Genomic DNA, 55,258 nt, shown 5'->3' on the forward strand with positions numbered 1-55,258 from the left:
ACTCCGCTCCCGGACGGGGCGCGTGATCATGCCGGCCTGGCAGAAACGGCAGCCGCGGGTGCAGCCGCGGAAGATCTCGACGGACATCCGCTCGTGGACGGTCTCGGCGAGCGGGACGAGCGGCTGCTTGGGGTAGGGCCATTCGTCCAGGTCCATGACGGTGTGCTTGGACACGCGCCACGGCACGCCGGACTTGTTGGGCACGACGCGGCCGATGCGTCCGTCGGGGAGGTACTCGACGTCGTAGAAGCCCGGGACGTAGACGCCGCCGGTCCTGGCCAGGCGGAACAGCAGTTCCTCGCGGCCGCCGGGGCGCCCCTCGGCCTTCCAGTCCCGGATGATGTCGGTGATCTGCAGGACGGCCTGCTCGCCGTCGCCGATCACCGCGCAGTCGATGAAGTCCGCGATCGGCTCGGGGTTGAAGGCAGCGTGGCCCCCCGCGAGGACGATCGGGTCGTCGGCCGTGCGGTCCTTGGCCTCCAGCGGGATGCCGGAGAGGTCGAGGGCCGTGAGCATGTTGGTGTAGCCGAGCTCGGTGGAGAAGCTCAGGCCGAGGACGTCGAATGCCTTGACGGGGCGGTGGCTGTCGACCGTGAACTGGGGGACGCCGTGCTCGCGCATCAGCTCCTCGAGGTCCGGCCAGACGCTGTAGGTGCGCTCGGCGAGGACGCCCGCGCGCTCGTTCAGTACCTCGTAGAGGATCATGACGCCCTGATTGGGCAGTCCGACCTCGTAGGCGTCCGGGTACATCAGCGCCCAGCGCACATCGCAGCTCTCCCACGGCTTGACCGTGGAGTTCAGCTCACCACCGACGTACTGGATGGGCTTCTGCACATGCGGGAGCAGAGCTTCGAGCTGTGGGAAGACCGACTCGGCAGACATCAGGAACCTTCGTGGACGGGCAGGGGGCGACTCTCAAGCGTAACCCGACCGGAGGGCGGCCCCGGGCCGTTCGGGGCGCGGTCAGCCCTCGAGCGCCGCGCGGAGCTCGGGCCGGGCGGCCTCCTCCCAGACTTCCGGCAGTTCACGCTCCCGGTCGGCGGCCGCGGCCTCCTCCCGTCCGAACAGCAGTCCCCAGGTGAACGCGGACTCGCCGGCCGCGTGGGCCTGGACGGCGAGGTCTCGAAGGGCCCCGCGGGCGACGACGCTGTCCTGGTGGTCGCCGAGGACGGTCTGGACGGACTTCATGCGCTTGGCGAACCTCTTGGCGGACTTGCCCAGGGCGGGTGTGACGGCCTCGGCCGCGTAGCGGGCGCGCTTGGCGGCCTTGCGGGCGTCGTGCATGGCGAGGTCGCGGTCGTGGCCGGCGGGGCGACCGAGGGCGCGCTCGACACGGCCGGCGAGCCGGTCGTAGTCCTTGAGCACCGCCTTGGGGAGTGCGGCCGCGGGCTTCGCCGTGGCGGTGGGGAGCAGCGGTGGTGCGTCGAGGAGCGCGTCGAGGGTGTCGAGGAGGGTGAGGTAGCGCTCGGTGTCGAGCACGGCGACGGAGCGGCGGCGGGCGTCGGCACGGTGGGAGGTGGCCCAGATCCGGAGCCTGCTGCGCACGGGCCCGAGAAGGAGCTGACGGGGCAGCGCGTCGATGCGGTCGCGCAGCCGCTCGGCCATGACTTCCTGGTCGCGGGCGGCACCCAGTTCGCCCGCCAGCCATTTCAGCTCTTCCCCGACCGGGTCGGTGACGGCCCGGTCGATGATCTTCCGGAAGGTCTTGAAAGCGCTGCGCATACGTCGGGTGGCGACCCGCATCTGGTGCACGGCGTCGGGGAGGTCACGGCGTACGGCCGGGTCGAGGGCGACGAGGGCGTCGCGCTGTTCGCGCAGGTAGGCGAGGACGTGTTCGCCGGCGTGCGCGGGCTCCAGCCGTGCGCCCCGGTGGCGGACGCTTCTGGCGGCCTCGGGTGCCTTGGGGGCGCGCTCGCCGCCCGCGGGGGCGAAGGCGTCGGCGTGGCGCGACGACGCCCGCTCCTCGGCGTGCGCGGCGGTGGTGTCGTCGCGGCCTTCCGCGGCGGAGGCCGCCTGCCGGGCGGCGGCCGAGGCGGCTTTGGCGCCGATGGCCGCGGCCGGGTCGGGTTCGGTGTCGGCGAGGGCCCTGGCCAGCTTGGACGGGGCGGACGCGGGCCTGATGCCGGCCTTGCGGAGGCGTTTTTCGACGCGGTCCAGGAGGGCGGGGTCGGCGTCGTCGGCCAGTTCGACCTCGATCTCGGTCCATCCCGCCGTGCCGTTGCCGGGTGTCAGGCGTTCCGCGTGGACGGTGTCGAGGGACAGCTCGGCGAGGAGCCGGCCCCGTTCGTCGACGAGGTGGCGTACCTCACGGGAGGACCGCAGACGCACGACGGCGACGAGGGGGGTGTCCCGGGTGCGGGAGCGGACGAGTCCGGCGAGGGTGCGCGGCACCGAGTCGCGGAGGGGTGCGTGGATCTCCTCGCGGATGCCGGTGGCGACGGGGAACTTCAGGTGCCAGCCCTCGTCTGCGCCGCCGGTGCGGCGGCGCAGCGTGATCCTGTCGGCGGCCAGGCGCAGACCGGGGGTGTCGTAGTAGACGGCGTCGAGCTCGGTCACGCCCTTCTGGACGACGTCCGCGATCCCGGCCGCGCCGGTGAGGTCCGGGACCTCGGTGTCGGGTGTGGCTTCGTACTTCCGCTCGATTTCCCGCTTCGTCTCCGCCATGAGTTGAATCTATCCGCCCGGTATTCATCTAGTCGTCCCGGCGGCCGTGCGCCGTGGGGTACGGCCGCCGGCTCGGACGCCGTGGTGGACCGGGAGCGGCGGAGGAGCTCAGGCGGACATCGGGCGTTGCACCTTGATGGACTGCAGGAGTCCGACGGCGACCCACACCGCGAACATCGACGATCCGCCGTAGGAGACGAACGGCAGCGGCAGTCCGGCCACGGGCATGATGCCGAGGGTCATGCCGATGTTCTCGAAGGACTGGAACGCGAACCAGGCGATGATCCCGGCAGCGACGATCGTGCCGTACAGCTCGGTGGTGTCGCGGGCGATGCGGCAGGCGCGCCACAGGACGACGCCGAGCAGGACGATGATGAGGCCCGCTCCCACGAAGCCGAGTTCCTCGCCGGCGACGGTGAAGACGAAGTCGGTCTGCTGTTCGGGCACGAACTGGCCGGTGGTCTGGGAGCCCTTGAACAGGCCGGTGCCGAGCAGCCCGCCGGAGCCGATGGCGATGCGCGCCTGGTTGGTGTTGTAGCCGACGCCGGCCGGGTCGAGTTCGGGGTTGGCGAACGCCGCGAAGCGGTTGATCTGGTACTCGTCGAGCAGGCCGAGCGCGGTGACCAGTACGGCGCCGCCGATACCCGCGCCGATCAGTCCGAAGATCCAGCGGTTGGAGGCGCCGGAGGCGAGCAGTACGCCGAGGACGATCACCACCATCACCATGACCGAACCGAGGTCCGGCATCAGCATCACGATGGCCATGGGGAGCACCGCCAGGCCCAGCGACTTGGCCACGGTCCGGTGGTCGGGATGGAGCTGGTCGCCTGCGTCGACCTGGGTCGCCAGCAGTATCGCCATCCCCAGGATGATCGTGACCTTCACGAACTCGGAGGGCTGGAGGGAGAAGCCCCCGCCGAGCACGATCCAGGCGTGGGCGCCGTTGATGGTCGCACCGAGCGGGGTGAGCACCAGCGCGACCAGCACCAGGGAGATGCCGTACAGCACGGGCACGGCGCCGCGCAGGGTGCGGTGCCCGAGCCAGATGGTGCCGACCATCAGGGCGAGCCCGATGCCGGTGTTGAGCAGGTGACGCAGGAAGAAGTAGTACGGGTCACCGTCGTTGAGTTCGGTGCGGTTGCGGGTCGCGGACCAGACGAGCAGGGAGCCGAGCAGCGACAGGGCGAGTGCCGAGGCGAGCATCGGCCAGTCGAGCCGGCGGACCATCGAGTCGCGGGCGAGGAGCTTGGCGAGGCCGCCGCGGTCCGGTGCGTAGCGCGAGACCGAGAAGCCATGGGGTCCGGCCATTCTTCAGTCCCTCCGTCCGGTGGCCGGGGGCGGGCCGGCGAGGGCGGCGTCCTCTTCGGGCTCGGGCTTGGCCGGCTCGTACGGCGTGACCTTCGGCGCGTCGATGGAGCCGTCGGGCTGGATCTTCGGGAGCGCCTTCTGGGGCTGCGGCAGCAGGGCCTTCTTGAGGTCCTGGTTGCCCTCCATGTCCAGCCCGTAGAGCGCGTTGTAGATGTTGCGCACGGCGGGGCCGGAGGCGCCGGAGCCGGTACCGCCCTGGGAGATGGTCATGACGATCGAGTAGTCCTCGGTGTACGTGGCGAACCAGGACGTCGTCTGCTTGCCGTGGACCTCGGCCGTGCCGGTCTTGGCGTGCATCGGGATCTTGTCCTGCGGCCAGCCGCCGAACCGCCAGGCGGCGGTGCCGCGGGTGGCGACCCCCGCGAGCGCCTCGTTCATCAGCTTGTGCGTCTTGGCGTCCATGGGCAGCTTGCCGTGGGACTTGGGCTTGATCTCGCGGACGCTCTTGCCGTCGGCGCTGACGACCGCCTTGCCGACGGTCGGGTTCCACAAGGTGCCGCCGTTGGAGATCGCCGCGTAGATGGTCGCCATCTGGATCGGGGTGACGAGGGTGTCGCCCTGGCCGATGGAGTAGTTCACGGAGTCACCGGCGCGCATCAGATTGCCTTCCAGGCAGTTCTCGTACGAGAGCTGCTGGATGTAGTCGCCGCCCTTCTTGCCCACCTTGCACCAGTAGTCCTTGTTGGCCTCCCAGAACTTCTGCTTCCAGCGGCGGTCGGGGACGCGGCCGGTCACCTCGTTGGGGAGGTCGATGCCGGTCTCGGCGCCGAGGCCGAACTGGTGGGCCGTCTTGTAGAACCAGTCCGCCGGGTTCTTCTTCGGCTTGAGGCCGCCGTCCTTCTTCCACTGCTGGTGGGAGAGGGCGTAGTAGACGGTGTCGCAGGAGACCTCAAGGGCCTGGCCGAGGGTGATGCTGCCGTGGCCCTGGGACTCGAAGTTCTTGAAGACCTGGTTGCCGATGGAGTAGGAGCTGGGGCAGGGGTAGCGGCCGTTGAAGTCGTAGCCGGCGTTGACCGCCGCCGTGGTGGGGATGACCTTGAAGATGGAGCCGGGGGCGGCCTGGCCCTGGATCGCCCGGTTCAGCAGCGGGAAGTTGGACTTCTTCCCGGTGAGCCGTGCGTAGTCCTTGGCGGAGATGCCGCCGACCCAGGCGTTCGGGTCGTAGGTGGGCTGCGAGGCCATGGCGACCACGCGTCCGGTCTTGGCCTCCATGACGACCACGGCGCCCGAGTCGGCCTTGTAGTTGGTGCCGGTGTTGTCGTCGAAGACCTTGCGGGCTTCCTTCATCGCGTTGTTCAGCTCCCACTCGGCGACCGCCTGGACGCGGGCGTCGATGGAGGTGATGACGTTGGCGCCGGGCTCGGCCTTGTCGGCCTGGGCCAGGCCGATGACCCGGCCGAGGTTGTCGACCTCGTAGCGGGTGACGCCGGCCTTGCCGCGCAGGTCCTTGTCGTACGTGCGCTCGAGTCCGGAGCGGCCGACCTGGTCGGAGCGCAGGAACGGCGAGTCGGTGTCCTTGGCCTTCTCGATCTCCTCGTCGGTGACGGGCGAGAGATAGCCGAGGACCTGAGCGGTGTTGGCCTTGCCGGGCGCGACGTAGCGGCGCACGGCCATCGGCTCCGCGGTGATGCCGGGGAAGTCCTCGGCGCGTTCGCGGATCTGGAGGGCCTGCTGGGTGGTCGCCTCGTCGGTGACGGGGATGGGCTGGTACGGGGAGCCGTTCCAGCACGGCTGGGGGGTCTCGGCGTCGCACAGCCGGACCTTGTCCATGACGTCCTTCGGCTTCATGCCGAGGACGCCCGCGAGCCGGGTGAGCACCCCCTTGCCGTCGTCCTTCATCTTCATCAGGTCGGTGCGGGACGCGGAGACGACGAGCCGGGTCTCGTTGTCGGCCAGGGGCACGCCCCTGGCGTCCAGGATCGACCCGCGTACGGCGGGCTGGACGACCTGCTGGACGTGGTTGCTCTTGGCCTCGTTGGTGTACTCGTCTCCGTTGCGGATCTGGAGGTACCAGAGGCGCCCGCCGAGCGTGGCGAACAGGGAGAAGACGAGTACCTGGATGACGATGAGCCGGATCTGGACGCGGGGGGTCCGTCCGGTCTCGGGAATGTTGCTCACGCTGCCGATACCCCCTCGGTCACAGTCGCTTGACTCCCCTGATGCGGCCGGCGCGGGAGGCCCGCGTCCTGGCCGCCCTGATCCGCAGCCCGCCGCGCTGGCGGCCGATGCGCAGTCCCGTACCGGAGGAGGCCCAGCCGCTGGAGACGTCGCCGGTGCCGGCCGGGGACTCGGCGAGCGGATCGTTCTCGGCGCGTCTGGCGAGCGCCATGATCAGCGGCACGGTGAACGGCGCGAGGAGCAGGTCGTACAGGGCCGCCGTGAACAGCAGTGAGCCGAGGCCGACGTGGCGCGCGGCGGTGTCGCCGACGAGCGCGCCGACGCCGGCGTACAGCAGGGTCGACACGACGGCCGCCGCCACGACCACGACCATCGGGCCGGTGGCGGAGGTCAGCCGGCCGTTCTCGGGCCGGGCGAGGCCGACGAGGTAGCCGATGACGCAGAGCACGAGGGCGTAGCGCCCGGCGGCGTGGTCGGCGGGCGGGGCGAGGTCGGCGAGGAGTCCCGCGCCGAAGCCGATGAGGGCGCCGCTGGTGTGGCCGTAGACGAGTGCGAGGGCGACGACGGTGAGCAGCAGCAGATCGGGGACGGCTCCGGGGAGCTGGAGCCGGGCGAGGACGGTGACCTGGACGACGAGCGCGACCACGACGAGCGTCGAGGAAAGGAGCATCCGGTTGAAGCGCATGGTGTTCAGCTCCTCCTGCTACTCGTCGTCGCGGCCGGTGACGGCCTCGGTGCTGTCGGTCTGCGGGGTCTCCCCGCCCGGGTCCCGCTCCTCCGAGCCCTGGCTCCGCGCCTGCGTGTCGCCGTCGGCGGAGGGGGTGACCGTGACGGTGACCGTCGGCGTGGGCGTCGGCTTGGGCTTGGGCGGCAGGACCATGTCGCGCGGGTCGGTGCGGGGTGCCTGGACGACCACCCCGACGATGTCGAGCTTGGTGAAGGCGGCGTACGGCCGCACGAAGATGTTGCGGGTCAGGGCGCCGCCGGAGGGATCGACGCGGACAACCTCGCCCACCGGCACGCCGGGCACGAAGGGCTTGTCGGCCTGCGAGCCGAAGGTGACCAGCCGGTCGCCCTTGCGCACCTTCGCCTTGCCGTTGAGCAGTTGCACGGACAGCGGCCGGTCACCCTGGCCGGTGGCGAAGCCCAGCTCGTCGGTCCGCTCCATCCGGGTGCCGACGGTGAAGTCCGGGTCGTTGGCGAGGAGCACGGTCGCGGTGTTCGGGCCGACGGTGGTCACCCGGCCGACGAGACCGTCGCCGTTGAGGACGGTCATGTCGCGCCGGATACCGTCGGCGGAGCCGGCGTCGATGGTGACGGTCCAGGAGAAGCCCTGGGCGGCTCCTATGGCGATGACCTCGGCGCCCTTGATGCCGTACTGCCCGTTGGCCGCCTTCTTCAGCATGCTGTCGAGCTGGCGGATCCTGCTGCGGTTGCGGTCGTCGCTGCCGAGTCTCGCCTTGAGGGCGGCGTTCTCGCGCTCGAGGACGGAGATGCGGTCGTGCCGCTCGCCCGAGTCTCGGATCGCTCCTATGGCGTTGCCCACGGGATCGACGGCGGAGGCCACGCCGTTCTCGACCGGTCCGAAGACGGCGGCGGCGGCCTGCCGGGCACCGTCGACCGGTGACTCCTCGCCGCCGCGGATGTCCACCGTGATCAATGCGAACGCGATGGCGATCAGCAGGACCAGGAGCAGCCGGCTCTCTTTCGTGTCCCTCACGTGCGGCGGCCGTGCCTTCCTCGTCGGAATGTGAATGCCGAGCTCTGTGGTGCGTGTTGTGTTCGTGGTGCCGTGTGTTGTTGTACGAACGACCGGCCGAACGGGTCCGCCTGACCCGAACGGCCGATCGTGGGTCCCGCGCTAGCGGCGGGGCTGGGCGTCCAGCACCTGCTGGAGCGCCTCGAACTCCTCGACGCACTTGCCCGAGCCGAGCGCCACCGAGTCCAGCGGATCCTCGGCGATGTGGATGGGCATGCCCGTCTCGCTGCGCAGTCGCTCGTCGAGGCCGCGCAGCAGCGCGCCGCCGCCGGTGAGGACGATGCCGCGGTCCATGACGTCGCCGGACAGCTCCGGCGGGCACTTGTCGAGCGTGGTCTTCACCGCGTCGACGATCGCGTTGACCGGTTCCTCGATGGCCTTGCGGACCTCGGCGGCGGAGATGACGACGGTCTTGGGCAGACCGGACACCAGGTCGCGGCCGCGGATCTCGGTGTGCTCGTCCTTGTCCAGGTCGAACGCCGAACCGATGGTGATCTTGATGCTCTCCGCGGTCCGCTCACCGAGGAGGAGGCTGTACTCCTTCTTGACGTGCTGGATGATCGCGTTGTCCAGCTCGTCCCCGGCCACCCGGATGGACTGTGCCGTGACGATTCCTCCGAGGGAGATCACGGCGACCTCGGTGGTGCCGCCGCCGATGTCCACCACCATGTTGCCGGTGGCCTCGTGGACCGGGAGGCCCGCGCCGATCGCGGCCGCCATCGGCTCCTCGATGATGTGCACCTGCCGGGCACCGGCCTGGGTGGAGGCCTCGATGACCGCGCGGCGCTCGACACCGGTGATGCCGGAGGGCACGCACACCACGATGCGGGGGCGGGCCGCCCACCGGCGCTTGTGGATCTTGAGGATGAAGTAGCGGAGCATCCGCTCGGTGATCTCGAAGTCGGCGATCACGCCGTCCTTCAGCGGGCGGACCGCGACGATGTTGCCGGGCGTACGCCCGATCATCTTCTTGGCCTCGGCCCCCACGGCGAGGATGCCGCCGGTGTTCGTGTTGATGGCGACCACGGACGGCTCGTTGAGGACGATCCCCCGACCCCTGACGTACACCAGCGTGTTGGCGGTCCCGAGGTCGACAGCCATGTCACGGCCGATGAACGACATAGAGTTCCCCTTGTGTCCCATGAGGATGCGTCGGGCCTTCCCAAATCGAGCTTTGATGGCTTTTTAGGTAGGCGAGGAGGGTGATGCACGGGTGCTGTGGCGTGGAGGCTTCCATCGTAGTGCCGCCTGCGCCGACTCCGCGCGCTGGGCCCCGCCTCAATAAGGGTGACGACGAGTCGGAGCGATGCGTTCCCGATATCGCGCCACGTATGCCGAAGGGCGACCGAAATTCCTTCGGTCGCCCCAGGATCCGACGCTGCACGGCTGACTGCCGGTCAGGAAAAACCCGGAGGTGAACCGGCGGGTGAGACGGGCCCTCAGCGCCCCGGGAAGAAGATCTTCAGCTCACGGGCGGCGGACTCCTCGGAGTCCGAGGCATGGATCAGGTTCTCCCGGACGATCGTGCCGTAGTCGCCGCGGATGGAACCCGGCGCTGCCGCGATCGGGTCGGTCGGCCCGGCCAGGGCGCGCACGCCCTCGACGACCCGCTCGCCCTCGACGACCAGGGCGACGACGGGACCGGAGGACATGAAGGCCACCAGCGGCTCGTAGAACGGCTTGCCCTGGTGCTCGCCGTAGTGCTGCTCCAGGGTGTCCTGGTCCAGCTCGCGCAGCTCCAGCGCGGTGATCTGCCAGCCCGCCTTGCGCTCGATACGGCCGATGATCTCGCCGATCAGGCCGCGGCGTACGGCGTCGGGCTTGAGCAGAACGAGCGTGCGCTGGCTCACTGGGGCTCCTTCGAGTGCGGGTCCCGGGATTTCCTGGATGAGGGAGTCCGGAGGATGAACGGTCTGGCTGGTGCCTCAGGCTACAGGGCCCCCTCAGGCGCCCGTCACACAGCGTCAGGCTCTGCCGAACCCGCCCCGGCCTGCTGCTCCGCCCAGCGGGCCCTGGCCTCGTCCACCTTGCGGCCGTAGTGCACCGAGGCCCACCACAGGCCCGCGAAGACCGCGCCCAGGGCGAACATCATCGGAACCACGAAACCACTCGCGATCAGGCCGATCTGCAGCGCCCAGCCGAGCTGCACCCCGCCGGGGCGGGTGACCATGCCGCACAGCAGCAGCGACAGCACCATCGCGACGCCGCTCACCGTCCACACGGCGGCCAGGGACAGGTCCGGGTCCTTCATCGCCACCAGACCGGCGAAGCCGATCACGAAGAACTCACCGATCAGTGTGGACGCGCAGAGCGTACGCATGGACTCAGTCCCTTCCCAGCAGCAGCCGGGCCTCGCCGACCGTGATCACGGAACCGGTCACCAGGACGCCCGCGCCCGAGTACTCCGCCTCCTCCTCGGCGAGCGTGATCGCCGCTTCCAGCGCGTCGTCGAGCCGCGGCTCCACGACCACCCGCTCGTCCCCGAACACCTCCACGGCGATCGCCGCCAGCTCGTCGGCGTCCATCGCCCGGTGGCTGGAGTTCCGCGTGACGACGATCTCGGTGAAGATCGGCTCGAACGCCTCCAGGACCGCCTTGACGTCCTTGTCGGCGCTCGCGCCGACGACGCCGACCAGCCGCGAGAAGCCGAACGACTCCGTGATGCCCTCGGCGGCGGCCCGCGCGCCGGCCGGGTTGTGCGCGGCGTCCAGGACGACGGTCGGGCTGCGGCGCACGACCTCGAGCCGACCGGGCGACACCACGGAGGCGAACGCGGACCGGACCGTCTCCGCGTCCAGCGTCCGCGCGTGCTCCGCGCCGATACCGAAGAACGCCTCGACCGCGGCCAGCGCCACCGCCGCGTTGTGCGCCTGGTGGGCGCCGTGCAGCGGCAGGAAGATCTCCTCGTACTCGCCGCCGAGACCGCGCAGCGTCAGCAGCTGCCCGCCGACCGCGACCTCACGCGACGCGACGCCGAACTCCATGCCCGCACGGGCCACCGTGGCATCCACCTCGACGGCCCGCTTCAGCATCACCTGCGCGGCGTCCACGGGCTGCTGCGCCAGGATGACCGTCGCGCCCTGCTTGATGATCCCCGCCTTCTCGCCGGCGATCGCGGCCGGTGTGGCGCCCAGCCGGTCGGTGTGGTCCAGGTCTATGGGGGTGACCACGGCGACCGAACCGTCGATGACGTTCGTCGCGTCCCAGCTGCCGCCCATGCCGACCTCGACGACCGCCACGTCCACCGGCGCGTCGGCGAACGCGGCGTACGCCATGCCGGTGAGCACCTCGAAGAAGGAGAGACGGTACTCCTGCGCGGCGTCCACCATGTCCACGTACGGCTTGATGTCCCGGTACGTGGCGATGAAGCGCTCGGGGTCGATCGGGGCACCGTCCAGACTGATCCGCTCGGTGACCGACTGGACGTGGGGCGAGGTGTACCGCCCGGTGCGCAGCTCGAAGGCGCCGAGCAGCGCCTCGATCATGCGCGCCGTGGACGTCTTGCCGTTGGTGCCCGTGATGTGGATCGACGGATACGCGCGCTGGGGCTCGCCCAGCACGTCCATCAGCGCGGTGATCCGGCTGACGGACGGCTCCAGCTTCGTCTCGCCCCAGCGGCCGGCGAGCTCCTGCTCCACCTCGCGGAGCGCCTTGTCCACCTCCGGGTCGGCGGGACGCCTCGGCGCCTGGTCGCCCTGCGGCGGTCCGGCCTGGGTGCGCAGCGTACGGCTGCCGGCCTCGATCACCGCCAGATCGGGGTCGCGGTCGGTCTCGGCGTCGACGATCGCGTCGAACTCGTCGCCGGTTTCGTCGAAGGGCTCTGGCTGCTGGTCGCTCACGCCTGACAGTCTACGGAGCGCCACCGACACCGGGACCGAGGCCCGGCCCGTGCGCGGGCCGCCCCCGCGCCACGACCCCGCCGGCGCAGCGCCCGCGCGCGGCAGAGGCGTCCCCCGCAGGTCCCCGTACCGCCGGCTCGCCCCGGCTGCACGGTGCAGCCAAGGACGGTGCACATACCCGACATGCCCCGTCGCCCAAGGTCCGCGGCGGTGCGCACCCGACGCCGAGGCCCCCGGAGTCCGGCGGACTCCGGGGGCCTCGTGCGTTTCGGCCGGTGCCGCGGTTCAGCCCTGCGGCAGGTTCGCCAGCTGGGCTCCGATGCGCTCGATGTCCTCCTCGGCCTTGGCCAACCGGCCGCGGATCTTGTCCACGACGTTGTCGGGCGCCTTGGCGAGGAACGCCTCGTTGCCGAGCTTCGCGGTGGCCTGGGCCTTCTCCTTCTCGGCGGCGGCGAGGTCCTTGGCGAGGCGCTTGCGTTCCGCGTCCACGTCGATCGCGCCGGACAGGTCCAGCGCGACCTCGGCGCCCGCGACCGGGAGCGTGGCCGTGGCGTGGAAGGAGTCGCCCTCCGGCTGCAGCCGGAGCAGCTGCCGGATCGCGCCCTCGTGCGGGGCGAGGGCGGTGCCGTCGAGCGCCAGCCGGGCCGGGACCTTCTGGCCGGGCTGCAGACCCTGGTCGGAGCGGAACCGACGGACCTCGGTGACGACGCGCTGGACGAGCTCGATCTCCCGCTCGGCGGCGGCGTCGCGGAAGCCGCCCGGGGCCTCGGCCCCAGGAACGGACACGGCCCCCGGCCAGTCGGCGACGACGACCGACTCGCCGCCCGTGAGCGTCGTCCACAGCGTCTCGGTGACGAACGGAACCACCGGGTGCAGCAGGCGCAGCGTCACGTCGAGGACCTCGCCCAGAACGCGGGCGGAGACCTTCGCGGGCTCGCCGCCGCCCATGAACGTGGTCTTGGAGAGCTCGACGTACCAGTCGAAGACCTCGTCCCAGGCGAAGTGGAAGAGGGTGTCCGACAGCTTCGCGAACTGGTAGTCCTCGTAGTACGCGTCGACCTCGGCGACCACGGAGTTCAGCCGCGAGAGGATCCAGCGGTCCGTCGCCGACATCTCCTCGGACGCCGGCATCGGGCCCTCGACCGTGGCGCCGTTCATCAGCGCGAAGCGGGTCGCGTTCCAGATCTTGTTGGCGAAGTTGCGCGAGCCCTGGACCCAGTCCTCGCCGATCGGCACGTCGACACCGGGGTTGGCGCCGCGCGCGAGCGTGAAACGCAGCGCGTCGGAGCCGTACTTGTCCATCCAGTCCAGCGGGTTCACCGCGTTGCCGAAGGACTTCGACATCTTCTTGCCGAACTGGTCGCGGACCATCCCGTGCAGGGCGATGGTGTGGAACGGCGGGGTGCCGTCCATCGCGTAGAGGCCGAACATCATCATCCGGGCGACCCAGAAGAAGAGGATGTCGTAGCCGGTGACCAGGACGGAGTTCGGGTAGAACTTCGCGAGGCTCTCGGTCTGCTCCGGCCAGCCCAGCGTGGAGAAGGGCCACAGGCCGGAGGAGAACCAGGTGTCGAGGACGTCGGTCTCCTGGTGCCAGCCCTCGCCGGACGGCGGCTCCTCGTCGGGGCCGACGCAGACGACCTCGCCGTCCGGGCCGTACCAGACCGGGATGCGGTGGCCCCACCACAGCTGGCGCGAGATGCACCAGTCGTGGAGGTTGTCGACCCAGTCGAAGTACCGCTTCTCCATCTCCTGCGGGTGGATCCTGACCTTGCCGTCGCGGACGGCGTCCCCGGCGGCCTTCGCGAGCGGGCCGACCTTGACCCACCACTGCATGGACAGTCGCGGCTCGATGGTGGTCTTGCAGCGCGAGCAGTGGCCGACGGAGTGGACGTACGGGCGCTTCTCGGCGACGATCCGGCCCTCGGCGCGCAGTGCGGCGACGATGGCGGAACGGGCCTCCAGGCGGTCCAGGCCCTGGAAGGGTCCGTGCGCGGTGATGACCGCGCGCTCGTCCATGACGGCGAGGTTGGGCAGGCCGTGGCGCTGGCCGATCTCGAAGTCGTTCGGGTCGTGGGCGGGCGTCACCTTGACGGCGCCGGTGCCGAACTCCGGGTCGACGTGCTCGTCGGCGACGACGGGGATGCGGCGGCCGGTGAGCGGCAGCTCGATCTCGCGGCCGACGAGGTGCCTGTAGCGCTCGTCCTCGGGGTGGACCGCGACGGCGGTGTCACCGAGCATCGTCTCGGCGCGGGTGGTCGCGACGACGATCGCCTCGTCGCCCTCGCCGTACCGGATCGAGACCAGCTCGCCGTCGTCGTCCTGGTACTCCACCTCGATGTCGGAGATGGCCGTCAGACAGCGCGGGCACCAGTTGATGATGCGCTCGGCGCGGTAGATCAGCTCGTCGTCGTACAGCCGCTTGAAGATGGTCTGGACTGCCTGGGACAGGCCCTCGTCCATGGTGAAGCGCTCACGGGACCAGGCGACGCCGTCGCCGAGGCGCTTCATCTGGCCGGAGATCTGCCCGCCGGACTCGCCCTTCCACTGCCAGACGCGCTCGATGAACGCCTCGCGGCCGAGGTCGTGCCGGGACTTGCCCTCCTTGGCGAGCTCGCGCTCGACGACGTTCTGCGTGGCGATGCCGGCGTGGTCCATGCCCGGCTGCCACAGGGTCTCGAAGCCCTGCATGCGCTTGCGGCGGGTGAGGGCGTCGATCAGCGTGTGCTCGAAGGCGTGACCCAGGTGGAGGCTGCCCGTGACGTTCGGCGGCGGGATGACGACGGTGTACGGGGCCTTGTCGCTCTTCGCGTCCGCCTCGAAGTAACCGCGCTCTACCCAGCGCTCGTACAGCTTCCCCTCTACCTCGGCCGGCGCGTACTGGGTCGGCAGTTCGGGGGTGCTGGCTGGCTGCTGCTGAGTGTTCTCGGTCACGGGCCACAGTTTAGAGGTGTCACGGTCCCGTTCTGAAACGGGAATGTTCGGCAACGGTGTGGGTCCCGGTGCCGTGGGGCCGGTGGGTTTCCGCCAGGAGGTGTCGGAACGCATGAGCATCTCGAGGGGAACCCGGAAGTGAGCTACGACCAGCCGGGCCCGCACGGCCAGCCGCCCCTGGGGGCACCTCCCGGGCCGCAAGGCCCAGGGAGGCAGCCCCCGTCCGACGCGGGCCCCGGCGCCTGCCCGCCCCGCCGCCGTCCCAGCCGGGCGGCATGAAGAGCGGTGCACAACGCACAAGGGCGCCTGCCCGGTTCTGAGGAACCGGGCAGGCGCCCTTCGCGTGTGCGTGCTGGCTACGCCGACTTCTCGTGGCGGCCGTCGTTCTTCACGATCCGCGGCACCAGCGTCGGATTGACGTTGTTGTGGACGACGTCCGCGGTGATCACGACGCGGGCGACGTCCTTGCGGGACGGCACCTCGTACATCACCGACATCAGGACCTCCTCCATGATGGCGCGCAGCCCGCGCGCGCCCGTGCCGCGGAGGATGGCCTGGTCGGCGATGGCCTCGAGAGCCGGGCGGTCGAAGTCCAGCTCCACGCCGTCGAGTTCGAAGAGGCGCTGGTACTGCTTCACCAGCGCGTTGCGCGGCTCGACCAGGATCTTCAGCAGGGCCTCGCGGTCCAGGTTGTGGACCGAGGTGATGACCGGGAGACGGCCGATGAACTCGGGGATCATCCCGAACTTCACCAGGTCCTCGGGCATGACCTCCTGGAACTGGTCGCTGGCGTCGATCTCGCGCTTGGAGCGGATGGTGGCGCCGAAGCCGATGCCCTTCGCACCGGCGCGTGACTCGATGATCTTCTCCAGGCCGGCGAACGCACCGCCCACGATGAACAGCACGTTCGTCGTGTCGATCTGGATGAACTCCTGGTGCGGGTGCTTCCGTCCGCCCTGCGGCGGTACGGAGGCCGTCGTGCCCTCCAGGATCTTCAGCAGGGCCTGCTGGACGCCTTCGCCCGACACGTCCCGGGTGATCGACGGGTTTTCGCTCTTACGGGCGACCTTGTCGATCTCGTCGATGTAGATGATCCCGGTCTCGGCCTTCTTGACGTCGTAGTCGGCCGCCTGAATCAGCTTCAGCAGGATGTTCTCGACGTCCTCGCCCACGTACCCGGCCTCCGTCAGCGCCGTGGCGTCGGCGATGGCGAACGGGACGTTGAGCATCCGCGCCAGGGTCTGGGCGAGCAGCGTCTTGCCCGAGCCCGTGGGACCGAGCAGCAGGATGTTGGACTTCGCGAGTTCGATGGCGTCGTCCCGGCCCTGGCCGTTCTCGCCGGCCTGGACACGCTTGTAGTGGTTGTACACCGCGACCGAGAGGGCCTTCTTCGCGGGCTCCTGCCCGACGACGTAACCCTCGAGGAACTCGTAGATCTCACGCGGCTTGGGGAGTTCCTCCCACCGCACCTCGGAGGTCTCGGCGAGCTCCTCCTCGATGATCTCGTTGCAGAGGTCGATGCACTCGTCGCAGATGTACACCCCGGGGCCTGCGATGAGCTTCTTCACCTGCTTCTGGCTCTTTCCGCAGAACGAGCACTTGAGCAGGTCGCCGCCATCACCGATGCGTGCCACGAGGTGCTTCCCCTTCGCCTGGGAGCGCTTGGTTCAGCGGCTCCTGGTGCCTCATATCCGACGGTACCTTGCCGGGCCCCCGGTTCGGGCCCCCCTTGGCGCGGTTCACATTGACGTGTACCGCGCCAAGGGCAGGTTCGGCGTCAGGCGGCCGCTGCGGCCGCGCTCTTGCGGGTCGACACGATCTGGTCGACCAGGCCGTACGCGAGTGCGTCCTCGGCCGTGAGGATCTTGTCGCGCTCGATGTCCTCGCGGACCTTCTCGATCGGCGTGGAGGAGTGCTTGGCCAGCATCTCCTCGAGCTGCTCGCGCATGCGCAGGATCTCGTTGGCCGCGATTTCCAGGTCCGAGAGCTGCTCGCGGCCCGTCTGCGACGACGGCTGGTGGATCAGCACCCGGGCGTGCGGCAGGGCCATCCGCTTGCCGGGGGTACCGGCGGCGAGCAGCACGGCCGCGGCGGACGCCGCCTGGCCCATGCAGACCGTCTGGATGTCCGGCTTCACGAACTGCATCGTGTCGTAGATGGCGGTCAGCGCGGTGAAGGAGCCACCGGGGCTGTTGATGTAGATGGAGATGTCGCGGTCCGGGTCCATCGATTCCAGGCACAGCAGCTGCGCCATGACGTCGTTGGCGGAGGCGTCGTCGATCTGGACCCCGAGGAAGATCACGCGCTCCTCGAAGAGCTTCGCGTACGGGTCGTACTCGCGCACGCCCTGGGAGGTGCGCTCGACGAAGCGGGGGACGACATAGCGGTTGTCCACCTGCGGGCCGGTGTAGAGGCCGCTCGCGGAGGCTGCGGGGAACTGGTTCATGGTCGTGTTCACCATCCTGGTGGCGTTCGGTGGGCTGGAGCTTCGGGGGGCGGCCGGGGCGCGGGCCCGGTGCCGGGGGCGCGGACCCCCGACGGCCGGGCTCAGGCGCCGGTGCCGCCGCCGCCCGGAACGCCCGAAGCGGCGGAGATGATCTCGTCGATGAGCCCGTAGTCCTTGGCCTCCTCGGCCGTGAACCAGCGGTCGCGGTCGCCGTCGCGGATGATCGTCTCGACGGTCTGGCCGGAGTGGCGGGCGGTGATCTCGGCCATGCGCTGCTTGGTGCGCAGCAGGTACTCGGCCTGGATCTTGATGTCCGAGGCCGTGCCGCCGATGCCGGCCGAGCCCTGGTGCATCAGGATGTCGGTGTGCGGCAGGGCGAAGCGCTTGCCGGCGCTGCCGCCGGTGAGCAGGAACTGGCCCATGGAGGCGGCCATGCCCATGCCGATGGTGACGACGTCGTTCGGGATGTACTGCATGGTGTCGTAGATGGCCATGCCGGCCGTCACCGAGCCACCGGGGCTGTTGATGTAGAGGTAGATGTCCTTCTCCGGATCGGCGGCCAGGAGAAGGAGCTGGGCCGTGATCTTGTTGGCGATGTCGTCGTCCACCTGCTGACCCAGGAAGATGATGCGCTCGCCGAGCAGCCGGCTGTAGACCTGGTCGCCGAGGCCTCCACCGATGGACGGCTCACCGGCGGCGTTAGGCATCAGAATCGTCACGTAATCCACCTGCTCGTCTCTGACGGCTGCGGCCGTCTCAGCGTCTTGGAACCTGGGGGCGGGGCGATCCCCGCGGGCGGGTAGTCCCCTGCCCTCGTATTCATGGACCCTAACGCGCTGGTGGGCGGGCGCCATCCCGGTTCCCGAACTGTTCGCTGGCAGCGCAAGCTAGGGGGCGCGCGCCGGTATGAATACGCCCCGCGGATGTGCGGTCGGCACGGTCCCGCACCCGGTCGCCACACGGCTCCTCAGGGGTGCCTGTGGCACTGCGGAGGCCCTGCCGGGCCCCGCCCGGGGACGGCAGACGGGCCCGGGCGCGCGTGTGCGCGGCTCCGGGCCCGTCACGGGGATCGGGTGCCAGGGCGTGGGCGGCGCGGCTCGGCGCGCCCGTGTCCCGGCGGAGGCCGAGGCTCAGGCCTCGGACTTCTCCTCGTCACCGGTGGCCGCGGCGGCGACCTCGGTGGCCTCCTCGACCTCGTCCTCGTCGTCGCTCATGTCGACGACCTCACCGTTGGCGTCCTTGACCGTCGAGGCCTCGACGACCGTCGCGAGGGCCTTGCCGCGGGCGACCTCGCCCACGAGCATCGGCACCTGGCCGCCCTCGACGACGGCCTGGGCGAACTGGTCCGGGGACATGCCGGAGGAGGCGGCGCGGCGCATGAGGTGCTCGGTGAGCTCCTCCTGGCTGACGTTGAGCTTCTCCCTGGAGACCAGCTCGTCGAGGACGAACTGGGTCTTGATGCCCTTGACCGCCTGCTCCTTGGTCTCGGCGTCGAACTCCTCCTCGCTCTTGCCCTGGATCTCCAGGTACTTGGCGAGGTCGAGGCCCATCTGGCCGAGCTGGTGGTGCTCCAGGTTGTGCTTGCGGGTGCGGATCTCGTCCTCGAGGAGCTTCTCGGGGACCGGGACCTCGACCAGCTCCAGGAGCTTCTCGAGCACGCGCTCCTGGGCCTGGGTGGCCTGGTCGTACTGCTTCGTGTTCTCCAGGCGCTTGCGGCTGTCGGCCTTCAGCTCCTCGAGGGTGTCGAACTCACTGGCCATCTGGGCGAACTCGTCGTCCAGCTCGGGGAGCTCGCGCGCGGCGACCTGGGTCACCTTGACGGTGATCTCGGCGTCCTTGCCCTCGGCGGAGCCGCCCTTCAGCTGCGAGGTGAAGGTGGCCTCGCCGCCGGCCTCCAGGCCGGTCACGGCCTCGTCGATGCCGTCGAGGAGTTCGCCGGAGCCGATCGTGTACTGCACGCCGTCGGCGACGCCGTCCGCGAGGACCTCACCGTCGACCTTGGCCTCGAGGTCGATCGTCACGACGTCGCCCTCGGTGGCGGCGCGCTCCACCGGGGAGGTGGAGGCGAAGCGGGTACGCAGCTGGTCGACGGCCTTCTCGACGTCCTCGTCGGAGACCTCGACGGCGTCGACCTCGACCTCGATGCCGGAGAAGTCCGGGATCTCGATGGCCGGGCGGACGTCGACCTCGGCGGTGAAGTTCAGCGTCTCGCCGTCCTTCAGCTCCGTGATGTCGACCTCGGGCTGGCCGAGCGGGTTGATCTCCGCCTCGTTGACAGCCTCGGTGTAGAACTTCGGGAGCGCGTCGTTGACGGCCTCCTCGAGCACCGCGCCGCGGCCGAACCGCTGGTCGATGACGCGCGCCGGGACCTTGCCCTTGCGGAAGCCCTTGACCGTGACCTGCTGGTTGATCTTCTTGTACGCCGCGTCGAGGCTGTCCTTGAGCTCCTCGAAGGGCACCTCGACAGTGAGCCGAACCCGGGTCGGGTTCAGGGTCTCCACGGCGCTCTTCACGGTTCGGTCTCCTTGGTGGCTGAATTCTGGGGTTCTGCTGGGTCCACCACGGAGTGTCGTCCGACGGCGGCGCAGCGGATCGGGCCCGGCGCTTCGGACGCTCGGTCAGACACACGGGCACACAGATTGCATAGTAACCGCAAGCGGGATCAGCCCCACAATGCGATCTTGGCCCAGGCGTGATCGCGATGTTGGTCGGGGTGGCGGGATTTGAACCCACGGCCTTCCGCTCCCAAAGCGGACGCGCTACCAAGCTGCGCCACACCCCGTCGGTGCGAACGTAGGGTACATGCCCCCAGGCAGTGGTCAGCTCCCATTTCCCGCGGGTCAGCCGGGCACACGTCGCCGTTCGGGGCGGCGAGGGCACGGCCGGGGCAACGGGTGTGCGGCGGACGCCGGGAACCCGCTACGATGCTCTTCGTGCCGTGGCCACCACGACCTGCGGCGCGGTGCTTGCGGGCGTAGCTCAATGGTAGAGCCCTAGTCTTCCAAACTAGCTACGCGGGTTCGATTCCCGTCGCCCGCTCCACTTGGCTCAGGGCCAGGTCAGAGGGCTGTTCCTCTGCCTGGCCCTGATGCGTTCCACGAACTTCGCACGGCCTTGCGCGCCCGTACGCACGCGACCCGAACGTGCCCTCGCACCGCTCGGGTGGGCGCCCCGAGTCCACTACGGCTCCGGCGTCGGCCGGCACCGGCTCGCCCTCGAACGAGGCGGGAGCGACCGTCGACCCGCCCACGGACACGCGCCGACGTGAGCCGAACCCGCTCGGTACGAGGTCCCGCCGCATCCGTGTCGGCCCGGCAGAAGCCGGGCAGGCGGGACCGATGAGCGCTGAACGGAAGAAGACGAGCGAAATGCGCTCAGAATCTGATCGCGTTGATCGAATCCGCCAGCGAGTCCAGAAAGTTGTCGATCGCCGGCGCCATACCGGTCGAGGCGAGGAAGAAGCCGAAGAGCGCCGCGACTATCGCGGGCCCGGCCTTGATCGAACCGCCACGGATCATCACCACGAGGATGATCGCCAACAGCAGCACCACAGACAGTGAAATGGCCACAACTGATCACACCCTCGGTCGGTCCGCCTTGCCCACCGGGAGGCATACGGCCCCGCACACCCCCGCCCCACCATCGTGCCACCAACAGCCGGGCCGTGGTGACCGCCTGACGGATCATCGGCGCATGGATCGGATCACATCACGATGCGCCGACGAGTGGGCGGCGGCGCGTCACCGCTTACTGCTACCCGACGGTGCGAAATACACACATGCGGGTCACAGGAAATTGAGACAATACCGGTGAGGAAATTCACCGATGACTCAAGCTTCGACATTTCACCCCGTTTAAGCGGGATTAATTGGGGCATATCGGACGTTTGACGGTTGTGTCGGTGACGAATACAGGAGATCTTCCCGGTGGGTTTTACGAATTCCATTGGACCCGGTTAGGGTGCCTCGAATGTTCCACGCTCCGAATGGACTGCAGAGGGACCGCGTCCCCGACGCCTCCCGTGAGCCGGAGCCCCTCCCGGGGAGGACAGCGACGGCCGAAGCGACACCGCCCGCCCCACCGGCACCGGCGGCGCAGGAGGCACAGGCGGCGCCGGTCAAGAGACGCGACGCCTACTTCGACAACGCCAAGTACCTCGCCATCGTGCTGGTGGCGGTGGCTCACGCGTGGGAGCCGGTGATGGACGGCAGCCGCGCCACCAGGGCGGCGTACATGTTCGTCTACACCTTCCACATGCCGGCGTTCATCATCATCTCCGGCTACTTCTCGCGGAGTTTCCAGGCCCGCCCCGACCAGCTGAAGCGGCTGGTCAGCGGTGTCGTGGTGCCGTTCTTCGTCTTCGAGGTCGCCTACACGCTCTTCAAGCGGTGGGCCGACGACGACCCCGACTACCCCTTCAGCCTGACCGATCCGCTGTACCTCACGTGGTTCCTGATCGCGCTGTTCGTGTGGCGGCTGTCGACGCCGCTGTGGCGTTCGATCAAGTATCCGCTGGCGGTGGCCCTGGTCATCGCGTCGCTCGGCTCGCTCACCCCGGGGATCGGCCAGGACCTCGACCTCCAGCGCATCCTGCAGTTCCTGCCGTTCTTCGTGCTGGGTCTGTCGATGCGGCCGGAGCACTTCCAGATGCTGCGGCGCCGGGATGTGCGGCTGCTGGCGCTTCCGGTGGTCGCGGGCGCGGCGGTGTTCACCTACTGGGTGGCTCCGGACGTACGGATGGGCTGGTTCTACCGCTCGACCAGCGCCGAGGAGCTGGACGCGCCGTGGTGGGCGGGTCCGCTGATGACCTTCGGGCTGTTCGGCTGCGCGCTGCTGCTGACGGCCGCCTTCCTCGCCTGGGTGCCGCGCCGCAGGACGTGGTTCACCGTGCTGGGCGCGGGCACCATCTGCGGCTACCTGCTCCACGGCTTCATGGTGAAGTCCCTCGACTACCTCGGACTGGTGGCCCAGTACCCGTGGCTGGCGGAGCCGGCCGGGGAGATCGTGGTCACGCTCGTCACGGCCGCGGCCGTGACGCTGTTCTGCACCCCGCCGGTGCGGCGTGCGCTGCGGTTCGCGACCGAGCCCGAACTGTCGTGGGCGTTCCGGCGGGACGTCACCCGGCTGTCAGACCGAGCAGCCGCCTCATCGCCGCGTACTTCGCGGTGAGCCGGGCCCGGGTCGGTTCGTCGAGCAGGGCGAGCCGGTCCGGATCGGCGTTGTGGGCGAGGTCTGCCTCCTTGACGAGACGGGCGCCCGGTGTGGCGAGGATGCGCCGGGCGTACGACTCGGCGTCCTCCCCCGGGCGCTTGGTCATGGCGTCCACCAAGTCCTTCACCTGTTGCGGGAGTTCGGCTGCGGCCAGCCATTCCCGCGACAGCGCGTCGTCCTCGATCGCGTCGTGCAGCCAGGCGGCGGCGATCTGCTCGTCGGTGCCGCCCCGCGTCCTCACTCCGTCCGCCACCGCCCGGATGTGCTCGGCGTAGGGCCGTCCTGCCTTGTCCGTCTGGTGCGCGTGGGCATCCCGGGCGATCGCCTCGACCTGGTCGAGCGTGAGTTTGGGCATGCGCCCGACTGTACGGGCGCCCCGCCGGCCGTGAGGTCACGGCTCCCGGCGGATCAGCAGCAGGGCCCGGTCGTCGTTGACGTCCTTCGCCACGGCCTCGATGAGGTGCCAGGCGGCCCCCTCGAAACCCGTCGCCACATAGCGGTCGGCCTCACCGGTGAGCCGGTCCATGCCCTCGGCGATGTCCCGGTCGTTCGCCTCGACGAGCCCGTCGGTGAAGAGCATCAGCACGTCGCCCGGGCTCAGAGTGCCCTTGACCGGGTCGAACTGGGCGCCCTCGTACACTCCGAGCAGCGGGCCCTCCGCGGCCTGCTCCTCCCAGCGGCCCGAGCCCGCGTGGAGCTGGAGTGCCGGCAGATGGCCCGCGGAGAGCAGTTCGTAGTCGCCGGAGTCCAGGTCGAGCACGAGGTGGACGGAGGTCGCGAAGCCCTCGTCCCAGTCCTGACGCAGGAGATAGCCGTTGGCGGCGGGGAGGAAGCCGTGCGGAGGGAGGGAGCCGAGCAGCCCGCCGAAGGCGCCGGACAGCAGCAAGGCGCGCGACGCGGCGTCCATGCCCTTGCCGGAGACGTCGGTGAGGACGACTTCGAGGGTGCGGCCGCCGTTGGTGCGGGCGGCGACGACGAAGTCCCCGGAGAACGACTGGCCGCCGGCCGGGCGGAGGGCCATCTCGCGGTGCCAGCCCTGCGGCAGTCGCGGCAGGGCGCTCTGTACCCGGATCCTCTCGCGCAGGTCGAAGAGCATCGTGCCGCCCCGCCGCCAGGGCACCCCGACGCGGGCGCGGAACTGGGCGATGAGCAGACCGAAGAATCCGCAGGCGGCCACGACCAGCACCGTCCCCGGCGTGACCCGGGCCGGCCCTTCCGTGTAGGGGCCGAGCACGAGTGACTCGACGATCAGCGCCAGGGCCGCGGCCGCGTACAGACCGAGCAGGCTCGCGGGCCGCAGCAGCAGTCCGCCCGCGACGATCGGCAGGACGAGGGCGGCCGGCGTGCACCAGACCGGCATGAGGATGGTGCCCCAGGCGATCGCCGGGACGGTCAGCAGGAGCCCGGCCAGCGCGATCCAGTCGGAGCCGTCGCCGCGGAAGTAGTCGACCCCGGACCTGCGCAGCGTCGTGCGGGCCCGGTGCGTGGCTTTGCGCATCCGGGCCGTGTACGAGTCCGCTGCGCCACGTGCCATCGTCGGCGACCCTATCCACACCTTCGTCCGGCGTGGAGGGGGACCCCATGACATTGCGTTCGAAATCGGGTCGCGACGGGACGCGGTGCCCTGGTAGGCATGGCGCATGACGACTGAACTGCGAGTACTCCGTCGCGAGGAGTGGGACCGGTGGTACGGGAGGCTGGAGCTCGCCTTCGGCGGCGTCCCGGAGTCCCCGTCGGAACGCGAGCTCTGGAACGAACTCACGGAGTGCGAGCGTTCGATCGGCGTGCGGGACGGCGGAGACTGGGTCGGCACAGCAGGTGCGTTCTCCTTCCGGGTGTCGGTCCCGGGCGGCTCGTTCGTCCCCGCCGCCGGGGTCACGATGGTGAGTGTGGCCGCCACCCACCGGCGGCGCGGGGTGCTCACGTCGATGATGCGTCGCCAACTGGACGACGTCCGCGCGCTGGGTGAGCCGCTGGCGCTGCTGACGGCCTCGGAACCGGAGATCTACGGCCGCTTCGGATACGGCATCGCGACCCACCAGCTGAATCTGGACATCGACACCGTGCGTGCGCGGATCACCGCGCCGCCCGGGACCGACGACGTGCGGTTGCGGTTCGCCCCGGCCGCGGAGTCGGCGGAGGCGTGCGAGGCGCTGTACCTGAGCACGCTCGGCTCACGGCCCGGGATGCTCGCGCGCACCCCCGGCTGGGAGCGGCTTCCGCTGCTCGACCCGCCCGCCCAACGCGAGGGCGCCTCGGCGATGCAGTGCGTCCTCGCCGAACGGGACGGCGAGGTCGTGGGCTACGTCCGCTTCCACAACAAGCCGGATTGGGACGCCTCGGGGCCGAACGGCTCGATCCTGCTGCGGGACATCGACGCGCTGGACCCGGCTGCGTACGCGGCGCTGTGGCGCTTCCTCTTCGGCATCGACCTGACGACGCGGATCCGGGCGCGCAACCGGCCGGTGGACGACCCGCTGCTGCATCTCGTCTCGGACGTCCGGCGCTGCGGCGTCCGGGTACGGGACTCGCTGCACGCCCGGCTGGTCGACGTGGGGGCGGCGCTGGAGGCGCGGACGTACCGGACGCCGGTGGACGTGGTGCTGGAGGTCGAGGACGCGTTCTGCCCCTGGAACGAGGGCCGTTGGCGCCTCTCGGGAGATGCCAAGGGCGCGTCGTGCGAGCGCACGGCAGGCCCGGCCGATCTGTCCCTGGACGTGAGGGAGTTGGGCGCCGCCTACCTGGGCGGGGTGACGCTTTCGTCCCTGGCCGGGGCCGGCCGGGTGCGCGAACTGCGCGGTGGCGCGCTGGCGGAGGCGTCGACGGCCTTCACCTCCGACGTGGCGCCCTGGCTGCCGCACGGCTTCTAGTGCTGTGACCGGAAGGGTTCGCCGGCTCGCGACGCCCGGCACGGCACCTCGCGGCGTTGTCGGAGGCGCCCGAGTACGCCCAGTACGAGGGCACCGCAGCTGTCGTCGCGCGTCCGCCGGGGACTGCGGGACAGCCCTCAGGCGGGCTGGCAGCCGGGACACCAGAAGAGGTTGCGGGCGGCGAGACCGGCGGTGCGGATCTCGCCGCCACAGACATGGCAGGGCAACTGTGCCCGGCGGTACACGTAGACCTCGCCGCCGTGGTCGTCGACGCGCGGCGGCCGGCCCATCGCCTCCGGAGTGTGCTCGGGCCGGACGGTGTCGATGCGGTTGTTCCGTACGCCCTCGCGCATCAGGCCGACCAGGTCCCCCCAGAGGGCGTGCCATTCCCGCTCGGTGAGGTCCCTGCCCGCGCGGTACGGATCGATGCCGTGCCGGAAGAGGACTTCCGCTCGGTAGACGTTGCCGACGCCCGCGACGACCTTCTGGTCCATGAGCAGGGCGGCGATCGTCGTGCGGGAGCGGGAGATCCTCGCCCAGGCGCGCTCGGGACCGTCGTCGGACCGTAGCGGGTCGGGGCCCAGCCGCGCGTGTATCGCGGCCTTCTCGCCGTCCGTGATCAGGGCGCAGGCCGTGGGGCCCCGCAGATCGACGTACGAACTGGTGTTCGCGAGCCGCAGGCGCACGGTGTCGGTGGGAGGCGGCGCGGGCGCGTCGCCGAAGTCCACCTTGCCGAACAGGCCGAGGTGGATGTGGATCCACTCACCGCCGTCGGAGCCCCCGAAGCCGAGGAAGAGGTGCTTGCCGTGGGCCTCGGTGCGCTCCAGGACCGTGCCGTCGAGCAGTGCCGCGGAGTCGGCGAACTTACCCTGCGGGCTGGTGACCCGCACGGACCGGCCGCCGAACCGTTCCCGGTAGTCGGCGGCCAGTCGGTGGATGGTGTGCCCTTCGGGCATCAGGCGGTCGGCTCCTGGGGGTGGTGGGCCGGAATCGGGGGGAGCTCGCCGGTGGCCTCGTACCGCTCGAGCATCTCGATGCGGCGGGTGTGGCGCTCCTCGCCCGAGTACGGGGTCTTGAGGAAGACCTCGACGAAGGTGGTTGCCTCGTCGGTCGTGTGCATCCGGGCACCGACCGCGATGACGTTGGCGTTGTTGTGCTCACGCCCAAGGGCGGCTGTCTGCACGCTCCAGGCCAGCGCGGCCCGGACGCCCTTGACCTTGTTCGCGGCGATCTGCTCGCCGTTGCCGGAGCCGCCGATCACGATGCCGAGGCTGCCCGGGTCGGCGACGGTCCGCTCGGCGGCGCGCAGGCAGAACGGCGGGTAGTCGTCCTGGGCGTCGTAGACGTGGGGGCCGCAGTCGACGGGCTCGTGGCCGTGGGCCCTGAGCCACTCGACAAGGTGGTTCTTGAGTTCGAAGCCGGCATGGTCGGAGCCGAGGTAGACGCGCATGGTCCGAGTGTGGCACGCGCGAGGCGGGGCAGCCGCCAGCGGGGTCCGGCGACGGGCCCTGTCGGATGAACCGCTCGACTGCGGAGAGCACGATGCGACGTGCCCGTCACCACGATCGGCAGCCAGGTGTTCCTTACCGACGCACCGACGCACCGACGCACCGACGCACCGACGCGGCATCGGCTCGAATGCTCGGGCTCGTCACCCCAGCGGACTCCCACACGCGGGTAATCGTCCCCCAGCCCCCAGCCGACCCTCACGAAGACAGGCACGAATGCCGGTGACCCGGCATCTCCCGCCTTCCGACGGCCTCAAGCGGCTGACACCGACCGCCGCCGCTCCCGCTCCGGGCCCGGCGGCGGGAACGGCACCCGACCGAACGAGGGGTGCCCCGCACGAAAGCGCGGGGCACCCCTCGTCTTGTGCGGTCACCGTCCGCCCTGCGGAACCGAACCGGTCGCGTGCCCGGCCCATCGTCGGCCCTCGGACGCGGGACGGCCCCGGACGGCCGGGGCACTCAGCCCCGGCGGCCGAGGAGCCTCCAGGCGGCGGGCAGCGCGCCCATCGCGAGCGCGGCCTTGAAGGCGTCGCCGATCAGGAACGGGGTGAGGCCGGCCGCCACGGCCTCGGGCAGCGTCATGCCGGTGGCGAGCGCCAGGTACGGCACGCCGATCGCGTAGATGACCGCGGAGCCGAGCACCATCGCGCCCGCGGTGCGCAGGACGGAGCGGTCCGCGCCGCGCCGGGCGAGGGCACCGACGACGGTGGCGGCGACCAGCATGCCCAGGATGTAGCCGAGGGACGGCATGGCCCAGCCGGAGGACGCCTCGGCGAACCAGGGCATGCCCGCCATTCCGGCGAGGGCGTACAGGGCGAGCGAGAGGAATCCGCGGCGCGCGCCGAGCGCGGTGCCGACCAGCAGGGCGGCGAAGGTCTGTCCCGTGACCGGGACCGGGGAGCCCGGCACGGTGACGGAGATCTGCGCGGCGACACCGGTGAGCGCGGCGCCGCCGACGACCAGGGCCGCGTCCACCGCGGACTTGGCGCGCGATGCGGGCAGCAGATCGGCGAGGACCAGCCCCGGGCGGGTGGCGGAAACGGCAGCAGTGCTCATCGGGACTCCGGATACGAGGGCGGTGACGCCGTGTGGGTGTTGGCGTAGTTGTGGACATGGCGACGTTAGCCCAGCGGTGAACGATCGATCACCGTCAGTCGACGACAAAGGCCCGCGACGCCGCATGGTGGAGTTCACACAAACTGATGATGACAAGCGTCAGAAGCGCGTGATGCTCGTCACTGAGGTGGGGGACCAGCAACGCCGTTTTGGTGAAGCGGGCGAGGCTCGGGAAGACTGTAGGTTCTTGCCAAATTCCAGCACAGCCGAGAGTCCCGAGCACATGCACGACGCACCGCCCGGCCCACTGGTCACCGAGGCCGAACCCCTCTCCCACGGGCTGAAGCAGCGTCATCTGACGATGCTCGGGCTCGGCGGGGTGATCGGGGCGGGGCTGTTCGTCGGTTCCGGTGCGGGCATCGCGCTCGCCGGCCCCGGCATCGTGGTCTCGTACCTCCTCGCCGGCGCGCTGGCGATGCTGGTGATGCGGATGCTCGGCGAGATGTCCGCGGCGACGCCCGCGTCCGGCGCGTTCTCCGTGCACGCCGAGCGGGCCCTCGGCCGCTGGGCGGGATTCACGGTCGGCTGGCTCTACTGGTTCCTGCTCGTGGTCGTGCTCGCCGTGGAGGCGACCGGCGCGGCGACGATCGCCAACGGCTGGGTGCCGGGCGTGCCGCAGTGGACCTGGGTGCTGATCTTCATGGTGGTCTTCACCGCCGCCAACCTCGCCGCCGTGCGGAACTTCGGCGAGCTCGAGTTCTGGTTCGCCGCGCTGAAGGTCGGCGCGATCGTGCTGTTCCTGGTGCTCGGCGCGCTGGCGGTCTTCGGTCTGCTGCCGGCCACCGAACCGGTGGACCTGGCCCGTCTCACCGGAGAGGGCGGCTTCCTGCCCAACGGCTGGGAGGGCGTCGTCGCCGGGGTCCTCGCCGTGGTCTTCGCCTTCGGCGGGCTGGAGGTCGTGACGATCGCGGCGGCGGAGTCCGACGACCCGGCGCGCGCGGTCGGACGCGCGGTGCGCAGCGCGGTGTGGCGCATCCTCCTCTTCTATGTCGGCTCGATGCTGGTCATCGTGACCGTGCTGCCATGGACGGCGGTGCAGCCGGGCGAGAGCCCGTACGTCGCGGTCCTGGGCGCGATCGGGGTACCGGGGGCCGGTCAGATCATGAACATCGTGGTGTTCGTGGCGCTGCTGTCCGCCCTCAACGCCAATCTGTACGGCTCGTCGCGGATGGTGTTCTCGCTGGCCGAGCGCGGCGAGGCGCCGGCGGGGCTGCTCAGGGTCTCCGGCGGCGGGGTGCCGCGCCGGGCGGTGTTCGCGTCCGTCGCGTTCGGTTTCGTGTCGGTCCTGCTCAACCTGAAGTGGCCGGACACCGTGTTCCTCCACATGCTGAACGCGGTCGGCGCGGTGCTGCTGTTCGTATGGGGCCTGATCGCCGTGTCGGAGTTGCGGCTGCGCCGCCGGATCGAGCGCGAGGCCCCGGAGAGGCTGACGTTGCGGATGTGGTGCTTCCCGTGGCTGACCTGGGTGGCGCTCGCCGGGATCGTGGCCGTGCTCGTGCTGATGCTCGGCGACCGGACCGCCCGACCCCAGGTGCTGTGGTCGGCCGCGGCGACGGCGCTGGTGCTGCTGGTGGCGGGACTACGGGAGTTGCGCGACATACGGGCGAGCCGTGTCTAGTCCTTCACATTGTGTGAGCATCTTGTCCGTATAGCGGTCATCGATGCTCGGTGAACGGTACTCCCCCCAGACTGTGGGCCACTCCCCCCATCCGCTCATGAACAGGCACACCCATGTCTCGGACCTCGGCGCCCGAACCCGCCGGCCCCCAAGCCGGCTCGTCGCTCGCCCACGGCCTCAAGCAGCGCCATCTGTCGATGATCGCCCTCGGCGGGGTGATCGGCGCCGGCCTCTTCGTCGGCTCAGGTGCCGGTATCGCCGCCGCCGGCCCGTCCATCGTCATCGCCTACGCCGTATCCGGCCTGCTCGTCATGCTCGTGATGCGCATGCTCGGCGAGATGTCCGCGGCGAACCCGGCCTCCGGTTCCTTCTCCGTACACGCCGAGCGGGCGCTCGGCCCTTGGGCGGGCTTCACCGCGGGCTGGTCGTTCTGGGTGCTGTTGTCGGTCGCCGTCGGTCTGGAGGGCATCGGCGCGGCGAAGATCGTCAGCGGCTGGCTGCCCGGAACCCCGGAGTGGGCCTGGGTCGCGCTGTTCATGCTGGTGTTCTGCGGCACCAACCTGGCGGCGGTACGCAACTTCGGAGAGTTCGAGTTCTGGTTCGCCGCGCTCAAGGTCGGCGCGATCACGCTCTTCCTGATCCTCGGCGGCCTGGCCATCCTCGGTGTGCTGCCGGGGACGGAGGCGCCCGGCACCGCCAACCTCACGGGCGGCGGGGGTTTCCTGCCGCACGGGGCGGAGGGGCTGGTCATCGGCCTGCTCGCGTCGGTCTTCGCATACGGCGGCCTGGAGACGGTGACCATCGCGGCGGCCGAGTCCGAGCACCCGGTCCAGGGGGTCGCCCGGGCCGTGCGCACCGCGATGTGGCGGATCGCGCTCTTCTACATCGGCTCCATGGCGGTCATCGTCACGCTCGTGCCGTGGGACGACCCGGACGTCGCCAACCCCGACAAGGGCCCGTACGTCACCGCGCTGAACCACCTGGACATCCCCGGCGCCGGTCCCGTGATGCAGATCGTCGTGCTGGTGGCGCTGCTGTCCGCGATGAACGCCAACATCTACGGCGCCTCCCGTATGGCGTACTCCCTGGTCGCGCGAGGCCAGGGCCCGAAGGCGATCGGCCGGGTCTCGGGCGGGGTGCCGCGGATCGCGGTGCTGGTCTCCTCCGTCTTCGGCTTCCTGTGCGTACTGCTCAGCTACTGGCGTCCGGACGACGTCTTCCCGTGGCTGCTGAACATGATCGGCGCCGTCATCCTCGTCGTCTGGCTGTTCATCGCGGTCTCCCAGCTGGTGCTGCGGCGTCGCACGGAGCGCGTCGCCCCCGAGAAGCTCGTGGTGCGGATGTGGCTGTTCCCGGTGCTGACCTGGGTCGCCATCGCGGGCATGCTCGCCATCTTCGTCCTGATGCTGCGCCAGCCCGGCACCCGTGACCAGTTGATGGCGACCGGTCTGATGACGCTGGTGCTGGCCGCCTCCGGCGCGGTGATGCAGCGCAGGCGCAGGGCCGAGTCCGAGAACGGCGCGACGGGCGGTTCCGGCGGCGCCGGAACCGCCGAACGGGACGCGGTGCCCGCGGCGGAGTCCGCCGAGTACTGAGCGGGAGCCGTCCGCGGCACAGGACCCCCGGGCCCGGAAGGGCCGGGGGTCCTCGCACGTGCGGAGCGGGAGGGCGGCCTCGGGTGTACGGCCCTCGGCACCACCGGCGGACCGAAGGGGCGGCCCGTCACGTACGCGCGGACGATGACGCCCGCCGGGCTGCGGGAGATCGCGTCGTACGCCCGGTGGGCATGGCCCGGTGCCGAATCCGCCGGGCTTCGCCCGTCGCGACGCCCGACGCGGCACCAGGTCGAAGGGCTGATCACGCCAGGCCCCCTCCTGCTGTTAACCTGCAATTGCGAACTACTTGCAATAAGCAGTCGGAGGGCTCGGACATGGCCATGTACACGCTTCCTGAACTTCCGTACGACTACGCGGCCCTGGAGCCAGTGATCAACCCGCAGATCATCGAGCTGCACCACGACAAGCACCACGCCGCCTACGTCAAGGGCGCCAACGACACCCTCGAGCAGCTGGCCGAGGCGCGCGACAAGGAAGCCTGGGGCTCGATCAACGGCCTGGAGAAGAACCTCGCGTTCCACCTCTCCGGCCACATCCTGCACAGCATCTACTGGCACAACATGACCGCGCCCAAGGAGGGCGGCGGCGGCGAGCCGCTGGCCGCGGACGGTGTCGGCGAGCTGGCGGACGCGATCACCGACTCCTTCGGCTCCTTCGCCAAGTTCAGGACCCAGCTGTCGAAGGCCGCCGCGACCACCCAGGGCTCGGGCTGGGGCGTGCTCGCCTACGAGCCGGTCAGCGGCCGGCTGATCGTCGAGCAGGTCTACGACCACCAGGGCAACGTCGGCCAGGGCTCGGTACCGATCCTGGTCTTCGACGCCTGGGAGCACGCCTTCTACCTGCAGTACAAGAACCAGAAGGTGGACTTCATCGACGCCATGTGGGGCGTCGTCAACTGGCAGGACGTGGCGAAGCGCTACGCCGAGGCCAAGGACCGCACCCCCCTGATCACCCCGTGACCCTGGCCCCGTCACGGCCGTAGGCCGTCCTGCTCGTGATCGTCTTCTCAACCTTCACCGGCAGGCGGAAAGAAGAAGGACCCCCGCGGATGAGGCACCTCCCAGGCATCGCTCCGGGGGTGTGACTCGCGGGGGTCCTTCCGTTTCCGGCCCTGGGCGGGTGCGTCAGGAGAAGTCGGGACCCTTCGTCCGGGTGCGCTTGATCTCGTAGAAACCCGGGATCGACGCCACCATCAATGTGCCGTCCCACAGCCTCGCCGCCTCCTCGCCCTTGGGCGCAGGGGTGACGACCGGGCCGAAGAACGCGATCTGCCCTCCGTCCGCGCCGGGCACCGCGATCACGGGCGTGCCGACGTCCCGGCCGACCTTGGAGATGCCCTCGTCGTGGGAGGCGCGCAGCTCGGCGTCGTAGGCGTCCGAATCGGCGTAGTCCGCGAGCCCGGCCGGCAGGCCCACGGCCTCCAGTGCCTCCAGGACCACCTCGAGCGTGGTCCCGCGGCCCTCGTTGTGGATCCGGGTGCCGAGGGACGTGTAGAGGGGGCCGACGACCTCGTCGCCGAACTTCTGCTGGGCGGCGGTCACGACGCGCACGGGACCCCAGGCGTTCCTCATCGCCTCCCGGTACTCCTCGGGGAGCTCGTCCATCCGGTCCTCGTTGAGCACCGCCAGGCTCATGACGTGCCAGCGGACCTCCACCGGCCGCACCTTCTCCACCTCGAGCATCCAGCGGGAGGTCATCCAGGCCCAGGGGCACAGCGGGTCGAACCAGAAGTCGGCGGGGGTCCTGTCGTCGGACATGTCACTCCTCGTACTCGTGATGGGCGCGCGCTCCGGGACTCAACACCGGCGCTCGCCGACCGCATTCCCCTGTGCCCCCGGTCACGACCGCGTGCGAGGATCGGCCCTGTCCGAACGAGACACGAAGGAGTGGACGTGCCCGGAGAGAATCTGTCCCGCGACGAGGCCCGCACCCGGGCCGAGCTGCTGTCGGTCGACGGGTACGAGGTCTTCCTCGACCTGCGGTCCGCGACCGCGGAGAGCGAGGAGGCGCAGCCGCGGACGTTCCGCTCGGTCACCACGATCAGGTTCCGGCGCACCGGCGAGGGCGACAGCACCTTCGCCGATCTCGTCGCCCCTTCGGTGAACGCGGTGACGCTGAACGGCCGCGAGCTCGACCCGGCCGAGGTCTTCGACGGCTCCAGGATCACCCTGAGCGGCCTGCAGGCCGAGAACGTCCTGGTGGTGGACGCGCAGTGCGCGTACAGCCGGACCGGCGAGGGCCTGCACCGGTTCGTCGACCCGGAGGACGGCGAGGTCTATCTGTACACGCAGTACGAGCCCGCCGATGCCCGGCGGGTCTTCGCCGACTTCGAACAGCCGGACCTGAAGGCCCCGTTCCGATTCGAGGTGGCCGCGCCCGAGGACTGGACGGTCTGGAGCAACGGCGCGGTCGAGTCCCGCGAGGGCGGGACCTGGCGGTTCGCGGAGACCAGGCCGATCTCCACCTACATCACGGCCGTCGTCGCCGGTCCCTACCACCACGAGTCCGACCTCTACACCCGCACCCTCGACGACGGCCGGACGCTGGAGATCCCGCTCGGCGCCATGTGCCGCAGGGGGTTGGCCAAGCACTTCGACGCGGACGACATCTTCCTGGTCACCAAGCAGGGCCTGGACTTCTTCCACGACCACTTCGACTACCCCTACCCCTTCGGGAAGTACGACCAGGCGTTCGTGCCCGAGTACAACATCGGCGCGATGGAGAACCCGGGCTGTGTGACCTTCCGGGAGGAGTTCGTCTTCCGGGGCAAGGTGACGCAGGCGTCCTTCGAGCGCCGGGCGAACGTCATCCTGCACGAGATGGCGCACATGTGGTTCGGCGACCTGGTCACCATGCAGTGGTGGGACGACCTGTGGCTGAAGGAGTCCTTCGCCGACTTCATGGGGGCGTTCTCGCTGGTCGAGGCGACCCGCTTCCAGGGCGGCTGGGTGACGTTCGCAAACAACCGCAAGGCGTGGGCGTACCGGGCCGACCAGCTGCCGTCCACCCACCCCGTCACCGCGGACATCCACGACCTGGAGGACGCCAAGCTCAACTTCGACGGGATCACCTACGCCAAGGGCGCCTCGGTCCTGAAGCAGCTCGTGGCGTACGTGGGACCCGACGCGTTCCTGGAGGGCGCGCGGCGCTACTTCAAGCGCCACGCCTACGGCAACACCCGTCTCGACGACCTGCTGTCCGTGCTGGAGGAGACCTCCGGACGGGACCTGAAGGCGTGGTCGCGCTCGTGGCTGGAGACGTCGGGGGTCAACACGCTGACGCCCCTGCTCACCTGCGACGCGGGCGACCGGATCACCGAGCTGGCGGTCGTGCAGGACGGCGAGACCGGGTCCGCCGCCCCGTCGCCGGCGCGGCCGCACCGGGTGGCCGTCGGCCTGTACCGGCACGAGGGCGCCGAGCTGGTGCGCTACGCCCGGGCCGAGGTGGACGTCACCGGGGCCCGGACGGTCGTGGAGGAGCTGGCCGGCCGGGAACGTCCGGCTCTGGTGCTCGTCAACGACGACGACCTGACCTACTGCAAGGTCCGGTTCGACGAGGGCTCCCTGGAGACGCTGCGCGGTCACCTCGGCTCGGTGACGGACCCGCTGGCGCGGGCGGTGTGCTGGTCTGCGCTGTGGAACCTGACGCGGGACGCCCTGATGCCCGCGCGGGACTTCGTCGGGATCGTCCTGGACTTCGCCGGACGGGAGTCGGACATCGGCGTGCTGCAGATGGTGCACGCCTGGGCGCGCACGGCCCTCGTCCACTACGCGGCGCCCGAGTGGCGCGAGGAGGGCGGCCGGCGACTGTCGGAGGGGTCGCTGCGGGAGCTGCGACTCGCGGAGCCGGGCAGCCAGCACCAGCTGACCTGGGCACGGTTCTTCGCGTCCGTGGCGGCCACGGACGCGGATCTCCAGCTGCTCCAGGGCCTGCTGGAGGGCAGCGCCGAGATCGACGGGCTCGACGTGGACCAGGAGCTGCGCTGGGCGTTCCTGGAGCCGCTGGCCTCGCACGGGGTGGCCGACGAGACCGCGGTCGCCGCGGAGCTGGCTCGCGACGACACCGCGTCCGGCAAGCGCCACCAGGTACGCTGCCTGGCCGCACGGCCCTCCGCCGCGGTCAAAGACCAGGCGTGGGCGCAGGTCGTGGAGTCGGACTCGCTGTCCAACGCGCTGGTGGATGCGACGATTTCGGGCTTCACCCAGGCGTCGCAGCGGGCACTGCTCGCGCCGTACGCCGAGAAGTACTTCGCGGCGATCGAACGGGTCTGGGCGGAGCGGTCGATCCAGATCGGCATGGACGTGGTCCGCGGTCTCTTCCCCGCTCTGCAGGACGACGAGGCCACGCTCCGGGCGACGGACGCGTGGCTCGGCTCCCACACGGACGCGCCCCCGGCGCTGCGCCGACTGGTGCTCGAGTCCCGGGACGACCTCGCCCGCGCGTTGCGGGCCCAGTCCTGCGACGCGGCGGCCTCCGGCCGCTGACGGCGACGCCGTTCCGCTGCCGCCGACTCCCCGCCGGGCCCAGGAGCCCGGTGGGGGCCCGATCGGCAGAACTGATCGGCATTCGAACGCCCGTACTTTAGGGCGGGGATGTCCAGAATTGTCGACGACTGTGTAACAGCGGTTAGGAGACCGCGGTCGCGCGGGAATTGGCGGGTCATGAACCACAACACGTCCCTGCCCCCCCGCCCGTTGAGCGACCTCTCCGATGTACGGCGGCGCGTGCTGTCGGCCGCGCAGCTGCGCGCCCGGGGCGTGACCGCCGAGCGCGTCGCCGAGCGATGCGGCCCCGGCGGTCCCTGGCAGCAACTCCTGCCCGGTGTGTTCGTGCTGCACCCGGGGGCGCCCACCAGCGAGGAACGGCTGCACGCCGCGGTCACCTACGCCGGCCGGCCCGACGAGGGCGAGGTCATGGTGACGGGGCTGGCGGCGCTCGCACTGCACCGGTTCGCCTCCGTGCCGTCCCTGACGGCTCTGGAGCGCATCGACGTACTCGTGCCGCGCACCCGGCGGCTGCGCTCGGCCGGCTGCGCCCGGCTGATCCGCACCCACGCGATGCCGAGGCCGGACGTGGTGGCGGGACTGCCCGTCGCCCCCGTGGCGCGTGCGCTGGCCGACGCCGTCGCACGGCTGACCGACCCCGGGGCGGTGCGCAGGCTGCTGACCGAGGCCGTGCGGGCCGGCCACTGTGAACCGGGCGCCGTGGTGGCCGAGTTGACCCGTGCGCGGCTGCTGTCCCGTCCCCACGTCGTGGACGCGGTCGACCGCCTCCTCGCCGAGGGGCGTACGGTCGCAGAGGGCCGCCTCTACGACCTCGTACGACTGTACGGACTTCCTGAACCGGTGTGGAACGTGGATCTGCGTCTGCCGGGCGGCCCCCAGCTGGGCAGCGTGGACGCGTACTGGCCCGAGCAGGCGGTCGCCGTCGAACTCGACACCCGCGCCCCGCGCCCCGCGGCCGCCCCGGACGGGCCGGACGCGGACCCTGAGTGGTCCGCGTCCGGCCGCAGGCGCGAGCATCTGGAGCGGCTCGGGATCACCGTCGTACGGATCGCGCCCAGGAAGCTGCGGGACTTCCCCGTGCAGCAGGCGATGGTGCTCCGTACGGCCCTGATGGCCTCCTCGGACCGGGAGCCGACGCCGTATGTCGTCGTACTCCCCCGCTAGGGTGCGGGCCGGAGGCCCCCGTCCAGACGGGACTTTCGAACCACGCCCCAGGCTTGTTCTTTTGACCTCGCGCCGCGTCGGACGGTCGGCGGTGGGACAAATTTCGGTGCGTGCCGGGGGCAGACTGGTCAGACTCACGGCATGACAGCGAAGATCAGCCGCATCAACCCCGATCAGTTGCATGGGACACCGGGCTACCACCACATCACCGTGGTGGAGACCGGCCGAACGGCCTATCTTGCCGGGCAGTGCCCCCTCGACCCGGGCGGCTCTCTCGTCGGCCCGGGCTCCCTCGAGGTGCAAGTCGATCAGGTTGTCGTGAACGCACTTGCTGCCCTTGCGGCGGTGAATGCTCAGCCGCAGCACGTGGTGCGTTCGGTGATCTACGTGCGGAGCAATGACAGGGAGGACCTGGGCCTCGCCTGGAACCGGCTTACCGCTTCCGCCCTCGGACCGGCCTTCACGTCCGCCAGTACGCTCTTGGGGGTCGCACAGCTGGGCTTCGCAGGGCAGCTGGTCGAGGTGGACCTCACCGTCGCGCTGCCCGACTGAGCGGCCTCACGCCTCGAACAGCGCCTCGAACTGCTTCGCCCACATGGTCATGGTGCGATCCATCGGCGCGTTGTCAGTCTTGGGCGGTCACCCCGAGATCATGGCGCATCGCGGTCCTCATGGCCCGGAGCATGTTCCAGATCTCTGCCTGGGCCCGGACCGCTGCGGCCATCGTCTCCCCAGGTTCGGGCTCTTGTCGCTCAAGGCGTTTGACCTGGCCATAGACCGTGTTCAGGGCCTGATTGACTTCACTTGCGCGTGCGAGCACCTCGTCAGGGGCGATCATCTGTGCTTCGGAGTATCTGTCGCGATGGGCTCCTTTTGCCTGATCGAGTGCCTCACTGTCGGTCTCCTCGACACCGCGTTCTCGCATGGCGTGCAGACAGCGGTTGAGCGCTGTGGTGAACTGGCGTGCATCCCGGTTGAGTTCCATGTAGCAAGTGCGTCGGAGGAGCAGGTTCTCGCGAACCTCCTCCTGGTCTCGCAGCAGCTCTATTTCGCGTCGTTTTGCCCGTTCGGAGGCGCGTTGGGTGAGGAACGATCCCCCCAGCGTTCCGGCCACACCTGCCACCGCGATGATCACAGAGCCAAGATCCACAGATCCCCCCTCGAAGCCGCTTGCAGTCACATCACCCACCGCTCGCTGCCTCACTGTCAAGCGCCGGACCGCTGGTGCGTCGGGGTTTGGTGCCCTTCTTGTGGTGGGCGGGACGGCTGTGGGCCTCGCCGGTGGCGAGGACGCGGCCCACGTCGCGACGGGTGTCCGGGCGGCGGTTCACCCGCGCGTCCGGTGAATGCCCAGGTGAGCGACCCGGTTCGAGGTACGTTTCGACGTCGTCAGACAAACGACGAGCCAAGGGCGGCCTCCCGGCCGTAAGGACGTCCGGTCACCTTCCCGGGCTACGAGCCCGACGGGCTCGTAGCCGGTGCCGGAGCAGTGCCGGCCGCCACCGGGTCGAGCTGCGGCAGGACGTGCCGTCAGGCGGGTCTCCCGTCCGCGTGCCGTCGCGAACGTGCCCGGCGGACAGGACCCCGGGCCGGGCGGGCGGAGTTGGGGGTGCGCGGAGGCCGAGCGGACGTCAGCCCGTGCCGTGGACTCCGCCGTCCACACGGCCGAGCGCGGGCCGCGTCCGCCACAGCTCCAGTCCGATGTCGACCAGCGCGACCCGCTCGAGTGCCGCGACGGAGCCCAGGGGGTGCCAGGCGGCGAGGTCGGTGGATCCGTCGGGCTCGGGGCGCGGCTCACCGGCGGTGACCCTGGCCTCGTAGACGATGCGCAGACTCTGGAAGTCCACACCGGGGCCGAACCTGCCGGGCCTGCGCGTGGTCATGGAGTCGACCCCGAGCAGCGCCGTCACCTCGGCCGTGCAGCCCGTCTCCTCAGCCACCTCGCGCACGACCGTCGCAACCGGGTCCTCGCCGTGGTCCATGCCCCCGCCGGGCAGGGTCCAGCGCCTGGTTCCGTCACGGGCCACCCACCGCGCGAGGAGCATCCGCCCGTCCTGTACGCACACGGCGTACGCCGCGACCCTCAACTGCTGCTTCATGCACAGAGGTTAGGCGTCGAGCCGCCCGCGCGCCCGCCCCTGGCACCGACCGCCCGCCCGGCGGCGGCCAAGGCGCCCCGGCACCACGCGCGGACGCGCGAGAGCCGACCGCCCGAAGGGGACTGCGCTCCGCGGCCATGGACAACGTCCGGCGCCGAACCCGTTGAACGGTGCCGAATCCGTGGGCCGATTTCCGGAAACCGTCCATTGTTGAACGGCCTGACAGGCCGGATGGATGGGCTATACGCCCCTTTGTCCCCGTGGCGCATGTTCCGCCAGTGGCGGATGTCCGCCATGGCCGCATCCCGCCTCTGCCAACTCTCCACAAACCCCTGTCACTTGCGAAAGGCTGAGCGGTCATCCGGTACCGAATTCCGGACCCTTCTTTCACAAAACAGGGATGCTGATGACAACCCTCGAGTCCCAGGGCTCCATATCCGGGCCAAGACGCGTGGCCCGGATCGCCGCCGCCGCATGCCTCGTGGCCGCGCTGGTGGCCACCGGCGCCGCCCCCGCCTTCGCCGCCACCTCGCTGGACGACCCGGCGGGCGGCCCGGTCAAGACCGCCGATACGCCCGCCGACAAGCTCGGCCGGGCGGACGCCCAACTCCTCGCCGAAGCCGAGGTGAAGGGCCAGAAGACCGTCACCGTGATGGTCGCCACCGTTCCCGGCCGGACCGAGCAGGTCGCCGGCCAGCTGGACGCCGTTCCCGGCGCCGTCGTCGGCCAGACGGACGACAAGCTCGGCTACGTCCGGGCCACACTCCCCACCGCCAGGGCGAAGAGCGCCCTCGGCAAGGCCGGTGAACTCTCCACGGTCCAGGGCATGGACCTCCAGCGCGAGATCAAGCTGGACGATCCGAGGCCGGACGCGGGCGCCAGGGGTACCGCTTCCGCCGCCTCGAAGTCGGCCACCTACCCGGGGCCGAGCAGGAGGACCCCGGCGAAGAACCCGTACAACCCGTCCCACGAGACGGGTGCGGTGGAGTTCGTCGAGGACCACCGGAAGGCCGACGGCCGCGGCGTGACCATCGGCATCCTCGACTCCGGGATCGACCTGGGCCACCCGGCCCTGCAGAAGACCACCACCGGCGAGCGCAAGATCGTCGACTGGGTGACCGCGACCGACCCGGCAAGGGACGGCGACGGCACCTGGCGGCGGATGGACACCGGGGTGACCGGACCCGTGTTCACCGTGGGCGACCGCAGCTGGAAGGCACCGGCCGGCGAGCACCGGTTCAGCGTCTTCGAGGAGCGGGCCACCCTAGGCGGCGACATGGCCGGAGACCTCAACCGCGACGGCGACACCACCGACAAGTGGGGCGTGCTGTACGACGCCGCCGCCGGCACCGTCCGCGTCGACCTGAACGACGACGCCGACTTCACCAACGACGTCGCGATGAAGCCGTACAAGAACGGCCACCAGGTCGGGTACTTCGGTACCGACGACCCCGCCACCGAGATCGCCGAGCGCATCCCGTTCGTGGTGGAGATCCGCAAGGACGTCGAGTTCGAGGCCGGGAAGTTCTCCGACTACGTCAACATCGGCGTCATCGAGGGCTCGCACGGCACCCACGTGGCCGGCATCGCCGCCGCCAACGGCCTCTTCGGCGGCCGGATGAACGGCGCGGCGCCCGGCGCCAAGCTGGTCTCGTCGCGCGCCTGCACCTGGAGCGGCGGCTGCACCAACATCGCGCTGCTCGAGGGCATGCGCGACCTCGTCGTCAACCGCGGCGTGGACATCGTCAACATGTCCATCGGCGGTCTGCCCGCGCTGAACTACGACGACAGCGACCGCGGCGACGACGCGGACAACGCGCGCGCCCTCCTCTACAACCGCCTGATCGACACCTACGGGGTCCAGCTGGTCATCTCGGCCGGCAACTCGGGTCCCGGTGTGAACACGATCGGCGACCCGGGCCTGGCGAACAAGGTCGTGTCGGTCGGTGCGGCGATCTCCCGCAGCACCTGGGCCGCCAACTACGGTTCGCAGGTCAAGAAGCGGTACAGCATGTTCAACTTCTCCTCCCGAGGCCCGACGGAGAACGGCGGCTTCACGCCGACGATCTCCGCGCCCGGCTCGGCGATCAACACGATCCCGACCTGGCAGGCGGGCGCCCCGGTGGCCGAGGCCGGCTACAGCCTGCCCGCGGGCTACGGCATGCTGAACGGCACGTCGATGTCCTCGCCGCAGGCCGCGGGCGCGAGCGCGCTCCTCATCTCCGCCGCCAAGCAGCGCCACATCAAGCTCTCCCCGCTCACCCTGCGGACCGCGCTGACCAGCACCGCCAAGCGCATCCCCGGAGTGAAGGCGCACGAGCAGGGCGCGGGCCTGATCGACGTCGAGGAGGCCTGGGAGTCCATCCGGGACGGCGCCACCGCCCACGCCTACTCGGTGAAGGCACCGGTCGACACCGCGCTCGACCACCTGCTGAAGCCGGAGGCGGGCTTCGGAGCCGGCATCTACGACCGCGAGGGCGGGCTGAAGCCCGGCCAGCGCAAGACGTACGACGTCACCATCACGCGCACCAGCGGCCCGAACCGGCCGATCGAGCACGAGCTGGACTTCCGTAACAACGACGGCACGTTCCGTATCCTCGGCGACGACGAGGTGGACCTGCCGCTGAACCAGCCGGTCACCGTGAAGGTGCAGGCCAGGGCCGCTTCCGCCGGTGTGCACAGCGCCATCCTGGAGGCGGACGACGAGCGCACCGAGGGTGTCGACAAGCAGATCCTCACCACCGTGGTCGCCTCGAACGAGCTGGTGAAGCCGGGCTACTCCTACTCCGCCAAGGGGTCGGTGCAGCGCAACAGCTTCAAGTCCTACTTCGTCACGGTGCCGAAGGGCGCCAGGACGCTGGAGGTCGCGCTCGGCGGTCTCGCCGAGGGCAGCCAGACCCGGTTCATCTCGATCCACCCGTACGGCGTGGCCTTCGAGAGCACGGCATCCACGGTCTGCTACCCGAACTACGACAACCCGGCCAACACCTGCCGCCCGGACGTGCGTTCCTACCCGAACCCGCAGCCGGGCGTCTGGGAGATCGAGGTCGAGTCGCGCCGTACGTCCCCGGTGCTGGACAACCCGTACAAGCTGGACGTCACGCTGCTCGGAGCCACCTTCGACCCGGCGGTGAAGACCCTCCCGGAGGCCGAGGTCGGCACGCCGGCGACGGTCGACTGGAAGGTCACCAACGACGCGGCCGCGCTGGAGGGCAGGCTGCAGGGCGGCTCGCTCGGCTCCGCGAAGACGGCGGCGCCGACCATCGCGCAGGACGAGCGCCAGGTGTCCACGGTCACGATCGGCGCGGGCGTCGAGCGGCTGGACGTCGTCATCGGGAACACCTCCGACAAGGGCGCCGACCTGGACCTCGCGGTCCTCAAGGACGGCAGGCTCGTCGGCCAGTCCGCGGACGGCGACTCCGAGGAGTCGGTGTCGCTGGCCAACCCGGCCGCCGGTACGTACACGATCCTCGTCGACGGCTACGCGGTGGCGCCCGGCGGCACCACGTACGACTACAAGGACGTGTACTTCTCCTCGGCACTCGGCACCGTGAAGGTCGACGAGTCGAAGAGCGTCTCGCTGGCCAACGGCGCGAGCGCGCAGATCTCCGCCGAGGTGCTGGTGGGTGGTCCCGCGCCGGAGGGCCGCCGGTTCTTCGGCGAGGTCCGGCTGCTGAACGCGCGCGGCACCGCCGCGGGCACCGGCAGCGTGGTGATCGAGAAGGTCGTTCCGTAGCGGAATGACCTGGTCACGAGGGCGGGCGTCCGGCGGGACGCCCGCCCTCCGTGCGTGCGGGACTCCTCGGGTGTGAGGAAGGCCATGCGTCCCGCCCCTCGGACAATGGATTGGACAAAACGGCCGTGGACAGACGCATCATGGAGGACAGCCAGGCCATGCAGGCTGCACAAACGTACGGAGGAGTCCCCGTGAAGGTCGGAATCGTCGGAGCCACCGGGCAGGTCGGCACGGTCATGCGCAAGATCCTCGCCGAGCGGAAGTTCCCGGCCGACGAGCTGCGGCTGTTCGCGTCCGCCAGGTCCGCGGGGTCCACGATCGAGTGGCAGGGTCGGGAGATCACCGTCGAGGACGCCGCCACCGCCGACTACTCCGGCCTGGACATCGTGCTCTTCTCGGCCGGCGGCGCGACCTCCCGGGCGCTCGCCGAGAAGGTCGCCTCCCAGGGTGCCGTCGTGATCGACAACTCCTCCGCCTGGCGCCGGCACCCCGAGGTACCGCTGGTCGTCTCCGAGGTGAACCCGCACGCGGTCAAGGACCGCCCGAAGGGGATCATCGCCAATCCGAACTGCACGACCATGGCCGCGATGCCCGTGCTGAAGCCGCTCCACCGGGAGGCCGGGCTCACCTCGCTCGTCGCCACCACGTACCAGGCCGTCTCCGGCTCGGGCCTGGCCGGTGTCGCCGAGCTCGACGGCCAGGTGCGGGCCGTCGCCGAGCGGGCCGCCGAGCTGACGCACGACGGTGAGGCCGTCGTGTACCCGGAGCCGGGCGTCTACCAGCGCCCCATCGCGTTCAACGTGCTCCCGCTGGCCGGTTCGATCGTCGACGACGGCTCCCACGAGACCGACGAGGAGCAGAAGCTCCGCCACGAGTCCCGCAAGATCCTGGAGATCCCGGAGCTCAAGGTCTCCGGCACCTGCGTCCGCGTCCCCGTCTTCTCCGGGCACTCGCTGCAGGTCAACGCGCGCTTCGAACGTCCGCTGAGCGTGGAGCGGGCCTACGAGCTGCTGGCGGGCGCGGAGGGCGTCGAGCTCTCGGACATCCCGACCCCGTTGCAGGCCGCGGGCAAGGACGCCTCGTACGTGGGCCGCATCCGGGTCGACGAGACCGTGGAGAACGGTCTCGCCCTGTTCGTGTCGAACGACAACCTGCGCAAGGGTGCCGCACTGAACGCGGTCCAGATCGCCGAGCTGGTGGCCGACGAGCTCAAGGGCTGATCCGCCCGCCGCACCACGGGGCGGGGTCGCGTGCCGAGCGCACGGGACCCCGCCCCGTCGCCGTGCGGGACCGGCCCGGTGGTCCGGGCGGAGTGGCACCGGAACGGGCCCCGCGGCGGAGTCCGCACAGGGGACGGGCGGGCCGCGGGGGGCCCGTGGAAGGATGGGCCGAAACGTCACATACCGAGGACGCAGAAGCGAGGAGATGACCGGGTGCCTGGCACAAACCTGACCCGCGAAGAGGCACAGGCGCGGGCGCGCCTGCTCACCGTTGACTCGTACGAGATCGACCTCGATCTCACCGGGGCGCAGGAGGGCGGCACCTACCGGTCCGTGACCACCGTGCGCTTCGACTCCGCGGAGCACGGCGCGGAGACCTTCATCGACCTGGTGGCGCCCGCGGTGCACGAGGTCGTGCTCAACGGCCGCCCGCAGGACGTGGCCGCGGTCTTCAGGGACTCGCGGATCGCGCTGCGTCATCTGCACGAGGGCCCGAACGAGCTGACGGTCGTCGCGGACTGCGCGTACACCAACACGGGCGAGGGGCTGCACCGGTTCGTCGACCCGGTGGACCAGCAGACCTACCTGTACACCCAGTTCGAGGTGCCGGACGCCCGCCGAGTGTTCGCGAACTTCGAGCAGCCCGATCTGAAGGCCACCTTCCGGTTCACCGTGAAGGCGCCCGAGGGCTGGACCGTGGTCTCCAACTCGCCGACGCCGGAGCCCAAGGACAACGTCTGGCACTTCGAGCCGACCCCGCGGATCTCCACGTACATCACCGCGCTGATCGTCGGTCCGTACCACTCCGTGCACAGCTCCTACGAGAAGGACGGGCAGAGCGTGCCGCTGGGCATCTACTGCCGTCCGTCGCTCGCCGAGTTCCTGGACGCGGACGCGGTCTTCGAGGTCACCCGGCAGGGCTTCGACTGGTTCCAGGAGAAGTTCGACTACGCGTACCCGTTCGCGAAGTACGACCAGCTCTTCGTGCCGGAGTTCAACGCGGGCGCGATGGAGAACGCGGGCGCGGTGACCATCCGCGACCAGTACGTGTTCCGCTCGAAGGTGACGGACGCGGCGTACGAGACGCGCGCCGAGACGATCCTGCACGAGCTGGCGCACATGTGGTTCGGCGACCTGGTCACCATGGAGTGGTGGAACGACCTGTGGCTGAACGAGTCGTTCGCCACCTACACGTCGATCGCCTGCCAGGCGTACGCGCCCGGCTCGAAGTGGCCGCAGGCGTGGACGACGTTCGCCAACTCGATGAAGACCTGGGCGTACCGGCAGGACCAGCTGCCGTCCACGCACCCGATCATGGCCGAGATCAACGACCTGGACGACGTGCTCGTCAACTTCGACGGCATCACGTACGCCAAGGGCGCCTCGGTGCTGAAGCAGCTCGTCGCCTATGTCGGCACGGACGAGTTCTTCCGCGGCGTACAGGCGTACTTCAAGCGGCACGCTTTCGGGAACACCCGGCTGACGGATCTGCTGTCGGCGCTGGAGGAGACCAGCGGCCGCGATCTCAAGACCTGGTCCAGCGCCTGGCTGGAGACCGCCGGGATCAACGTCCTGCGGCCGGTGATCGACACCGACACGGCCGGGACGATCACCTCGTTCGCGGTCAAGCAGGAGGCCCCGGCGCTGCCGTCGGGTGCGAAGGGCGAGCCGGTGCTGCGCCCGCACCGCATCGCGATCGGCTTCTACGACCTGGACGGGGCCGGCAAGCTCGTGCGCACGGACCGGGTCGAGCTGGACGTGGACGGCGAGTTCACCGCGGTGCGGGAGCTCGTGGGCAAACACCGCCCGGCGGTCGTGCTGCTCAACGACGACGACCTCACGTACGCCAAGGTCCGTCTGGACGAGGAGTCGCTCAGGACCGTCACCGAGCACCTGGGCGACTTCGCCGACTCGCTGCCCAGGGCCCTGTGCTGGGCCTCCGCGTGGGACATGACCCGCGACGGGGAGCTGCCGACCCGCGACTACCTGTCGCTGGTGCTGTCGGGCATCGGCAAGGAGTCGGACATCGGCGTGGTGCAGTCGCTGCACCGGCAGGTGAAGCTCGCCCTGGACCTGTACGCGGCGCCGGAGTGGCGCGAGACGGGGCTGACGCAGTGGACGGACGCGACGCTGGCGCACCTGCGGTCGTCGGAGGCCGGCAGTGACCACCAGCTGGCCTGGGCGCGGGCGTTCGCGGCGACCGCGCGCACCCCGCAGCAGCTGGATCTGCTGCAGGCCCTGCTGGAGGGCCGGGACTCGATCGAGGGACTGGCCGTGGACACGGAGCTGCGCTGGGCGTTCCTGGAGCGGCTGGCGGCCACCGGGGTCTACGACGAGGAGGAGATCGCGGCCGAGCTGGCGCGGGACCGCACGGCCGCCGGTGAGCGGCACGCGGCGACGGCCCGGGCGGCCCGTCCGACGCCGGAGGCCAAGGCCGAGGCCTGGGAGTCGGTCGTCGCGTCCGGGGCGCTGCCGAACGCGGTGCAGGAGGCGGTCATCGGCGGCTTCGTCCAGACCGACCAGCGCGAGTTGCTCGCTCCCTACACGGAGAAGTACTTCGCGGCGGTCAAGGGCGTGTGGGAATCGCGTTCCCATGAGGTCGCCCAGCAGATCGCCGTGGGTCTCTACCCGGCGCTCCAGGTGTCGGCGGAGACGCTCGACGCGACGGATGCATGGCTGGATTCAGCCGCTCCGAGCGCGGCGCTGCGGCGACTCGTCCTCGAGTCCCGCGCGGGTGTCGAACGGGCGCTGAAGGCCCGCGCGGTGGACGCGGCAGCGTCCTGACCTGCGGGGCCGCGAGCCCCGCACGGCGCAACTGAGGGCGCCCCGGAGCCATCGGGTCCGGGGCGCTCTCGCATATGTCCGACAAGCCCCATCAAGGGTGTGTCCGAAGTGTGACCCGGCGTCAACAGCCGTTCGCTGAAACGACTATGCTCCCTCACCGTCGCCATATGATCGTTTCCGTTCAGATGATTTTTAAGGGTGCTGATGATCCGTGAGGAATCGTCGCCCGGAAGTGGAAGCCCGCGATCCGCGGCCGCTTTCGGGTGGCTGCTGCCCGCCGCTCTGACAGCCGTCGCCACCGTGGTCACGGTGCTGCTGGTCCCCACTCCGGCTCGTGTCCCCGTCGCGGTCATCGGTGCCGTCGCCGCGGTCGCGGTCGCCGCCATCGGCGCCGAGGCCGCCCGCCGCGGCAGGGTGGTGGACTCGCTGCGGCGCGCCGTCGCCGAGCGCGACTCCGTACTGGCCCACCAGGCCTCCCAGACCGCGCACCTCGCCGGCACCCTGCTGCCGGAGGTCGTGGAGCGGCTCCGCAGGGGCGAGTTCCCGGAGGACGTGCTCGCCTCGCTCAACGCCCCGGAGGCCCACCAGGCCGTCGTCCGCACCGTCGTCGACGCCGTCGTCGCCGAGGAGGACCTGCGAGAGTCCGCACAGCGCGCCTTCGTGAACATCGCGCGCCGGGTGCAGGCCATCGTCCACCAGCAGGCCCAGGAACTGCGGGAGATGGAGGACCGGCACGGCAAGTCCCCACAGGTCTTCGGCGACCTGCTCCGCCTCGACCACGGCACCGCGCTGATCGGCCGCCTCGCCGACTCCATCGCCGTGCTCGGCGGCACCAGGCCCGGCCGCCAGTGGAGCCGGGCCGTGCCCCTGTACAGCGTGCTGCGCGGCGCCATGTCGCGGATCATCGACTACCAGCGCGTCGAGCTGCACTCCGTCTCCGAGGTGGCCGTGACCGGCCCGGCCGTCGAGCCGCTCATCCACGCGCTGGCCGAACTCCTCGACAACGCGACCCGCTACTCCCCGCCGCAGACCAAGGTCCATCTGACGGCCGTCGACGTCCAGTCGGGCATCGCCGTCGAGATCGAGGACGGCGGCGTCAGCATGAGCGAGGAGGCCCGCAAGCGGGCGGAGCGGATGCTGCGCCAGGCCCAGCAGGGCATCGACCTCAACGACCTGGGCGAGACACCGCGTCTCGGCCTCGCCGTGGTCGGGCGGCTGGCGCAGGCCTACGGCTTCCAGGTCTCACTGCGGCCGTCCGCGTACGGCGGCGTCCGCGCGGTTCTCGTCGTACCGCAGGACCTGATCACCACGACCGCGACCGCGACCGGTCTCGCCCACGGCATCGGAGCGTCGTCCGTGCCCAGGACGACGCTCCCGCCCGAGGCCGTCCAGCCCGCGCCGACGCCCCAGGCGGCCGCGGTCCCCCCGGTGGCCGCAGTCACCCGGGCTCCCGTCACGCCGCGCCCTGCCACCGGCCCGGTGGCCTCCGAGCCCGACCCGGTGGTGGTCGAGCGGACCCCGAACGGCCTCCCTCAGCGGCGCCGCAAGACACCCTCCGTCGCACCCACCGAACCCATCACACCGGCGTCGTCCACGCCGAACGCAGCTCCGGAGCAGGAGCCCACTCCGCAGGTGCAGCCCGGAATGTGGCTGGCCGCCTTCCAGAGCGGTCTGTCCGGGGAGCCCACCGACGCTAGCAAGGGGAACACGCAGCCATGATTCAGCAGCAGGCCAATATGGACTGGATGCTCAAGGACCTCGCGGAAGGCGTGCCGCAGACCAGGCACGTGGTCGTGCTCTCCGCCGACGGTCTACGCATGGCCCAGTACGGCACGGACACCGACACCGCGGACCGGCTCGCCGCCGCCTGCGCCGGGCTCCAGTCCCTCGCCGCCGCAGTGGGCTCGGAACTCCCGCGCAGCGAGGGTCGGATGAGGCTCGTCGTGATCGAGATGGACGGCGGCTTCTTCTATCTCATGGCCGCGGGCGCCGGAGCATTCCTCGCCGTACTCGCCGACGAGGGCGTGGACGCCGGGCTCATGGGCCAGCGGATGCGCGACCTGGTACTGCGGATCGGGGACCACCTCAGCAGCCCGCCTCGCCAGGACGGTGTGGCCAGGTGAGCCACCCGGGCGGCGGGGACTGGGAGGAGGCCAGTCCCGAGCGGCTCTACGTCATCACGGGCGGCCGCAGCAGCACGTCCGCCCTCGTCGAACTGGACCTGGTCACGCTGATCGTGGCCAGGTCCCGGCCGAAGCCCGGCATGCAGCCGGAGCACACGGCGATCATCGAGCTGTGCCAGTCGCCCCTGTCGGTCGCGGAGGTCTCCGCGTACACGGGTCTTCCGGTCAGTGTCGTCACCGTCCTCCTCGGCGACCTCCTCGCCGACAACCGGGTGGTCGCCCGCGCGCCCGTCCCACCCGCCAGACTCCCCGACCGCGCTTTGATTGAGGCAGTGATCGATGGACTTCAGAAGCTCTGAGCAGTCGGCGCCGACGGCCGGGCCGCGGAGCGAGGACGCGCTACCCGAGACGGCCGCGGCCGCCGTCAAGGTGGTGATCGTCGGAGGCTTCGGGGTCGGCAAGACGACGCTGGTCGGATCCGTCAGCGAGATCCGGCCGCTGACCACCGAGGAGACGATGACCCAGGCAGGGGTCGGCATCGACGACACCTCGGGCATCGACGGCAAGACCTCCACGACCGTGGCCATGGACTTCGGCCGCATCAGCGTCAACGAGGAACTGGTGCTGTACCTGTTCGGCACGCCGGGGCAGGAGCGCTTCTGGTTCCTGTGGCGCGGGCTGTTCGAGGGGGCGCTGGGCGCGGTGGTCCTGGTGGACACCCGGCGGCTGGAGGTCAGCTTCGACGTCATCGGCCGGCTGGAGGAACGGGGCGTACCGTTCGTCGTGGCCGTCAACTCCTTCCCGGACGCGCCCGAGTACCCGATCGAGGAACTGCGCGGGGCGCTCGACCTTCCGGACTCGGTGCCGATCGTGCCGTGCGACGCCCGGCAGCGGTCGTCGAGCCGGGACGTGCTGATGACGCTGATGCGGTACCTGCAGAGTCTCGCGATGGCGCAGGAGGCGTCCTGAGCAGATCGCCGGCGGCAGCGGGAGCGGTGGGGCCCTGATCGGCGCAACGACCCGACGGCAGGACCGCAGCCGTGAGTACGGACCGGGCGGTGCCTTCCCGGGCGATGCGGTACGGACCAGGCCGTGGCTCCCTGAGCGATGCGGTACGGACCGGGATGTGTGCGGACGGGAGCGGCGACCCGTCGGGTCGGGCACCGCTCCCGCTCGTATCGGCCCAACCGGCCCGCCGTCCGGTCATCCGCCGGGACAGGGCGCTCTGCCCCGGCGGCGGATCCCGGCCCGCGGGCCGGGATCCGCCCCGCCCGCGGCGATGAGTTCTCCCGGCCGCGGGAGTCGTACCCGTGTCACCGCGACCGCGGACGCACGGCTTCAGGGAGGACGACCGTCCATGACCACCACCCACACCCTCGACGTCCCCGGCGGGCGCCTGTACTACGAGATCCGCGGCTCGGGACCGCTGGTCATGGTCATGGGGGCGCCCATGGACGCCGGGGAGTTCGCGCCCCTCGCCGACGCCCTCGCGGGCGACCGCACCGTGGTCACCCACGACCCGCGCGGCATCTCCCGGAGCCGCCTCGACGACCCCGGACAGGACTCGACGCCCGAGCTGCGGGCGGACGACGTCGCCGCGATCCTGGACGCGCTCGGCGCCGAGGCCGCGGACGTCTTCGGCAGCAGCGGCGGTGCGGTCACGGGGCTCGCGCTGGCCACCCGGCACCCCGGCCGGGTGCGGACGCTCGTGGCGCACGAACCGCCCCTGCTGGAGCTCCTTCCCGACGCCGCCGCGCAGCGCGCCGCGACCGACGACCTCATCGAGACCTTCCACCGGGACGGCGTGGGCGCGGCCTGGACGAAGTTCATGGCCAACGCGGGCTTCGACCTCGGCGGGGACGAGGCCCCCGGCCCTCCGCAGGGCGAGCCCTCGGAGCGAGACCTGGCCAACAGCGTCCGCTTCTTCGCCCACGAGCTGCGTCACACGGCCCTGTACCGGCCCGATCTCGCGGCGCTGGAGTCCGGTCCCGTGCGGGTCGTCGTGGGCATCGGCGCCGACTCGGGCGGCCTGGTCACGTACCGGACCTCGACGGCCCTGGCCGAACGCCTCGGCGTCCCGCCGGTCGAGTTCCCGGGCGACCACGGCGGGTTCCTCGGGCGGCCCGGGGAGTTCGCGGACGTCCTGCGGAAGGCACTCGCGGGCGGATGAGCGGGCCCCGGCCGCTCTCCCCCGAACGGCCGGGACGGAACAGCCGCGCCCCCGCCGGGCGATGCCGGCGGGGGCGCGTTCGGTGCGGGCTGGGGCTCAGCCGTCCTGGCGCAGGAAGTGGGTCCTGGGGAAGTCCCACGAACTCGCGCTGGCGCTCGTCCAGCCGGTCTTCGCGGTGTCGAAGGCGTTGTCCGCATTCATGAGCCAGGTGAACATCCTGACGTTGCCGTCGGAGTAGCCGTACATGGCCCCGAGGTCGTCCCGGCCGTCGCCGTTGTAGTCACCGGTCACGATCTTCATCGACTGGTAGGTCAGGCTGCCCGCCGCCACGGTCATCGCGGCCTTCGGGGCGGCGAAGGTGCCGTTGGGGGCGGCCGTCAGCCTGTGGACGACGTCCCGGCCGTCGGGGTAGTCGTACCAGAGGGCCACGTCGTCGCGGCCGTCGGCGTCGAAGTCACCGGCGTACAACCCGGTACGGCCCCAGTCGCCCCACGTGTCGTGGGTCCATGCCCGCAGCGGGGCGTTGAAGCCACCGGTCGGGGTGGCCAGGAACGTCCACAGCTTGACCGCACCCTCCGCGTAGTCGTAGAGGACGACGAGGTCGTCGCGCCCGTCGCCGTTGAAGTCGCCCGTGACGTACTTGGACTTGGCGGCGGTCCAGTTGTTCGGAGCCGACCAGCCCTTCACCGGCGCCGCGAATCCGCCTCTGCCGTCGGCGGTGAAGGTGAACAGCGCGTCGGAGCCGTTCTCGTAGTCGTACCAGGCGGCGATGTCGTCGCGGCCGTCGGCGTTGAAGTCACCCGCGTGCAGGGTCGTTCGGGAGGCGTCCCAGCTGCCCGCCGACGAGGTCCAGGAGGCCGTGGGGGCCTGGAAGCCGCCGTCCGCCCTGCCGAGGAACGTCCACAGCTTCGCGGTCCTGTCGGAGTAGTCGTAGACGACCGCGACGTCGGCCCGGCCGTCGCCGTTGAAGTCGCCCGTGACACGCTGCGTCAGGGCCAGCGTCCACTGGTTGCCTTCGCTCCTGAACGCCTGGTGCGGGGCGGCGAGCTTGCCGTCGGCCGTGCCTGCGAAGGTGTGCAGACCGTCCCTGCCGTCCGCGTACTCGTACCAGTCGGCCATGTCGCTGATTCCGTCGCCGTTGACGTCACGGCGCGGTGCGCTGCCCGAGGACCACTGCGACTCGTTCCTGGCGTTGTGGACGACAAGGTTGCCCCGGTCCTGCAGAACGGCGTGGCCGCCGGCGGCGGTGGTCCTGGACTCCCAGAGTGTGGCGGTGTCGCCGGCGTTGCGCACGACGAGGTTCCCACCCGCATCGAGCCGGGCGGTGGCGCCGTCGTTGCCCGCCGTGCCCGTGGCCCACAGGACCCTGCCACTCAGGTTGGTGATCGTGAGGTCGCCGTCGGTCCGCATCGTCAGTCGCGCTCCGGCCGAGGCGAGCGAGTCGCCCGGAAGCAGCCTCTGACCCGCGAGGAGGCGCGAGCCGAGGGCGGCCTTGTCCACAGGTGCGGCGGTCGCGTCGGTGCGCGTCCCGGTCTCGCCGAGGCATCCGCCCTGCCAGGAGCGGTTCGCGACCGCGACGAGCTCCGGTTTGCCGTTGTTGTGGCGCAGGAGCGGGGCTCCGGTGTCCCCCTTGCAGATCGCGTCGCCGGCGCTCTTGCCGGCGATGTCGAGCCCGGTCTCCGTCACCGCGTTCACCGTGAACTGCGCGGTGTGGACCGTGCCCGGCACCCACTCCGTCTTCGTACGGCCGTAACCCGCCACGGTCAGGCTGTCGCCCTCGGCAGCCGGGGTCGCGGCCATCGGCACCGGCGTGATGCCGGCGGCGGGCTGGGCGAGGCGGGCCAGTACGAGATCACGGCCGGCCCTCGGCACGAGGTCGACGACCTCGCTGGCATGACCACCGGTCGCCGACAGGTCGGCAGGGCCGACGGTCGCAACGGTCCTGGACTGCGGCTTGCCGGGTGCGAGCTCGCTGAGCCCGCCGGTGAAGCAGGAAGCCGCGGTGAGAACCCACCGGGCCTCGACGAGCGCACCGGTGCAGGCACGCTTGTTCTCGCCGTCACCGATCTCGATCCTCGCGGTGAAGGCGTAGGCGGAGTCGGCGACGGGGGAGCCGGTGGCGGCCTGCGCGGGGAAAGGGGCGATCGCACCGGCAGCGGCCAGTGTCGCGACTGCACTCGCCACGACGGCGGCACGAGAGCGTCTTGGGGACATAGTGATCCTTAGGCATGGGGTTCTGGGAGTGCCCGGACATGACACGGGCGGTACGGAGCGGAAAGAGGGCCGGTAGCCGGCCCGGTCAGCCGGTGACGCGGATCTCGACGAGGACGGACCGGGCTCCGCCGACGTTGCCCTCGCCCACGGACTCGAACCCGTCCTTCGGAACGTCCACGGTCGTCGTCCGCCCGTTCGCGGTGAGCTCCGCCGTCAGCGGATGCGCGCCGGTCTCCAGCGCGAACACCCTCGGGAGTTCCAGCGTCAGATAGCCCGACTTGCCGGTGGCCCGGAAGCAGTACGCGTCCTTCCGGCCGGTGCTCTCGTCCTTGACGGTCATGACCCGGATCTGGTCGGCGCCCTGGTCGCACTCGGCGAGCAGAATCCACCCGTCGCCCTTCTTCAGCTTGATGCCCTGGGTCGCCAGAATGCTGTCCGCACCCGGATAGGAGAAGTCCTCCACCACGACCGGCGGTGCGTCAGCCGCAGGCGCCGGGGGCGACTCGTCCGCGAAAGCCAGCGGGACCGCAATGACCGCCGAAACAACGGAACCAATGACTCCGGAAATCAGCAGACGACGAACTCGAGAAACCGCGAAGGACTTTCCCCCCTCGGGCGGGCGGAGACGGCGCACCCACACCCCCCGCGCCGATGAAATGGTCCGGTAAAGCCCGGTCTGGACTGCTACCCATGAAGTCGATGTGCAGGTCAGCATGACGGTACTTCACGCTGATGTGATGCAGCGTCATCCGAAGAGCAGGGACCACGAGGACTCCATTCACCGGCATCGGTGCCGGGACGGGCAAGGAGTCGTGCGGATCCGGATACCGGAACCGCACGACGCACGGTCCCGTCTCCCGGGATTCTCCCCGGAGACGTCTCGCCTTCGCTGCACGGCGACTTCACTTCCGTCGATCATACGTAAAGGCGAGTCGGTCCGCTCCCGGTTATGCTCTTCGGCGCCGATGTGCGGCAGCTGGCTCGACCGGCCGGTGAACGAGATAGGTGTCCTGTGAATCTGAGAATTCGACAGGGCGGGGGGAAACTCGGACGCGTAGCGCGCGTGTCGTTGCTGACCCTCCTGCCCCTGGCGATGTCCGGCGGGCTGTTGGGGCCCGCGCCCGCTGCGGCCGACGACGGGGTGGACGAGGAGGTCGTCAGCCCGATCCCGCCGACCGAGCGTGGCAGGGTCGTGGAGTTGTGGCGGTCCGGTGGGCCGGGAGTCCGCGCGGCCGCCGAGGCCGCGCTGACCGGCACCGACGCCGAAGTCGACCGTTTCCTGGAGGAGGTGGCACCCGAGGCCGCGGCCCAGGACAACCGGGTGGCCACCGCTCAGATAGCGAGTGTGGGCGGGAACAGCCTGCTGGATGCCGCCCGCAAGGCACTGGCCGGAACCCCCGAGCAGGTACAGGCGTTCCTCAAGGACGGCTGGAAGGCGCCCCTGGAGCAGGACCAGCGGGTCCGTGTCGCCCAGATCATCGCCGCCGGCGGACCGAACGTCCAGGAGAAGGGGCGTGCCGCGCTGAACGGCACGCCGGCGGACGTCAAGGCCTTCCTCGACGAGGGCCAGTACGCCCAGCGCGAGCAGGACGACCGTGTCCAGCTCGCCCAGATCCTGAGCGTCGGCGGGTCCAACGTCCGCGCGGCCGGGCGGATCGCTCTCGGCGGCACCCCGGACGACATCCGGGAGTTCCTCGACGTCGGCCGGCATGTGGCGCGTGCCCGCGACCAGGAGTACGCCACCGTCGCCCAACTCGCCGAGCAGGCCCGCGAAGCCGGGCGGCAGGCGTCCGCGCAGACCGAGGCGGCCAAGGAGGCGTCCGCACGCGCGGTCGCCGCGTCCAAGCTCGCGAAGGAGGCGGCGCAGAGGGCCGCCGCGGAGACCGAGGCGGCCCGCAAGGACTCCCTCAAGGCGGCCTCGGCCGCCTCCCGTGCCGCCTCCGCGGCGGGGCAGGCCGCCTCCGCCGCGCAGCAGGCCGTCAGCGCCGCCCGGGCGGCGAACAACTCCGCCCGGGTCGCCGCCAACGCGGCCGCCCAGGCCGCCTCCGCGGCAGCCGGCGCCGCTCAGGCCGCTTCCCGTGCGCGCGGTGCCGCCGCGGACGCGGCCACCGACGCGAGCAATGCCGCCGCCTCGCGCAAGGCCGCCGAGGACGCCCGCAAGGCCGCTCAGGGCGCG

Annotated in this window: 43 protein-coding genes and 2 tRNA genes (1 of these 45 running past the window's edge); 18 read left to right on the top strand and 27 right to left on the bottom strand. The window is 70.6% G+C overall.

Annotation, left to right across the window (positions count from 1 at the left end; genetic code table 11):
- The 16 genes from QMZ92_RS07365 to QMZ92_RS07440 form a co-directional block, all read right to left on the bottom strand.
- Nucleotides 1-882, bottom strand: partial view of a TIGR03960 family B12-binding radical SAM protein gene (locus QMZ92_RS07365; RefSeq protein WP_283296405.1) — the start only. 1,044 nt of this gene lie to the left of the window's left edge; only the first 882 of its 1,926 coding nucleotides appear in the window; its start codon is at nucleotides 880-882; its stop codon lies beyond the left edge, outside the window.
- 81 nt (nucleotides 883-963) lie between these two features.
- Complete coding sequence (locus QMZ92_RS07370; protein WP_283296406.1) at nucleotides 964-2,664, bottom strand: CYTH and CHAD domain-containing protein; 1,701 nt, start codon at nucleotides 2,662-2,664, stop codon at nucleotides 964-966.
- A 108-nt stretch (nucleotides 2,665-2,772) separates the two neighbouring features.
- Nucleotides 2,773-3,972, bottom strand: a complete 1,200-nt coding sequence (gene rodA / locus QMZ92_RS07375; protein WP_283296407.1) for a rod shape-determining protein RodA — start codon at nucleotides 3,970-3,972, stop codon at nucleotides 2,773-2,775.
- A gap of 3 nt (nucleotides 3,973-3,975) precedes the next feature.
- Nucleotides 3,976-6,150 (bottom strand): penicillin-binding protein 2, encoded by a 2,175-nt coding sequence (gene mrdA / locus QMZ92_RS07380; protein ID WP_283296408.1) that lies wholly within the window; start codon nucleotides 6,148-6,150, stop codon nucleotides 3,976-3,978.
- Between the two features lie 19 nt (nucleotides 6,151-6,169).
- Nucleotides 6,170-6,835, bottom strand: coding sequence for a rod shape-determining protein MreD (gene mreD / locus QMZ92_RS07385; protein WP_283296409.1), 666 nt, complete (start codon nucleotides 6,833-6,835; stop codon nucleotides 6,170-6,172).
- 18 nt (nucleotides 6,836-6,853) lie between these two features.
- Entirely contained in the window at nucleotides 6,854-7,870 is a 1,017-nt protein-coding gene (gene mreC / locus QMZ92_RS07390; protein ID WP_283296410.1) for a rod shape-determining protein MreC, read from the bottom strand.
- A gap of 141 nt (nucleotides 7,871-8,011) precedes the next feature.
- Entirely contained in the window at nucleotides 8,012-9,031 is a 1,020-nt protein-coding gene (locus QMZ92_RS07395; protein ID WP_017944902.1) for a rod shape-determining protein, read from the bottom strand.
- Nucleotides 9,032-9,348: 317 nt separating this feature from the next.
- Nucleotides 9,349-9,759, bottom strand: a complete 411-nt coding sequence (gene ndk / locus QMZ92_RS07400) for a nucleoside-diphosphate kinase (protein ID WP_283296411.1) — start codon at nucleotides 9,757-9,759, stop codon at nucleotides 9,349-9,351.
- 104 nt (nucleotides 9,760-9,863) lie between these two features.
- Nucleotides 9,864-10,229 carry a DUF4233 domain-containing protein gene (locus tag QMZ92_RS07405; protein WP_283296412.1) on the bottom strand — a complete coding sequence of 122 codons (366 nt, stop codon included), beginning with the start codon at nucleotides 10,227-10,229 and terminating at the stop codon, nucleotides 9,864-9,866.
- 4 nt (nucleotides 10,230-10,233) lie between these two features.
- The gene (gene folC / locus QMZ92_RS07410; RefSeq protein ID WP_283296413.1) at nucleotides 10,234-11,748 is read right to left on the bottom strand and encodes a bifunctional tetrahydrofolate synthase/dihydrofolate synthase; all 1,515 of its coding nucleotides are present in this window, start codon (nucleotides 11,746-11,748) and stop codon (nucleotides 10,234-10,236) included.
- Between the two features lie 285 nt (nucleotides 11,749-12,033).
- Complete coding sequence (locus QMZ92_RS07415) at nucleotides 12,034-14,682, bottom strand: valine--tRNA ligase (RefSeq protein ID WP_283296414.1); 2,649 nt, start codon at nucleotides 14,680-14,682, stop codon at nucleotides 12,034-12,036.
- A gap of 356 nt (nucleotides 14,683-15,038) precedes the next feature.
- A complete protein-coding gene (gene clpX, locus QMZ92_RS07420) occupies nucleotides 15,039-16,316 on the bottom strand; it encodes an ATP-dependent Clp protease ATP-binding subunit ClpX (protein WP_017944896.1) in 1,278 nt (425 codons plus the stop codon).
- 143 nt (nucleotides 16,317-16,459) lie between these two features.
- A complete protein-coding gene (locus QMZ92_RS07425) occupies nucleotides 16,460-17,143 on the bottom strand; it encodes an ATP-dependent Clp protease proteolytic subunit (RefSeq protein WP_017944895.1) in 684 nt (227 codons plus the stop codon).
- A gap of 86 nt (nucleotides 17,144-17,229) precedes the next feature.
- Complete coding sequence (locus QMZ92_RS07430; RefSeq protein ID WP_283296451.1) at nucleotides 17,230-17,835, bottom strand: ATP-dependent Clp protease proteolytic subunit; 606 nt, start codon at nucleotides 17,833-17,835, stop codon at nucleotides 17,230-17,232.
- Nucleotides 17,836-18,258: 423 nt separating this feature from the next.
- Nucleotides 18,259-19,641, bottom strand: coding sequence for a trigger factor (gene tig, locus QMZ92_RS07435; protein ID WP_283296415.1), 1,383 nt, complete (start codon nucleotides 19,639-19,641; stop codon nucleotides 18,259-18,261).
- Nucleotides 19,642-19,833: 192 nt separating this feature from the next.
- Nucleotides 19,834-19,910 (bottom strand) — tRNA-Pro (locus QMZ92_RS07440).
- A 186-nt stretch (nucleotides 19,911-20,096) separates the two neighbouring features.
- Between QMZ92_RS07440 and QMZ92_RS07445 the strand changes: the two genes are divergently transcribed.
- Nucleotides 20,097-20,170, top strand: a tRNA-Gly gene (locus QMZ92_RS07445).
- A gap of 332 nt (nucleotides 20,171-20,502) precedes the next feature.
- Here the strand turns inward: QMZ92_RS07445 and QMZ92_RS07450 are convergent.
- Complete coding sequence (locus QMZ92_RS07450) at nucleotides 20,503-20,697, bottom strand: hypothetical protein (protein ID WP_138055233.1); 195 nt, start codon at nucleotides 20,695-20,697, stop codon at nucleotides 20,503-20,505.
- A gap of 400 nt (nucleotides 20,698-21,097) precedes the next feature.
- Between QMZ92_RS07450 and QMZ92_RS07455 the strand changes: the two genes are divergently transcribed.
- Nucleotides 21,098-22,297, top strand: coding sequence for an acyltransferase family protein (locus tag QMZ92_RS07455; protein ID WP_283296416.1), 1,200 nt, complete (start codon nucleotides 21,098-21,100; stop codon nucleotides 22,295-22,297).
- Here QMZ92_RS07455 and QMZ92_RS07460 read toward each other — a convergent pair.
- Together QMZ92_RS07460 and QMZ92_RS07465 are read right to left on the bottom strand one after the other, a co-directional pair.
- Nucleotides 22,245-22,694: an HD domain-containing protein gene (locus QMZ92_RS07460; RefSeq protein WP_283296417.1), complete on the bottom strand. Its 450-nt coding sequence runs from the start codon at nucleotides 22,692-22,694 to the stop codon at nucleotides 22,245-22,247. The genes QMZ92_RS07455 and QMZ92_RS07460 overlap by 53 nt on opposite strands.
- Nucleotides 22,695-22,730: 36 nt before the next feature.
- The gene (locus QMZ92_RS07465; protein ID WP_283296418.1) at nucleotides 22,731-23,873 is read right to left on the bottom strand and encodes a PP2C family protein-serine/threonine phosphatase; all 1,143 of its coding nucleotides are present in this window, start codon (nucleotides 23,871-23,873) and stop codon (nucleotides 22,731-22,733) included.
- Nucleotides 23,874-23,979: 106 nt separating this feature from the next.
- Here QMZ92_RS07465 and QMZ92_RS07470 point away from each other — a divergent pair, with 106 nt between their 5' ends.
- Nucleotides 23,980-25,209 carry a GNAT family N-acetyltransferase gene (locus QMZ92_RS07470; protein ID WP_283296419.1) on the top strand — a complete coding sequence of 410 codons (1,230 nt, stop codon included), beginning with the start codon at nucleotides 23,980-23,982 and terminating at the stop codon, nucleotides 25,207-25,209.
- Between the two features lie 137 nt (nucleotides 25,210-25,346).
- Here the strand turns inward: QMZ92_RS07470 and QMZ92_RS07475 are convergent, their stop codons facing one another.
- From QMZ92_RS07475 to QMZ92_RS07485, 3 genes are all read right to left on the bottom strand, one after another.
- Nucleotides 25,347-26,165: an Fpg/Nei family DNA glycosylase gene (locus QMZ92_RS07475; RefSeq protein WP_283296420.1), complete on the bottom strand. Its 819-nt coding sequence runs from the start codon at nucleotides 26,163-26,165 to the stop codon at nucleotides 25,347-25,349.
- The gene (locus QMZ92_RS07480) at nucleotides 26,165-26,659 is read right to left on the bottom strand and encodes a ribose-5-phosphate isomerase (protein WP_283296421.1); all 495 of its coding nucleotides are present in this window, start codon (nucleotides 26,657-26,659) and stop codon (nucleotides 26,165-26,167) included. The genes QMZ92_RS07475 and QMZ92_RS07480 overlap by 1 nt, the downstream gene beginning before the upstream one ends.
- Before the next feature lie 517 nt (nucleotides 26,660-27,176).
- Nucleotides 27,177-27,773 (bottom strand): biotin transporter BioY, encoded by a 597-nt coding sequence (locus QMZ92_RS07485; protein WP_283296422.1) that lies wholly within the window; start codon nucleotides 27,771-27,773, stop codon nucleotides 27,177-27,179.
- A 283-nt stretch (nucleotides 27,774-28,056) separates the two neighbouring features.
- On the opposite strand from QMZ92_RS07485, the gene QMZ92_RS07490 reads away from it, so the two are divergent.
- The 3 genes from QMZ92_RS07490 to QMZ92_RS07500 all read left to right on the top strand — a co-directional run bounded on the left by QMZ92_RS07490 (nucleotide 28,057) and on the right by QMZ92_RS07500 (nucleotide 32,026).
- A complete protein-coding gene (locus QMZ92_RS07490; protein WP_283296423.1) occupies nucleotides 28,057-29,451 on the top strand; it encodes an amino acid permease in 1,395 nt (464 codons plus the stop codon).
- Nucleotides 29,452-29,564: 113 nt separating this feature from the next.
- Nucleotides 29,565-31,046 (top strand): amino acid permease, encoded by a 1,482-nt coding sequence (locus QMZ92_RS07495; RefSeq protein WP_283296424.1) that lies wholly within the window; start codon nucleotides 29,565-29,567, stop codon nucleotides 31,044-31,046.
- Nucleotides 31,047-31,381: 335 nt separating this feature from the next.
- Nucleotides 31,382-32,026, top strand: coding sequence for a superoxide dismutase (locus QMZ92_RS07500; protein WP_283296426.1), 645 nt, complete (start codon nucleotides 31,382-31,384; stop codon nucleotides 32,024-32,026).
- 165 nt (nucleotides 32,027-32,191) lie between these two features.
- On the opposite strand, the gene QMZ92_RS07505 is transcribed toward QMZ92_RS07500, so the two are convergent.
- Nucleotides 32,192-32,824, bottom strand: coding sequence for a mycothiol-dependent nitroreductase Rv2466c family protein (locus QMZ92_RS07505; RefSeq protein ID WP_283296428.1), 633 nt, complete (start codon nucleotides 32,822-32,824; stop codon nucleotides 32,192-32,194).
- 135 nt (nucleotides 32,825-32,959) lie between these two features.
- Between QMZ92_RS07505 and pepN (QMZ92_RS07510) the strand changes: the two genes are divergently transcribed.
- The 3 genes from pepN (QMZ92_RS07510) (at nucleotide 32,960) to QMZ92_RS07520 (ending at nucleotide 37,288) form a co-directional block, all read left to right on the top strand.
- Complete coding sequence (pepN, locus tag QMZ92_RS07510; protein WP_283296429.1) at nucleotides 32,960-35,551, top strand: aminopeptidase N; 2,592 nt, start codon at nucleotides 32,960-32,962, stop codon at nucleotides 35,549-35,551.
- Nucleotides 35,552-35,728: 177 nt separating this feature from the next.
- Nucleotides 35,729-36,736, top strand: coding sequence for a hypothetical protein (locus QMZ92_RS07515; protein ID WP_283296430.1), 1,008 nt, complete (start codon nucleotides 35,729-35,731; stop codon nucleotides 36,734-36,736).
- 141 nt (nucleotides 36,737-36,877) lie between these two features.
- Nucleotides 36,878-37,288 carry a RidA family protein gene (locus QMZ92_RS07520; RefSeq protein ID WP_283296431.1) on the top strand — a complete coding sequence of 137 codons (411 nt, stop codon included), beginning with the start codon at nucleotides 36,878-36,880 and terminating at the stop codon, nucleotides 37,286-37,288.
- A 73-nt stretch (nucleotides 37,289-37,361) separates the two neighbouring features.
- Here the strand turns inward: QMZ92_RS07520 and QMZ92_RS07525 are convergent, their stop codons facing one another.
- Complete coding sequence (locus tag QMZ92_RS07525; protein ID WP_283296432.1) at nucleotides 37,362-37,871, bottom strand: hypothetical protein; 510 nt, start codon at nucleotides 37,869-37,871, stop codon at nucleotides 37,362-37,364.
- Between the two features lie 496 nt (nucleotides 37,872-38,367).
- Nucleotides 38,368-38,835 carry an NUDIX hydrolase gene (locus tag QMZ92_RS07530; RefSeq protein ID WP_283296433.1) on the bottom strand — a complete coding sequence of 156 codons (468 nt, stop codon included), beginning with the start codon at nucleotides 38,833-38,835 and terminating at the stop codon, nucleotides 38,368-38,370.
- A gap of 406 nt (nucleotides 38,836-39,241) precedes the next feature.
- On the opposite strand from QMZ92_RS07530, the gene QMZ92_RS07535 reads away from it, so the two are divergent.
- The 8 genes from QMZ92_RS07535 (at nucleotide 39,242) to QMZ92_RS07570 (ending at nucleotide 50,868) form a co-directional block, all read left to right on the top strand.
- Entirely contained in the window at nucleotides 39,242-42,571 is a 3,330-nt protein-coding gene (locus QMZ92_RS07535; protein ID WP_283296452.1) for a S8 family serine peptidase, read from the top strand.
- 191 nt (nucleotides 42,572-42,762) lie between these two features.
- Nucleotides 42,763-43,791, top strand: coding sequence for an aspartate-semialdehyde dehydrogenase (locus QMZ92_RS07540; protein ID WP_283296434.1), 1,029 nt, complete (start codon nucleotides 42,763-42,765; stop codon nucleotides 43,789-43,791).
- A gap of 213 nt (nucleotides 43,792-44,004) precedes the next feature.
- On the top strand, nucleotides 44,005-46,575 hold the full coding sequence (gene pepN / locus QMZ92_RS07545) for an aminopeptidase N (RefSeq protein WP_283296435.1): 2,571 nt from the start codon (nucleotides 44,005-44,007) through the stop codon (nucleotides 46,573-46,575).
- A gap of 204 nt (nucleotides 46,576-46,779) precedes the next feature.
- On the top strand, nucleotides 46,780-48,294 hold the full coding sequence (locus QMZ92_RS07550; RefSeq protein WP_283296436.1) for a sensor histidine kinase: 1,515 nt from the start codon (nucleotides 46,780-46,782) through the stop codon (nucleotides 48,292-48,294).
- A complete protein-coding gene (locus QMZ92_RS07555) occupies nucleotides 48,291-48,698 on the top strand; it encodes a roadblock/LC7 domain-containing protein (RefSeq protein WP_269730365.1) in 408 nt (135 codons plus the stop codon). Before QMZ92_RS07550 ends, QMZ92_RS07555 begins: the two co-directional genes overlap by 4 nt.
- Complete coding sequence (locus QMZ92_RS07560) at nucleotides 48,695-49,057, top strand: DUF742 domain-containing protein (RefSeq protein ID WP_283296437.1); 363 nt, start codon at nucleotides 48,695-48,697, stop codon at nucleotides 49,055-49,057. Before QMZ92_RS07555 ends, QMZ92_RS07560 begins: the two co-directional genes overlap by 4 nt.
- Nucleotides 49,038-49,667: a GTP-binding protein gene (locus QMZ92_RS07565; RefSeq protein ID WP_283296438.1), complete on the top strand. Its 630-nt coding sequence runs from the start codon at nucleotides 49,038-49,040 to the stop codon at nucleotides 49,665-49,667. Before QMZ92_RS07560 ends, QMZ92_RS07565 begins: the two co-directional genes overlap by 20 nt.
- Before the next feature lie 388 nt (nucleotides 49,668-50,055).
- Entirely contained in the window at nucleotides 50,056-50,868 is an 813-nt protein-coding gene (locus QMZ92_RS07570; protein WP_283296439.1) for an alpha/beta fold hydrolase, read from the top strand.
- A 96-nt stretch (nucleotides 50,869-50,964) separates the two neighbouring features.
- On the opposite strand, the gene QMZ92_RS07575 is transcribed toward QMZ92_RS07570, so the two are convergent.
- Both QMZ92_RS07575 and QMZ92_RS07580 read right to left on the bottom strand, forming a co-directional pair.
- Nucleotides 50,965-53,052: an FG-GAP-like repeat-containing protein gene (locus QMZ92_RS07575; protein ID WP_283296440.1), complete on the bottom strand. Its 2,088-nt coding sequence runs from the start codon at nucleotides 53,050-53,052 to the stop codon at nucleotides 50,965-50,967.
- Nucleotides 53,053-53,167: 115 nt separating this feature from the next.
- Entirely contained in the window at nucleotides 53,168-53,548 is a 381-nt protein-coding gene (locus tag QMZ92_RS07580) for a hypothetical protein (RefSeq protein WP_283296441.1), read from the bottom strand.
- Between the two features lie 597 nt (nucleotides 53,549-54,145).
- On the opposite strand from QMZ92_RS07580, the gene QMZ92_RS07585 reads away from it, so the two are divergent.
- Nucleotides 54,146-55,258: ALF repeat-containing protein (locus QMZ92_RS07585; protein WP_283296442.1), on the top strand; the 1,113-nt coding region annotated here is incomplete at its 3' end.

The sequence above is a fragment of the Streptomyces sp. HNM0645 genome (assembly GCF_030056615.1).
Lineage (GTDB): Bacteria > Actinomycetota > Actinomycetes > Streptomycetales > Streptomycetaceae > Streptomyces > Streptomyces marianii.

Bases quoted from the DNA above. Each gene is read 5' to 3' on its own strand.
- rodA (WP_283296407.1), bottom strand. From the start codon at position 3,972: ATGGCCGGACCCCATGGCTTCTCGGTCTCGCGCTACGCACCGGACCGC.
- QMZ92_RS07530 (WP_283296433.1), bottom strand. From the start codon at position 38,835: ATGAAGCAGCAGTTGAGGGTCGCGGCGTACGCCGTGTGCGTACAGGAC.
- QMZ92_RS07490 (WP_283296423.1), top strand. From the start codon at position 28,057: ATGCACGACGCACCGCCCGGCCCACTGGTCACCGAGGCCGAACCCCTC.
- QMZ92_RS07405 (WP_283296412.1), bottom strand. From the start codon at position 10,229: ATGCGTACGCTCTGCGCGTCCACACTGATCGGTGAGTTCTTCGTGATC.
- QMZ92_RS07465 (WP_283296418.1), bottom strand. From the start codon at position 23,873: ATGGCACGTGGCGCAGCGGACTCGTACACGGCCCGGATGCGCAAAGCC.
- QMZ92_RS07395 (WP_017944902.1), bottom strand. From the start codon at position 9,031: ATGTCGTTCATCGGCCGTGACATGGCTGTCGACCTCGGGACCGCCAAC.
- QMZ92_RS07535 (WP_283296452.1), top strand. From the start codon at position 39,242: ATGACAACCCTCGAGTCCCAGGGCTCCATATCCGGGCCAAGACGCGTG.
- QMZ92_RS07460 (WP_283296417.1), bottom strand. From the start codon at position 22,694: ATGCCCAAACTCACGCTCGACCAGGTCGAGGCGATCGCCCGGGATGCC.
- QMZ92_RS07495 (WP_283296424.1), top strand. From the start codon at position 29,565: ATGTCTCGGACCTCGGCGCCCGAACCCGCCGGCCCCCAAGCCGGCTCG.
- QMZ92_RS07550 (WP_283296436.1), top strand. From the start codon at position 46,780: ATGATCCGTGAGGAATCGTCGCCCGGAAGTGGAAGCCCGCGATCCGCG.
- QMZ92_RS07570 (WP_283296439.1), top strand. From the start codon at position 50,056: ATGACCACCACCCACACCCTCGACGTCCCCGGCGGGCGCCTGTACTAC.
- QMZ92_RS07485 (WP_283296422.1), bottom strand. From the start codon at position 27,773: ATGAGCACTGCTGCCGTTTCCGCCACCCGCCCGGGGCTGGTCCTCGCC.
- QMZ92_RS07430 (WP_283296451.1), bottom strand. From the start codon at position 17,835: ATGCCTAACGCCGCCGGTGAGCCGTCCATCGGTGGAGGCCTCGGCGAC.
- QMZ92_RS07565 (WP_283296438.1), top strand. From the start codon at position 49,038: ATGGACTTCAGAAGCTCTGAGCAGTCGGCGCCGACGGCCGGGCCGCGG.
- QMZ92_RS07475 (WP_283296420.1), bottom strand. From the start codon at position 26,165: ATGCCCGAAGGGCACACCATCCACCGACTGGCCGCCGACTACCGGGAA.
- QMZ92_RS07425 (WP_017944895.1), bottom strand. From the start codon at position 17,143: ATGGTGAACACGACCATGAACCAGTTCCCCGCAGCCTCCGCGAGCGGC.
- QMZ92_RS07555 (WP_269730365.1), top strand. From the start codon at position 48,291: ATGATTCAGCAGCAGGCCAATATGGACTGGATGCTCAAGGACCTCGCG.
- QMZ92_RS07505 (WP_283296428.1), bottom strand. From the start codon at position 32,824: ATGTCCGACGACAGGACCCCCGCCGACTTCTGGTTCGACCCGCTGTGC.
- QMZ92_RS07515 (WP_283296430.1), top strand. From the start codon at position 35,729: ATGAACCACAACACGTCCCTGCCCCCCCGCCCGTTGAGCGACCTCTCC.
- QMZ92_RS07470 (WP_283296419.1), top strand. From the start codon at position 23,980: ATGACGACTGAACTGCGAGTACTCCGTCGCGAGGAGTGGGACCGGTGG.
- QMZ92_RS07370 (WP_283296406.1), bottom strand. From the start codon at position 2,664: ATGGCGGAGACGAAGCGGGAAATCGAGCGGAAGTACGAAGCCACACCC.
- QMZ92_RS07520 (WP_283296431.1), top strand. From the start codon at position 36,878: ATGACAGCGAAGATCAGCCGCATCAACCCCGATCAGTTGCATGGGACA.
- QMZ92_RS07480 (WP_283296421.1), bottom strand. From the start codon at position 26,659: ATGCGCGTCTACCTCGGCTCCGACCATGCCGGCTTCGAACTCAAGAAC.
- QMZ92_RS07500 (WP_283296426.1), top strand. From the start codon at position 31,382: ATGGCCATGTACACGCTTCCTGAACTTCCGTACGACTACGCGGCCCTG.
- QMZ92_RS07455 (WP_283296416.1), top strand. From the start codon at position 21,098: ATGTTCCACGCTCCGAATGGACTGCAGAGGGACCGCGTCCCCGACGCC.
- mreD (WP_283296409.1), bottom strand. From the start codon at position 6,835: ATGCGCTTCAACCGGATGCTCCTTTCCTCGACGCTCGTCGTGGTCGCG.